This window comes from Azospirillum sp. FG154 (genome assembly GCF_057809575.1).
Window position 1 is genome coordinate 1 of the sequence record NZ_JBMDKF010000008.1, and the last position, 56,746, is coordinate 56,746.

The following is a 56,746-nucleotide window of genomic DNA, read 5'->3' on the forward strand; positions in this document are numbered from 1 at the left end:
CCCCCCCCCCCCCCCCCCCCCCCCCCCCCCCCCCCCCCCCCCCCCCCCCCCCCGCGCCATAGACCAGAACCCCGGCCAGACACAGCAACACCAGCGCGGCCATCCGCTCGAACAGCCCGTTCGCGGTCAGCCAGGGCGACAGACGTTCCTGCGCCAGCCACAGCGCGCCGCCCATCGCCCCGGCGGCCAGCGCCATGCGCGGCAGGTTGCGCCGCAACCGGGCGTCGGCGCGGAACAGCCCGCGCCGGGTCAGCAGCCACGCCAGCAGCCCGGCGTTGACCCAGGCCGACGCCGACGTCGCCACCGCCAACCCGACCTGCGCCAACGGACCCATCAGCGCCAGCTTCAGCGCGACGTTCACCGCCACCGCCGCCAGCGCCACCCGCACCGGAGTCGCCGTGTCCTGCCGGGCGTAGAAGCCGTTGACCAGACTGCGGATCACCACGAAGGCGGGCAGTCCCAGCGCGTAAGCCTGCAAGGTCGCCGCCGAGGCCGCCGCATCGCTTGGTCCGAAGGCCCCGCGCTGGAACAGCACGGCGACGATGGACAGCCCGGCGACCAGAAAGGCGACGGCGGCGGGCAAGGTCAGCACCAGCGAAAATTCGACCGCGCGGTTCTGGCTGTCCACTGCCCCGGCCTCGTCCCCGCCCTTGATGCGCTTGGCCATGTCCGGCAGCAAAACGGTTCCCACGGCGATGCCGATCACCCCCAGCGGCAATTGATTCAGCCGGTCGGCGTAATACAGATAGGACACCGCCCCGGTCGGCAGGGCCGAGGCGATCAGCGTGTCGGCGAACAGGCTGATTTGCGTCAGCCCGGCCCCCAGCGCCGCCGGTCCCAGCACGGCGAGAAAACGCTTCACGTCGGCGGTCAGACGCGGGCGGACCAACCGCAGCCCCATGCCGATCTTGTTCGCGTCCCAGGCCAGATAAACGAACTGGACCACCCCGGACAGCAAAACGCCCCAAGACAGCGCGTGCCCGGCGGTCGGCATCAGCGGAGTCGCCAGCACCAGCGCGGCGATCAGGCACAGATTCAGCAGGATCGGCGCCGCCGCCGCCGCGCCAAAACGGCTCATGCTGTTCAGCACGCCGCCATAGAGCGAGACCAGGGCGATGAACAGCAGATAGGGAAAGGTGACGCTGGTGAACAGCACGGCCAGCCGGAACTTCTCCGGCTCGTCGGAAAAGCCCGGCGCGAAGACCGTCATGAATTGCGGCATGATCGCCAGAATGCCCAGCACGAAGACCAGTTGCACCGCCAGCAGCAGCGCCATCACCTCTTCGGCGAAGCGTTTGGCGGCGGCCTGCCCGTCCTGCACCAGCTTGCCCGAGAACAGCGGCACGAAGGCGGAGTTGAAGGCCCCCTCGGCGAACAGCGCGCGGAAATGGTTGGGCAGCCGGAAGGCGACGAAAAAGGCGTCGGCCACCGGCCCCGCCCCCAACAGCGCGGCGGTCAGCACGTCGCGGACAAAGCCCAAAACCCGGCTGGCCAGCGTCAGACCGCCGACGGACAGAATGTGACGAAACACGATGCGGTGTTACCCTTCGCAAAAATCCCGCGAAAAAAGCTTTGCCCGACATCCTAGCGACGCGGGCGCAATCGTCATAGGATCGCGGCCCTGTCCCGTCCAGCGCCACGGAAACGAAGCGATGCCGAATCCTCTGCCCTTGACCTATCTGGAAGCTGGCGAAGCCAACGGCGGCACGCCGTTGTTGGTGCTGCACGGCCTGTTCGGCTCGGCCCGCAACTGGCAGACCCTGGCCCGCCGCTTCGCCGAAACCCGCCGGGTCTACGCGCTGGATCTGCGCAACCATGGCGGCGCGCCTTGGGCCGACGGCATGAGCTACCCGCAGATGGCCGACGACGTTCTGCGCTTTCTCGACGACCGGGGCTTCGCGCGGGCCAACGTGGTCGGCCATTCGATGGGCGGCAAGACGGCGATGACGCTGGCCCTGCGCCACCCCGACCGCGTCGCCCGGCTGGCGGTGGTGGACATCGCCCCGGTCGCCTACACCCACACCCACGCCCCCTACGTCGCCGCCATGAAGGCCGCCGATCTGACCCGTTGCGCACGCCGCCAGGAGGTGGAGGCGCAGTTGGTCGCCGCCGTGCCGGAAGCGCCCTTGCGCTCTTTCCTGATGCAAAATCTGGTTCTGGAGAACGGCGTCTTCTCGTGGCGGGTCAATCTCGACGCCATTGGCGCGGCCATGGCTGATTTGATCGGCTATCCCGATCTGGGCGACGCCCGCTACGACGGCCCCGCCCTGTTCATCGGCGGCACGGCCTCCGACTACATCCGCCCGGAGCATCACGCGGCGATCCGCCAGCGCTTCCCCAAGGCGGAGATCGCCATGATGGAGGGGGCCGGGCATTGGCTGCACGCCGAACGTCCCGATGACTTCGCCGCGATGATCGAAAACTTCGCGTGAAGAGTGGTTCCAACCACCAATCATCGCCGAACCAGACCTTGCATCGTCATGACGCCGGGGCTATCAAGCCACCGCGCCCCAAAACGCGGCCTGCGGGATCAAACGCGGCCGCCTTCTGCGAAGGATCGACCGACCATGAGCGCCATCACCGAGATTCACGCCCGCGAGATTTTGGACAGCCGGGGCAACCCGACCGTCGAAGTCGATGTGTCCCTGGAAAGCGGCGCCTTTGGCCGCGCTGCGGTTCCCTCGGGCGCGTCCACCGGCGCCCATGAGGCGGTCGAGCTGCGCGACGGCGACAAGAGCCGTTACGGCGGCAAGGGCGTTCTGAAGGCCGTCGAGGCCGTGAACGGCGATCTGTACGACGCGCTCGCCGGTCTGGACGCCGCCGACCAGCGCGCCATCGACCTCGCCATGCTGGAGGTTGACGGCACCGCCAACAAGAGCCGCCTGGGCGCCAACGCCATTCTGGGCGTGTCGCTGGCGGTCGCCAAGGCGTCGGCGGAAGAGGCTGGTCTGCCGCTGTACCGTTACGTCGGCGGTGCCTTCGCCTCGCTGCTGCCGGTGCCGATGATGAACATCATCAACGGCGGCGCGCACGCCGACAACCCCATCGACATTCAAGAATTCATGATTATGCCGGTGGGCGCGGAGAGCTGCGCCGACGCCATCCGCATGGGCGCGGAGATCTTCCAGTCGCTGAAGAAGAAGCTGAAGGACGCCGGTCACAACACCAACGTCGGCGACGAGGGCGGCTTCGCCCCGAATCTCGGCTCGACCGACGACGCGCTGGGCTTCGTCATGAAGGCCATCGAGGCCGCCGGTTACAAGCCGGGCGACGACGTCATGCTGGCGCTCGACGCCGCCTCGACCGAGTTCTTCAAGAACGGCAAGTATGAGCTGGCTGGCGAAGGCAAGTCGCTGACCCCCGATCAGATGGTGTCCTACTGGACCGATCTGGTCGGCCGCTACCCGATCATCTCCATCGAAGACGGCATGTCGGAAGATGATTGGGACGGCTGGAAGGCGCTGACCGAGGCCATCGGCAAGAAGATCCAGTTGGTCGGCGACGATCTGTTCGTCACCAACCCGCTGCGTCTGGCCGACGGCATCAAGAAGGGCACCGCCAACTCCATCCTGGTGAAGGTCAACCAGATCGGCACCCTGTCGGAGACGCTGGAAGCCGTCGACATGGCGCACAAGGCCGGTTACACCGCCGTCCTGTCGCACCGTTCGGGCGAGACCGAAGACAGCACCATCGCCGATCTGGCGGTCGCCACCAACTGCGGCCAGATCAAGACCGGCTCGCTCAGCCGTTCGGATCGTCTGGCCAAATACAACCAGCTCATCCGCATCGAAGAGCAGCTCGGCGTCGCCGCCCGCTTCGCCGGTCGCAGCATCCTGAAGGCGTAATCACCCGACGCGCCTGCCGGTCATGAAAAGCCCCGCTCCGGCGTCCCGGAGCGGGGCTTTTTCTTTGGTCGATGGCCGCGTCCGATCAGGCAGCGCGAATGCCCTGGAAGAAAGACACCACCTCGTGACGCAGGCGTTCGGCGTGATGGGACAACTCACCCGCCGCGCCAAGAACCTGGGTCGCCGCCGCGCCGGTTTGCCCCGCCGCCGCGCTGACCCCGCCAACCGTGTCGCTGACATTGCCCATGCCCATGGCGGCCGCCTGGACGTTCCGGGAAATCTCGTTGGTCGCCGCCGTCTGCTGATTGACCGACTCGGTCATGTCGCGGGCGATTCCGTGCAGTTCGGTGATGATTCCGGTGATCTCCTGAATCGCGCGCACCGCGTTTCCCGTCACCTTCTGCATCTCGTCGATCTGGCTTGAGATGTCCTCGGTCGCCCGCGCCGTCTGGGTGGCCAATCCCTTCACCTCGCTGGCGACGACGGCGAACCCCTTGCCCGCTTCGCCCGCGCGCGCCGCCTCGATGGTGGCGTTCAGCGCCAGAAGGTTGGTTTGGCTGGCGATTTCGCCGATCAACTGAACCACCTCGCCAATGCGGGTCGCCGCCTCGGTCAGGCTGCGCACCGTCTCGTTGGTGCGACCGGCTTCGGCGACCGCCCGGTCGGCGATCGCGCTCGATTCGACCGCCCGGCGTCCGATTTCCTGAATGGACGACGACAATTGTTCGGTCGCCGCCGCCACCGCTTGAACGTTGTTGGTGGCGCCGGTGACGATCCCCGTCGCGCTAGCCGCCTGCCCCGACGTGCTTTGGGCCGTGATCGTCATGTCGCGGGCCGTCGCGTCCAATTGCGACGCCGCCGAGGCGACCGTGTGGAGCGTTTCAGTGGCGCTGCGGTCAAAACGGGCGATCAGATCCTCAATCCGGGCGGCGCGCTCGATTTGCTGGCGTTGCTCCGCGTCGCGGGCGGCCTCCAACCGTTGGCGCTCCATCCCATTGTCGCGGAAAACCTGAAGGGCGCGGGCCATGCCGCTGATTTCGTCACGACGGTCGGCGTAAGGAATCTGCGTCTGCAAGTTCCCTTGAGCCAATTCTCCCATCACCGACGTCATGCGGGTGATTGGCCGCGACACCCCGACAACCAGACTGCGGGTGACGGCGCCCAAGACAAAAAGACCAACGACGATGGCCGCCAACGACGCTTCGCTTATGAGCGTTCCAAGCGCCAAATCTTCCAAAGCCCGCACATTGACGCGTTGGTCAAGCTGCTTGGAGACCTCCAAAATAGCCTTGCGCAGCGGTGGAGACAGGTCAAGCCAGAGGTCATAATGCCCGCCAAGCGGGGCTGATCCCTTCAGCGCTTGGCTGAGCTTGCTGGTGAAGGCGGGAAACCCCGCCATCGCCTGGGCGGCGGCCTTGGTCGCCGCGCCGCGCTCCGCCTCAGGAATCAGGGCCAACAGGTCGGCCCAATTGCGTTGCACGCCGTCAAGCGCCTGCGCGACCCGATCCGCTGATCCAGGCGATGAGTAGATCGTCGCCATCACGCCAAGAACCCGCGAATTGACCGTGTCCATGTCGTTGTAGAGCGCCGTCATCGACGCGCGAACCTTCAGGTCGCGACCGCTCAAATCGTTGAGAAAGCCAACGCTGCGTTGGTTCCAAAAGACCGACAGCACCGTCACCCCGATGAAGAGGAGCGCGACGACCGCCATCAGGGCCGGAACCCGAAAACCAATCTGTCCGATTTTGTCCCGCAACCGTCCCGTCACCACAGTCATGTCACTCCCCCCGTCCTAAGGCGCTGGCTGCAAGAGGCGCGTCACTGCTCGCTCGGCAGCCCGGCCTTGCTCCACTCGCTCCAACCACCGCGCAGCCATTTGACGTTCTTGTAACCGGCTTCCGCCGCCGCCTTGGCCGCGTCAACCGCCGACCAGCCATCCGTACCATGACCGTAAATGAGGATCACGGCGTCCTTGTTGGCGCCGAAGGCAGACGGGTCGACCGCCTTGGTCTGCTCGTTGATGGCCGAGCGGATGGACTTCGCGCCGGGCAAATGGCCTTCGACGTAAGCCGCCTTTTTGCGCACATCCAGCGCGACGCCGCCCTTCTCAATCAGCGCTTTGGCGTCAGCCGCCGTCACCGTCGCGACGCCCGGCAGCGTCGGGGGCGTTTCCCCGGTCTGCGCGAAGGCGCTGGAAGTCATGAGAAAAACCACCGCAGCAAGTGAAATCAAAGACTTCGTGAGATTTCCACCCTTTCAAGAATCAAAACGATCAAGTTATTGCGTCTCGACAATAATATTTGATCCATATCATTTCAACTGGAGAAAATTTTTCCCTTTTCTGAAATTTTATGAGCAGTCAAAAGTTATAAAACTTCAGTAAAACGAAGAAAAAATGATCCCGCTGCTAATTATTGAATTCCAATCTTATGCTTCAGCGGAATCATGCCTCCGCTAAAACCATAATTTTAATATTGATAATCAACAAGGCGTGAGAATCCGTGCGGAAGCGCACCGCCCGCTCTGATGTTTGTTTGACACGAAACCGAACGACGGAGACCGAACGCGGACGCGCTATCCCGCCAAGGCCGCGATCATCTTGCGCACGGCCTGCATCTGGAAACCGCCCTTGCGGGCGAAATCATAGCCGGTGTAGCCGAACCAGTCCCAGCAGGCCTTCGGGTTGGAGGTCGGCTTGGCCTTGGCGTCGATCTGCGGGTAAAGCACGACGATGTTGTTCACGTCGGCCCAGCGGTTGTAACCGGCGTGGACGGCGTAATGGTCGCCAATCAGGTTCGACGCCATCCGGCAACCGTGAAAGGCGACGTGCAGGCGGCAGGTCTGGCCGCCATTGGCGCAGGAATCCGGCACATAGATGTAGCCGCTGGTCGCCAGGCCGCTGCGGCTGGGGTCGCCCACATAGGGCGTCTGGTCGAACAACACGGGATGTTTGGAGGCCGTCGGCGCGTTCGGCTTGCGGCTGTCGGGGTAGAGGTGGGACAGGATGTCGCCCGCCTGATCGTACTGGCAGTTGTTGATGAATTCCGCCGGTTGTTCCCCCTTGGGGATGAAGTCGCAGGGCGCGCCGTAACCGTCGGTGATCTGCGCGTGCGCGGCGTCCGGCAGCTTGACGTATTTGACGTTGGCGTCCGGCACGCCCAGCGCCTTGTAAAGCTGCGCCGCCGCGTCGGCGACCGGGCGCTTCACGGTGACGTCGTTGCCGCCGTTGAACAGATAGACCCGCGTGGTCGCCAGATTGGTCAGCGCGTCGATGTCCTTGGCCTTCTCCCGCGTGCGGGCGTTGGCGGCCAGCGCGGCGACTTCCGGCGCGCCAATCGACACGTCCATGCAGCGCTTCAGCGCCACCATCGCCGTCGCCAGCCCGCCCGACACCTCCGCGCAGGCGTAGGGACCACCGGCGACGACGCCGACGCCCTTCACCAGACCGGAAAAGGCGATCTGAAATTGCCCGGCCATGTAAGCGCCCGACGAAATGCCGGACACCGTTGTTTGCGTCGGATCGATCCTCAAGCCCAGCTTCGCCAGCGACAGTTCCGCGCTGATCGCCGGACCCGCCACCAGAGACAGAAGAGCGGCGCTCAGAAACAGGCTGCGAAAGCGCATGCGCGTCACCTTATGTCGAAGAAGAGCCTTCACCATCGCCTCGGCGGCGACGCTCCGCGATCCACGTCCGCCGAGAGAATCCGAGTCCTGTGTAACCTCCCTCGCTTCAGCAACCAAGAGGGTTTTCCCGCCAAGCTTTCTCCACCTGGAGACAGGCCCGGCGGGACAGGCCGCGCGCCCATCTCCCATGAAAAAGGGCCGCCCCGGAGGTTGCCCCGAGGTCGGCCCCATTTCTTCACCAAAACTTGGTCAATCAGGCGCGCAGATAGCCCAGAATGTTTTCCGGCGAGGATTCGCCGTAGGGGTCGCCGTTTTCACCGGCGTCGTTGATCCCCGGCTCCTCGAACCACTTCTCGATCACGCCGTCCTTGACCACCATGGCGTAACGCCAGGAGCGGTAGCCGAAGCCGACATGATCCTTGTCGATCAGCATGCCCATGCGGCGGGTGAAATGGCCCGACCCGTCGGGGATCAGCTTGACCTTGCTCAGGTTCAGGCTCTTGCCCCACTGGAACATCACGAAAGCATCGTTGACGCTCAGGCAATAAACGTCGTCAACGCCCAGCGCCTTGAACTCGTCGTGCAACCGCTCGAAGGCGGGGCATTGCTCGTTCGAGCAGGTCGGGGTGAAGGCGCCGGGCAGCGAGAACACCACCACGCGCTTGCCCGCGAACAGGTCGTCGCTCGTCACATCCTGCCAACGGAACGGGTTCGGCCCGCCGACGCTTTCATCGCGCACGCGGGTCTTGAACACAACCGAGGGGACTTTGCGCCCTTCCATGAGACCGTCTCCGAAATTCAAAATTGGACCGGAACGACCGCCCCACCATGGGGGGCGGTCGCGGGGAAAGCGTGCTGCGTCCGAATCATAGCGCGTTCGACGCAGGGTTCAACCCTGGCCGGTCGCCCCTGGTCAATTCGCCCCAACCGAATCAGGCCGCGCCGAATCGCCTCAACTCTTGCCGGGCTTGATGTTGGGCTTGCTCGGGACTTCCAACGGAGTCGGCATCGGAATGGCCTCCGTCTCGGCTTTGCGGCGGCGGGAGGTCGCGCGGTCGCCCGCCAGCTTGTCCATCTTCACCTGCCGTTGGGCTTCCGTGCTCAGCCCGGTGGGACGCGGCGGCACCATGCCGAGGGTTGGATAGTCGCTGCGATCCTCTTTCATCGCGCGGATGGGCGACGGATTGTCGCTGACCGACCCGGAATTCCCGACCACAGCCCCCAGAAGACCATCGTCAAAGCTTCCGACGGCGCAGGCGGAAAGACCAAAAATCATAGGCGTTGCAACGCACAACAGACCAAGTCCCCGCAAGACCGCCCCCGCCCTCTGTCCACCCTTGACCATTGGTCGCCCCTTGTCGCTTGCCGCATCGTCACCCTTGTGCGGCGATGCGTGAAATGAAATGTTCACATCTACGGTGTATGAGGAACCCCGGATTTATACCGCACCGCGTCACAAAAGGACTTGCCGTCAGACGCCTTCCACGGCGACCATAGGACGCCTGCCTGTGTATAGCTGCCCGCAAGCCCCTCCTGAAGCGCAAATCTCGCTAAAGACAAGAAGGACCGCACTCATGGCCGAGAACCAGGCCCCCGACGTCAAGCTTCCCGATCCGGTCGAAATGTCGCGCGCGATGACCCGCATCGCCGAACAGAGCCAGCGGCTTGTCTCCGAGTTTCTGTCGCGTCAGGCCGCCGACGGCATGGGCGCGAAAAGCCCCGACCCGATGGGCGTCGGCCACGCCTTTCTTGAAATGACCACCCGCATGATGGCCGACCCGGCCAAGCTCATGCAGGCGCAGATGACCTTGTGGCAGGATTACCTGACCCTGTGGCAGCGCACGACGCAGCGGATGTTCGGCCAGGACGCCCAGCCGGTGATCGCGCCCAACAAGGAAGACCGTCGCTTCAAGGATTCGGCCTGGGACGAAAACACCCTGTTCGACTTCATCAAGCAATCCTACCTGCTGAGCGCCCGGTGGATGCAATCCACGGTCAATCAGGTCGATGGCCTGGACGACCACACCGCCAAGAAGGTCGATTTCTACACCCGCCAATTCGTCGACGCGATGGCGCCGTCGAACTTCGTCATGACCAACCCCGAGGTTCTGCGCAAGACCATCGAGAGCGGCGGCGAGAATCTGGTCAAGGGTCTGGAACATCTGCTGACGGATCTGGAGCGCGGCAAGGGCGAGCTGCGCATCTCGATGACCGATTACGACGCTTTCCAGTTGGGCAAGAACATCGCGGTGACGCCCGGCAAGGTGGTCTTCGAGACCCCGCTGATGCAGTTGCTGCAATACACCCCGACCACGCCGGACGTGAACAAGCGTCCGCTGATGATCGTGCCGCCCTGGATCAACAAATATTACATCCTGGATCTGCGCGAGAAGAACAGCTTCATCAAGTGGGCGGTCGATCAGGGCCACACGGTGTTCGTCCTGTCCTGGGTCAACCCGGACGAGACGCTGGCCGCCAAGAGTTTTGAAGATTACATGTTCGAGGGTCCGCTGGCCGCGTTGGACGCCATCGAAAAGGCGACCGGCGAGAAAGAGGTGAACGCCATCGGCTATTGCCTGGGCGGCACGCTGCTGGCCTCGACCCTGGCCTATATGGCGGTCAAGAAGGACGCCCGCATCAAGTCGGCGACCTTCTTCACCACCATGCTGGACTTCACCGAAGCGGGTGAACTGTCGATCTTCATCGACGAGGAGCAACTGACCTTCATCGAAGGGCAGATGGCCGAACAGGGCTACCTGGACGGCGCGAAGATGGCGACGACCTTCAACATGCTGCGCGCCAACGATCTGATCTGGTCGTTCGTGGTGAACAACTATCTGCTGGGCAAGGATCCGTTCCCGTTCGATCTGCTCTATTGGAACGGCGACAGCACCCGCATGCCCGCCGCGATGCACAGCTTCTACCTGCGCAGCATGTACCAGAAGAACCTGCTGGTGCAGCCGGGCGCCGTGACGCTGGGCGGCGTGCCGATCGACCTGACCAAGGTGAAGACCCCCACCCTGTTCCTGTCGGCCCGCGAGGATCACATCGCCCCGTGGAAGAGCACCTACATGGGCGCCCAACAGTTCAGCGGCCCGGTCAAGTTCGTGCTTGGCGCCTCGGGTCACATCGCCGGCGTGGTGAACCCGCCCGCCGCGAACAAATACTGCTACTGGACCAGCGACAAGCTGCCGAAGACGAGCGACGCGTGGCTGGAAGGCGCGACGCAGACCGAAGGCTCCTGGTGGCCGGAATGGAACACGTGGGTGTCGCAGTTCGCCGACGGCAAGGTTCCCGCCCGTCAGCCTGGCGACGGCGCCCTGAAGGTTCTGGACGACGCCCCTGGCTCCTACGCCAAGGTGAAGAACAGCTAACCCTGGCTTGCCACGGTTGCTGACGAAAGGCGCGCCCCTGCGGCGCGCCTTTTCTTTTTTGCCGCAGGCGAAGACCCGGCCATGGCCCCCCCGCGACGGTTTCACCCGTTGACAGTTCGTCCACCCCCGTGTGGGATTCGCCGAACCGTCATTCCTTCATCATTCCCACGCCATCACCAAGGACCAGCGCATGGCCGACAAGACCGAAAAAATCGCAAAAATCCGCCTCAGCAAGCTGGACCATGAGGAAAACCGGATCGAATCGGCGGAAGAGTACGACCGTCGTTTGGGCAAACTGCAAAAAGAGTTGCTGCGAATCCAGCAAACCTATTGGCACGAAAAACGCCGCGCCATCATCCTGTTTGAAGGTTGGGACGCCAGCGGCAAGGGCGGGGCTATCCGCCGCATGACCGAGCCGCTCGACCCGCGCGGCTTCCACGTCTGGCCGATCTCCGCCCCGACGCCGGAAGAGCAGAGCAAACATTACCTCTACCGCTTCTGGACCAAGCTGCCCGCTGGCGGCACCTTCGCCATCTTTGACCGTTCCTGGTATGGCCGCGTGCTGGTCGAGCGGGTGGAGAAATTCACCAGCAAGGACAATTGGAAACGCGCCTACGATGAAATCGTCGAGTTCGAGCGGCTGTTGACGGATGACGGCGTGCGCATCGTCAAGATCTTCATGCACATCACCCCGGACGAGCAGTTGGAACGCTTCCGCGAGCGGTTGAACAACCCCTACAAGCGCTGGAAACTGACCGAAGAGGATCTGCGCAACCGCGCGCGCTGGAACGATTACGTCAAGGCGACGGAGGCGATGTTTGACAAGACATCGACGTCAAGCGCGCCCTGGCACGCCATTCCATCCAATTCAAAGTGGTTCGCCCGCTTGAGCGTCCTGGAAACCGTGACCAAAGCGCTGAAAGCCGGAATCAACATCAGCCCGCCGCCGATCAACGGCAACGTCGCCAAAATGGCCGCCGAAGTTCTCGGCGTCATCCCGGACGAACCCAGCGAGTGACGCTCCGATCCCGCTGATTGACTCTCATCAGCGGGTCTTCGCCAACGCTCAGGGCTTCCGCCCAGGCAACGGCGGCTTGGGCGTCGCAGGGGCGGGCGTCGCAGGGACCGACGCCGCTGGAGCGACGGGAGCGGGAGCGGGAGCGGGGGCCGCCGGGGCCGACGTCGGCGCAGCCGGGGCGGGCGGCGCGGCCGCCGGATTGACCGCCCCGTCCGTCGGCGTCGCGCTGGCCGCCGGGGCGGCGGCGGGACCGTTGGCGGCGGACGGCGGCGACGCAGGGGCGGTTCCAGCCTTGCGCAACACCTGGGTCAGATTGTCGCGCACCTTGTCGGCCAGTCCGGCGTCACGTTCCGCTGATTCATGAAACAGCACGGTGAACAATCGGCCTTGCGACAGCATGAAGGTCAGGCCGACGTGCAACGTCTGCTGCTTCAGCGCGCAATCAACCGCGCCGGTGCGCAGGGTGATCGCACCCGCCTGCTCGCTGTTGTTCAAGGTGATGGTCCCGGCGCCTTCGCACCGCGCTTTCATCGCTTCGGCGAATGTGTTCGACAGATCGTCCAGTTTGGCCCCTTCGTCGGCCACCCGCTCGCGGATGCCGCCGACCAACGGACCGAATCGCCACGCCACATCCGCCGGACGTTGATCCGCCGGAATCTTGTCCAACGGCACCGGTTCGGCGTCGCGCACGCCAGCGGCGGCGAGCAGGCTGGCCAGCCCCTCCGGCAGGCGGGCGACGGGCGGCGTTCCCGCCGGGGCTTTGCCCGTCGAGGTTTTGATCGGCGGCACGTCTCCGCCCTTGTCCACGCAAGTCTTCAGATCGTTCAGCACCTTCTTCGTGCCTTTGAGCGCGAACGAAATGCGATCCGACGTGGAGATAATCACCAGCTCCTTGCCGGTCATCAGGGCGTTGACGAATTCCTCGTCCTTGCCGCTGGGAATCACCAGCATGTCAGTTTGCGAGGCGACGGCGATCCGCTCGCGCTTGATCTTCCCGTCGATTTCGACCTTGACCGGCCAGCGTTCGCCCTGCGGCAAGTCGGCGCCAGGAATGCCGACGCCAAGGTTGGTTTCGCCCTTTTGGCTGCGCGCGATCATCAGCGCATGGCCGGAGGTGAAGTTCGCCTCCACCACGCAGTAGGCGAATTTGCCGTCCTTGTCCTTGGCGGCGCCGCCCTCCCAGCCATCGACCAGCTCCGCCGGGCCGTTCTTTTCCGGCGGGGCGCCCTTTGCGTCGGGGGCCTCCGCCGGGGCGCCGGGCGCCACGATTTCCGTTTGAGAGGACGGCGCGCCGTAATAGACGGACGGCGGCAGCCCCGGATCGACCGGCACCAGCTCCGCCACCTGCGCGCCTCCCATCTGCGCGCTCAACGCCATGGACGACGCCGTCCCCAAAAGGAACAGAGCGGACAGCGGAGCGGCGAAACGGGCGATCATCGGGCGAAATCCATGGGCAGGTTGTGGCGGCGAAGCTAACGGCGGGCGTCTTTATCCGCAAGAGCAACCGCCGCGTCGCGACCGAAAGTCAAAGCCCAAAGAACGCATCGTGCAACACCGTTGCCGAAAGATCACCCACCGGCCCATCCCGCACCACCCGACCCAACCGCAACAGCAACGCGCGCGGCGCGATGGACAGCGCGCGCGCCGCGCTCTGCTCGGCCACCAGCACGGCGGTTCCAGCCTCCGCCACCGCCTGGATCGCCGCGAACAGTTCCCCCGCCAGCTTCGGCGACAGGCCAAGCGACGGCTCGTCCAGCAGCAGCAGACGCGGACGGCCCATCAGGGCGCGGCCAAAGCTGAGCATCTGTTGCTGCCCGCCCGACAGCCGCCACGCTTGCTCGCCGCTTTTGCGCGCCAGATCGGGAAACAGGGCGAAAACACGGGCGACGTCCTGGGCGCGGGCGCGGCGGTCGGACAGCCCGGCGACCTCCAGATTGTCGCGCACGCTCATTCCGGCGAACACCCGCCGCCCTTCCGGCACATAGCCAAGACCACGCCCAACCCGCCGTTCCGTCGACAGTGCGGCGAGGTCCTCCCCGACGAAACGCACGACGCCATTGGCCGGGACCAAACCGAGGATCGCTTTCAGCAGGCTCGATTTGCCCGCGCCATTGGCCCCCAGCACGGCCATGGTCTCCCCCGCCGCCAGGGTCAACGACACGCCGTCCAACGCCAGCGCCCCGCCATAGGCGACGCTCAGCCCCTCCACCGACAGCAGCGCGGTCATGACTCGCCCTCGTCGTCGTCGGCGTCGCCGTCCCGAACCCCTGGCCCGCCGAGATAGGCGGCGATCACGGCGGCGTCGCGGCGCGCCCCGTCGGGCGGCCCGGCGTAGAGCGTTCGTCCACGGTCCAGGCACACCACCCAGCCGACCAGAGGAAGCAGGAAATCCATGTCATGCTCGACCACCAGCAACGCCATTCCCTCCCCCGCCAAGCGGCGCAGATGGGCGGCCAGATCGGCCTTTTCCGCGTCGGTCAGCCCCGCCGCCGGTTCGTCCAGCAGCAAAACCGACGGACGTCGCGCCAACGCGCGGGCCAACTCCACCCGCCGCCGCAAGGCCGCTGGCAAGCCATGGCAGGGCCGCGCCGCCAGGGAACCGACGCCCAGACGGTCCAGCGCCCAACGGGCGTGCGCCTCGGCCTTCGCCACGCTGCGGTCGAGGGGCAGCCGGGCGGCGGCCACCGCCTCCAGCACGCTGGATTGGTCCGGCAGGGTCGCCGCCTGAAAGCTGCGGGCCAGACCGGCGCGCGCGATCTGGTCCGGCGGCGCGCCGCTCCAGTCGCGCCCGCCGATCCACACCGCCCCGTCGTCCGGGCGCTCCAGCCCCGACAGGACGTTGATGAGCGTCGTCTTGCCCGACCCGTTCGGGCCGATCAGCCCGACGATGGCCCCCGCCTGCACGCTCAACGACACGCCGTCAAGCGCGCGCACGCCGCCGAAGGATTTGCTGAGATCCGCGACGCGCAGAATCTCCCCCACCGCGCGCGGTCTGGCGGGCGGCTCCACCGCGTCGGGCAAGGCGCGTGGCGGCGCTGGAAACAACCGCTCCAGCAGGCCGGTCAGGCCATTGGGCGCGACCAGAATCGCCAGCAGCAGCGCCGCGCCATAAACAATCAGATAGCCGCGCTCCAGCCCCCGGAACCATTCCGGCAGATGAATCAGCAGCAGCGCCCCCAACACCGCGCCGACCATCCGCCCACGCCCGCCGACGACGGCGATGGTCAGGATCGTCACCATGACCGGGAATTCCAGAACCTCCGGCGACACCACCCGCTGGGTGTGAACCGCCAGCGCTCCCGCCGCCCCGGCGTAAACCGCCGACAGCGCGAAGGCGGTCAGGCGCAGCCGCCCGACGTCCAGCCCCAGACAGCCCGCCGCCAGCGGATCATCGCGCACCAGCTCCAGGGAGCGGCCCAACCGCCCGCGCGCCAACCGCCAACCGATCAACCCGCCGACCGCCGCCAGCCCCCAGACCAGCGCCGCCATCGGCAGACCACGCGGCGCGACCCAACCGAACAGCGCGAAGGCGGGAACCCCCGGCAAGCCGTTCGCCCCGCCAGTCAGGTCCGGCAGATTGACCGCCAGAAGATGCAGCACCTGCGCGACGCCCAAGGTCGCCAAGGCGAAGTAATGGGACTCCAGCCGCAACACCGCCAAGCCGACCGGCAGCGCCACCAGCAACGGCGCCAGCAGCGACAGCGGAAAGGTGACGGAAGCGTCCAGCCCGTAGCGGCTGCCCAAAATCCCGGTGACGTAGGCGCCCAGCCCGAAAAACGCGCCCTGCGCCATGGACAGCGCCCCGCCCAGCCCGAACAGGATTTGAAAGCCGAAGGCGGCCAGCGCGTACACCCCGGCCACCGTCAGCACCCGCAGGCCATAGGGCGAGGCGAAAAACAGCGCGTAGGCCAATCCGGCCAGCGCCGCCGCCAGCAACAGCGCGTTCCGTCGGTCACGCACGACGGCGCACCGCTTCGCCGAACAGCCCTTGCGGCCGAACCATGAGAATGAGCAGCAAGACGCCGTACAGCGCCCCCAGCGCCACCGGATAGGAGAAAACCGACGACACCCCCACCTCGAACAGCGCGATCAGCAGCGCGCCGACCACCGCGCCGGGAACCGATCCCCAACCGCCGACCGTCACCGCGATGTAGGCCTTGAGAATCAAATCGCCGCCCGCCGTCGGCGTCACGAAATAGCGGTTGGCCAGCAGCAGCCCCGCCGCCCCGGCGCAGGCCGTTCCAATGGCGAACGTCACCAGAATCATCCGCGTCACCGGCACGCCGCAGGCCCGCGCCATCTCGGGATCCTGCGCCGTCGCCCGCAAGCGGCGGCCAAGCTGGGTGTGGGCGAAGACCATGTGCTGCGCCCCGATCAACAGCCCCGCCACCAGGATGATGGCGACCGACTGCTCCGGGAGCGCCACCCCGCCCAGCCGCAACACGCCGTCGCCCACCAGCGGCGGGGCGACGCGCGGCTCTGGGCCGAACAGAACCGCCGCGCCGTTTTGCAGGATGATGCCGACGGCGATGGTGCTGATGAAGACGGAGACCGGCGGACGGTTGCGCAGCGGCAAATAGGCGACCAGCGCCAGCAGCAGCCCCAACCCAGCCATCGCCAACACAATCACCGGCAGCAAAACCAACCCCGGCAGCGGGATGAGCGGGGCCAACGCCACCGCCAGCATCCCGCCCGCCATCACCAGATCGCCCTGGGCGAAATTCACCGCCGATGTGGCGTTCAGCACCAGCACAAAGCCCAACGCCACCAGGGCGTAGGCCGCCCCCAGCGCCAGACCATTCACCAGAAGCTGAAACGCCGTTTCCACCTCACTTCACCACGCCGGTCACGTTGTCGTAGCGTTTGACCAGGGCCGGAACGCGGGTCTTGCCGTCGTAACAGACGATGACGGCGGAATGGGCCATGTTGCCCTTGCCGTCCGACGCGTAGCTCATGGCCAGCCCGTCGTGACGCCCGGTGGACAACGCCTTGCGGACGTCGTCGGCGCTCTTGGCCCCGGCCTGAACCGCCGCCAGAACCATCCGCATGCCGTCATATTGGCCAAGGGCGAAGGCGTCCGGCTCCTTGCCGAAGGCGGCGCGGTAGGCGGTGGTGAAGGCTTCCACCGCCGGGCTGCCGCCCGACGCCGGCGACGCGGCGGTTTCCGCGCAAACGCCTTTCAACTCCGCTGGGTCAAGCAACGCCGCCGTGCTCGGCTGGTGCATGGCCGATCCGGCCACCACCGGGATTTTCAGGCCGCTGGTCGCCGCCTGCCGCAGCAACAGCGCGGTCGGCCCGGCGTGCAGATGCAGGACCAAAACGTCGGGGTTGGCTGACAGCGCCTTGGTCAGCACCGGCAGCAAATCCTTGGCCGCCGGGTCCACCCCCTCCTGAAAGACCGGGTTGACGCCCAGCGCGCGGAAGGCGGCCTCCAGATGGGTTTTGCCGCTCTGACCGTAGGCCGTGGTCTGATAGATCACCGCCGGACGGGTTTTCTTCAACTCCTCCACCACATAGCGGGCGTGGGCGGTCTTGGTCACGGCGTCGCCGGGGAAAAAGCGGAAGACCCAGGGGTTGCCCTGTTCGGTGATCGACGCGGTTCCCGACACCGTGACCAACGGCGCTTTCAACTCAGCGGCCAGCGGCAGCATCGCCAACATCTGGGTGCCCAACATGCTGGCGGCCACCGCGCCGACCGGCCCGCCGCCCATCGCCCGTTCCAGCCCGGTGACGGCGGCCTCCGGCGAGGTGCCGGTGTCGATCACCTCCGACGCCGCGACCAACCCGGCGGGCGCCTCCTTCAGCGCCAGCAGCGCGCCGTTGCGCTGGCTGGTTCCTTCCAGCGACAGAAAGCCGGTGAGCGGCACGAGGACGGGAAAGGACAAGCCGTCCGCCCGCGCCGGACCCGCCGCCGCCAACAGACCAACCAAAAGGGGAATCAAGCGCCGCATCCGAAAAGCCTCCTCCCAACCAACGGGGAGAGGCCGCGCCGCGCGTCCGCGTCACGGCGGAGGATGGTCGGCGCGGTCGGCTCCCTTCGCTGGCATGACCCAGATCAGGTTCGATGGGTGTGTCTCAGCCCGCGACCCCGCAGGCACCCCAGCCGTAAACGACGGGCGACAATGTGGTCGCCCGCTTGGGCCTGTCAAGCGCCGAACAACGCGGCGGGCATTCAGCTTCCCGGCAGGGAATGGACGTTGGGGATGAACAGATCCCGCCACGTCGTTGGTTTGGTCTTGATCGAGCCGACGCGCGCCATGAAATCGGCAAATTGCATCACGCCGTTGGGCGTTGTGGAGAATTTGGTGTCCGGGTCTTTAATCATCCGCTCCACCTCCTCCGGCGCCACCTTGGCCTTTGACGATTGCGCGTAGATCGCGGCGGCGCGCGCCGGATCCTGGGCGATCAAGGCGTCGGCCTCCTCCAACGCAGACAGGAAGGCGGCGGTCAGTTTCGGGTTGGCGTCGATGAAGCGTTTGGGCGCGTAGACGAGATCCAGCGAGATGTTGCCCAGCACATCCACCGAATTCATCACCCGGCGCACCTGCGGGTTTTCCAGCTCCATAAAGGAATAGGGCGGCGAGCCGAGATGGCTGTTCACCTCCGTCTTGCCGGACACCAGGGCGGCGTAGGATTCCGGGTGCGGCAAACCAACCGTCAGCGGGTCGAGCTTGGCGTAATTCTCATCGCCAAACTCCTTCGCCACCGCCATTTGCAGCACGACGGCGGACAGCGACGTCTTGATCCCCGGCAGCGCGATCTTGTCCTTCGGCCCAAAATCCTTCAGCGATGTGATGGCCGGGTTGATGGTGTTGAGGTACAGCGAGGTCGCGCTCAACCCGGCGAGCGCCGAGATTTCGAGCTTGGCGTTGCCCTTCACCTTCGCCCACAGAGTCAGAAAACCCGGCACGCCAATCGCCGCGATGTCGAGATTGCCGGAAATCATCGCGTCGTTGATGACGTTGCCGCCGTCCAGTTGCAGCCACCCAACCTTGACGTCGCCCAGTCCCGCCGCCTTGGCCTGCTTTTCCAGGAGCTTTTCCTGCTCCATCACGATCATCGGCAGATACAGGATGCCGAAGCCCTTGGAAATGCGGACCTCGGCGGTTTCCGCCTGAACGGTTCCGGCGGCCAGCGCGACCAGCGCCGTCGCCAGAACGCCAATCCGGCGCAGGGTGGTAAAGGTGAGCATAGGGATCCTCCCGGAACGGCTTTTGTCGTTCGCACACTGTTGCATGGGCCGACAAACTATTCCGCGTTTTTCGGAATCCTTGTGGACGACGGGGGCCTGAAACGGCCCGCTCACCCCGCGCGCTTGGCCGCCGCCGTCTCGCGGTGCAGGATGTAGAGGCCGCTGCCGATGATGACCATGGCCCCGGCGATCACCGGCGGCGTCGGCAGATCGCCGAACACCAGATAGCCGAACAGGCTGGCCCAGACCATGCCGGTGTATTCAAAGGGCGCGACCACGGCGGGCGGGGCGCGGCGGAACGCCTGGGTAATCAGCACCTGCGCCACCGCCCCCAGGGCGCCGACCGCCGCCATCAGGGCGAATTCGGTCGCCGTCGGGGCCAGCCACACCGGAATCGACAAGACGCCGCTGACCACCGTCGTCGTCAGCAGCAGATAGACGACGATGGAGGTCGCCGTTTCGGTCTTCGACAGCCCGCGCACCGTCAGCAGCGACAGGGCGTAGAACAGCGCCGCGCACAGCCCGACCAGCACCGGAAAGGTCGGCGCGCCGCTGCTGGGCTGCGCCATCACCAGAACGCCGCCAAAGCCGATCACCACGGCCGCCCAGCGCCGCCACCCGACCTTTTCCCCCAACAGCGGGGCCGACAGCGCGGTGATGAACAGCGGCCCGGCGAAATTCAACACATAGACGTCGGCCAGCGGCAAATGCTTGAAGGCGTAAAAGAAGCAGCCCATGGAGATCAACCCGGCGAAGGCCCGCCAGACATGGGCCAAGGGCCGCTGGGTCCGCATCGACGCCACCCCGCCGCCCCGCGTCAGCGCGTAGCCGCCGATCAGCAAAAGCGCCACCGCCGAACGGACGAACATCAGTTGCGGCACCGGAAAGCTCGCCGCCAAAAACTTGATGAGCGTGTCCATCGCCGCGAACAGCACGATGGAGGCCAGGAAGCAACCGACCGCGTAGGGAACCGAATCCGCCTGGATCGGCAGAAGGGCGGCGGATGGGCCATCGGCGCATTTGACGGCGTCGGACATGAAACGGCTCGCAGACACAGAACAGGGCGGGGCTGCACAGATTATGGACAAACCCAACCGTTTCCCAATGCCGCCACCGCAGGTCTGCCCGGCGCGCCGTTTGCCCGGCAACCCGTCATCCCGTGGCGTCGCGCGCCTCGCGGCGCAGCAGATACAGGCCGCTGCCGATCACCAGCGCCAAGCCGACCGCCAGCTTCGGTTCCGGCCAATCGCCGAACAGCAGCGCGCCGAACAGCACGCCCCACAGGATTTGCGAATATTGGAAGGGCGCGATCACTGGCGAGGGGGCGTTGCGGAAGGCGGTCAACAGGCAGGTCAGCGCCACCCCGGACAACACCCCGCCCACCGCCGTCAGCGCGAAATCCTCAAAAGACGGCGTCACATAGACCGACGGCAGAAAGCCGCCCAGCACCGGCAAGGCCAACAGATTGGCGTAAAAGGGAAAGGTCAGCGCGTGCTCGGTCTGGCCCTTGTGCTGGATGATGAGGGCCGAGGCGGCGTAACTCAGCGCGCACACCGCCGCGCCGACCGCCCCGACATTGACGATCCCGGCGGCGCTGGGCCGGTTCATCACCAGAACCCCGGCAAAGCCGGTCAGCACCGCCAGCCAGCGCCGACCATCCACCCGCTCGCCGAACAGCAGGGCCGACAGCAGGGTGATGACCAGCGGCGCGGTGAACAAAATGGCGTAAACGTCGGCCATCGGCATGCGGGCGAAGGCGAAATACCCGGCGTAGCCGGTGACAAGCCCCAGGGTGGCGCGCAGCAGATGCAACCCGGGCCGCCGCGTCCCCAACAGACGCAGCCCGCCGCTCCACAGCGCCATACCGATGATGGGAATCAGGGAGAACAGCGCGTTGAAAAACACCGCCTGCGGCAGCGGATAGCCCCCGGCCATGATTTTCATCACGGCGTCGCCCGCCGAAAACAGGCCAAAGCCCAAACTCGCCAAGCCAATGGCCCGCAAATGGCCGCGCCGATGGACGCCCAGGGCGATGTCGGCCATCGCCGTCAGATCCGCTTGGCGATCAACGGCCCGCGCGGCGGCGCGACGTCCGCCACCGTGAAGGCGGCGCGCAGGCGGCGTTCCGCCTCGTCGGCCATCGCCTCCGTGCGGGCGTGGACGATGGCGAGCGGCTGGCGACCCGGCCCAACCTCCGCCCCCAACCCGGCCACCGTGTCGAAGCCGACGGCGAAGTCGATGGGATCGCTTGTCTTGGTCCGCCCGCCGCCCAGCGCCACCACCGCCATGCCGACGGCGCGGGCGTCAATGGCGGCGACCCGCCCGACCCGCTCGGCCAACACCGGGCGGATGACCGGCGCGACGTCCAGATAACGGTCGGGATTCTCCAGCAGGTCCGACGGCCCGCCCAGCGCGTGGACCATGCGGGCGAAGCGTTCCGCCGCCTGCCCGCTGCTCATCGCCCGGTCGGCCATCGCCCGGCCCGTCGCCACGTCCGGGGCCAGCTTGCACAGGGCCAGCAACTCCGCCGCCAACCGCGCCGTGACCTCATACAGCCGTGGCTCGGCGGGTTCCCCGCGCAGGATGGCCAGGCATTCGCGCATTTCCAGCGCGTTGCCCGCGCTGTGGCCCAGCACCTCGTTCATGTCGGTCAGCAGGGCTACGGCGGGCAACTCGGCGCCGACCGCGACGGTGACGATGCTTTCGGCCAGCGCCTCGGCGTCCTCAAAACGCTGCATGAAGGCGCCGGAGCCGAACTTGACGTCCATCACCAGCGCGTCAAGCCCGGCGGCCAGCTTCTTCGACAGGATCGAGGCGGTGATGAGGTCCAGCGATTCCACCGTCGCCGTCACGTCACGGATGGCGTAGAGCCGCTTGTCCGCCGGGGCGATGTCGTCGGTGGCGCCGATCACCGCGCAGCCGACCTCCTTCACCACCTTGCGCAACAGGTCGTTGTCGGGCTTGGCCTGATAGCCGGGGATCGCCTCGAACTTGTCGAGCGTGCCGCCCGTGTGGCCCAGCCCCCGGCCCGACACCATCGGCACGAAACCGCCGCAGGCCGCCAGCATCGGCGCGAGGATCAGGCTGACCTTGTCGCCGACGCCGCCGGTCGAATGCTTGTCGATCACCGGGCCGGGCAGGTTCAGGCCGCGCCAATCCATCACCGTGCCGGAATCGCGCATGGCGCGGGTCAGCGCCACCCGTTCCCCCAGATCCATGCCCCGGAAAAACACCGCCATGGCGAAGGCCGAGGCTTGGCTTTCCGTCACCGACCCGTCGGTGATGCCGCACACGAACGCCTGAATGGTCGCGGCGTCGAGCGCCATGCCGTCGCGTTTGGCCCGAACGATTTCTTGAGGAAGCATCCGCCCCGCCCTCTTCTCTCTCAATAACCTGCGGCGGGCGCCGCCGAAGCGCCGCCAAACCCCGCCGCGTCGAGCAGCGCGTCCAGCAGGCTCGACGCGCCGAAGCGGAAGGTTTGCGGCGTCGCCCAGCCCTCGCCCAGCAGATGATCGGCCAGCGCCAGAAACATCGCCGCCTCGGCGGCGTCGCGGATGCCGCCCGCCGCCTTGAAGCCGACCGGCTGACCGGATTCATAGACGCTGTCCAGCATCACCGCCGCCGCGTCCAAGGTCGCCGCCGGTTGCGTCTTGCCGGTGGAGGTCTTCAGGAAATCAGCCCCCGCCGCGATGGCGTCGCGCGACGCCCAGCCCAGCAGATCGGCGTCGGGAAATTGGCCCGATTCCAGAATGACCTTCATCAACGCCTTGTCGCCGCAGGCCTCGCGGCAGGCTTTCAGCAGCGCCACCGGCTGGGCGCGCGCGCCGTCAATGTAGGCGCGGTAGGGCAGCACCACGTCGATCTCATGCGCGCCGTCGGCGATGGCGGCGCGCGTTTCCGCCACGACGCTGGCCGCGTCGGCCTCGCCGCTCGGGAAATTCACCACGGTGGCGATGCGGATCGGCCCGCCGTCCAGCGCCTTGCGCGCGGTGGGGACGAAGCGCGGCCAGACGCAGACCGCCGCCACCGGCCCGGCGGGCGTGTCGGCGCGGGCGCACAGCGCCTCAACCGCCGCGTCGGTGTCGTCGTCGTTCAGGCTGGTCAGATCGAGCATCGCGATGGCCCGGCGGGCGCCGGCGGCGTCAGACGGCGCGCCCGCCACGGCGTCGAGCGCCCGTTGCAGATCGTCGGACAGTTTCATCACCGGGATCCATCCTGTTCGTGAAGCCGTTCCAGGAAGCCGACCAGCAGCCGTTCCAGATCGGCGGCGGCGGCGGACGCGGCGCTGAGGGTCTGGTGATGATCGACCGGCCCGTCGCTGAGGCCGACCCCGAGATTGGTGACGACGGCGCAGCCGACGACGCGCAACCCGCAATGGCGGGCGATGATGCATTCGGGAACCGTGGACATGCCGACCGCGTCGGCCCCCAGCCGTTGCATCATCCGCACCTCGGCCGGGGTCTCAAAGGACGGCCCGGCGTAGGCGGCGTAAACCCCTTCGGCCAGATCCAGCCCCTGCCCCACCGCGACGTCCTTCAACAGCGCGCGCAAGGCCGGATCCCAGGCGTCGGTCATGCTGGGGAAGCGGTCGCCAAAAGAGTCGTCGTTCGGGCCGGTCAGCGGGTTCGCGCCCAGCAGATTGAGATGGTCGGTGATCGCCATCAGGCGGCCCGGCCCCACCTCCAACCGCAGGGAGCCGACGGCGGCGGTCAGAATCAGCGTGTCGCAACCCGCCCGCTTCAGCGCCCGGATCGCCGTGCGCAGCGCGTCAAAGCCGTTGCCTTCATAGGCGTGAACCCGCCCCTGCATGCAGGCGACGTCCACCCCGCCCAGCCCGCCGACCACCAGCCGCCCGGCGTGGCCCGACACGCTGGGAACGGGAAAGCCCGGCAGATCGCCGTAGGGAATGGCGACGGAGTCGGCGATGCGGTCGGCGATCCCGCCCAGGCCGGACCCCAGCACGATCCCCACCCGTGGCCGACGGCCCGGAGCGCGGTGGAGAATGTCCGCAGCGGCGCGGTCAGCGGTCATGGTTCAAGCCTCCGGTTCAGAACGTCACATTGTCAGGGCCGAACGACTGCGGCAACAGGGCGTCCAAAGTAAAGTTTTGCCGCAGCCCCGCCGCGTCGCAGACATGGATCGGCGTGTCGGGCGCGGCGAATTCGCGGATGCGCTGGCGGCAGCCGCCGCAGGGCGTGCACAGCGGGTCGCCCGGCTCCCCGCCCATCACCACGATCATGCGGATGCGCCGGTCCCCCGCCGTCACCATCGCGCCGATGGCCGAACTTTCGGCGCATTGCCCCTGCGGATAGGCGGCGTTTTCGACATTGGCGCCGACGAAAATCCGCCCGGACTCGCCCAAAATCGCCGCCCCGACCTTGAAGCGCGAATAGGGCGCGTGGGCGTTCAGCCGCGCCGCGCGGGCGGCGTCAATCAGCGAGTCCATCAGAGCGTCCATCTGGGGGGCCAACTCGGCCATCGTCTCACCGCTCCTTGACATAGGGAACGCCGCTCGCCTTCGGGGCGATGGCCTTGCCGACGAAACCGGCCAGCAGCAGCACGGTCAGCAGATAGGGCAGCATCTGGATGAACTGCACCGGAATCACGCCAATGCCGAGCAGCGGCACGCCCTGCAACCGCACCTGCACCGCGTCGGTGAAGGCGAAGAGCAGGCAGGCGAACAGGGTCGGCCCCGGCCGCCATTTGCCGAAGATCAACGCCGCCAGCGCCAGATAGCCCTTGCCCGCCGTCATGTCCCGCACGAACCCCGCCCCATGGCCGGTGGACAGATAGGCCCCGGCCATGCCGGTCAACGCCCCCGTCACGATCAAAGCCTGATAACGCAGCCGTGTGACGGAAATGCCAGCGGTTTCCACCGCCGCCGGGTTTTCCCCCACCGCGCGCAGCCGCAGGCCAAAGCGCGAGCGGTACAGCGCCCATTGCGTGGCCAGAACGATCAGCAGCGTGACCCAAATCAACAGATTCGTGTCGTCGATCAGCTCGCGATAAATGGATCCCAACACCGGCACGCCGTTGAGCGCCTCGACGCCCGGCATCTGGATGGACGGCAGCCGGGCCGAGGCGGACAACAGCGGCGTCTGGCCGCCCTGCTTGAACCAGGCGTAGGCCAGCGTCGGAGCCAGTCCGGCGACCAGAATGTTGATCGCCATGCCCGACACCACCTGATTGCCGTTGTGGGTGATGCAGGCGAAGCCATGGATCAGCGCCAGCGTGATTCCCGCCGCCATCGCCGCCAGCAGGCCAAGCCACGGGCTGCCGGTGGTCGCGGCGGCGGCGGCGGCGAAAAAGGCCCCGGCCAGCATCTTGCCCTCCAACCCGATGTCGACCACGCCCGCCCGCTCGCAATACATCCCGGCGAAGGCGGCCAGAACCAGCGGGGTCGCCACCCGGATGGTCGCGCCCAGCAATTGCAGGATCAGGAGAAACAGATCCTCCATGGTTCAGCCCCTCCCCGCTTCCGCCGCCGGTTCGGCGGACGCCGCGCGGCGGCGGAACAGCGCCTCCACCTGCGGCTTGAACAGATTCTCCATCGCCCCGGCGAACAGGATCACCAGCCCCTGGATGACCATCACCAGCTCGCGGTTGATCGTCGGGTATTCAAAGGACACCTGCCCGCCGCCCTGGGCCAGAACGCCGAACAGCAGCGCCGCCAGAATGATGCCGACGGGGTGGTTGCGGCCCATCAGGGCGACGGCGATGCCGACGAAGCCGACGCCGCCGGTGAAGTTCAAAATGACGCGGTGCTGCACGCCGAGAATCTCGTTCACCCCGACGAATCCGGCCAACGCGCCGGAAATCAGCATGGCGATGATGATGTTGCGCGACGGCGAAATTCCGGCATAGACCGCCGCCCGCTCGTTCCGTCCAACCGTCCGCAGCTCATACCCCCAACGGGTGTGGCGCAGAAAAATCTGGAACAGCGCGCAGCAGGCCAGCGCCCACAGGAAGGACAGGTTGAGGGGGGAGGCCGGGACCGTCACGCCGACCCAGCCCAAGGCGCGCTCCATCGACGGCAACCAGACGCCGGGATCGAACTCGCGGGTTTCCGGCGATTGACTGCCCGGACGGATCAGCACGTCCACCAGCAGATAGGTCATCACCGACGCGGCGATGAAGTTGAACATGATCGTCGTGATGACGATGTGGCTGCCGCGCTTGGCCTGAAGCCACGCCGGGATGAAGGCCCAGGCCGCGCCCAGCAGCGCCGACGCGGCGATGGCCAACACCGCCACAATCGGCCAGGGCCAGCCGGTCAGGGCCAACGCCACCAACCCGGCCCCCAAGCCGCCCAAATAGGCTTGCCCCTCGCCGCCGATGTTGAACAGGCCGCAGTGAAAGGCGATGGCGACGGCCAAGCCGGTGAAGATGTAGTCGGTCGTGTAATAGAGCGTGTAGCCGATGGCCTCGGGATAGCCGACGGCCTCCGTCAGCATCAGCGACAGGACGTTGATCGGATTCTCGCCGATGACCAGAATCACCAGCCCCGACAGCGCGAAGGCGGCGACGAGGTTCAACAGCGGCAACAGCGCGTACCCAACCCAGCCCGGCACGGCGCCCGGCTGACCCCCCAGTTGCCTATGCCCTGACCCGCTTTGCACCATGCGCCCCCGACGAAGAATGATCGTCGTGGAGTCTTAACCGTCGATCCGCCAGCGCGCCAACAATTTTACAAAGCCTCGCCGTCAGTCGATCTGCGACAGCAGCCACCCTTTGAACGCGCGGATCCGCCGCGCCCGCTCCGCGCCGGGGGCGTGCGCGATGAAGTAGCTGCCGCGCTGGCGCAGCGTTTCGGAAAAGGGCTGGACCAGCCGTCCCGAGGCCAGATCGTCCTGCACCAGAAAGATCGGCAGCAGCGCCACCCCCATCCCCGCCGAGGCCGCCTCGATAATCATGAAAAAATGCTCGAAGCCCAGCGACAGCGCCGAGTCCGGCAGGGTCAGGCCGAAGGCCCCCAAATAGCCGCGCCAGGAATCGGGCCGCGTCGTGTGCTGCAACAGCCGGTGCTTGGCCAAGTCCGACGGGTGGCGCAGCGGCGGCCCTTGCTCCAGCAGCGACGGCGCGCAGAACACGCCGATGGTTTCCGCCATCAGCGGCGTCGACACGGCCCCGGCCCAGCCATCGACGCCGAATCGGATGGCGACGTCCAACGGCTCCTTGGAGAAATCGACGTTGTGTTCGCTGACGCTGACATCGACCAGAATGTCGGGATTTTCGGCCTGAAAGCCCTTCAGGCGCGGCACCAGCCAGCGTTGCGCCAGCGTCGGCAGCGCGCTGACCCGCAGCACCCCGCCATCCTGCTGCCGCACCGCCCGCGCCGCCGCCGCGATGCGGTCCAGCGCCTGCGACGCTTCGGCGTAAAAGGCCTCGCCCGACGGGGTCAGTTCGATCCCGCGCCCGACGCGGCGGAACAGCTCCACCCCCAGATCGGCGTGCAGGGTCTGCATCATCCGGCTCACCGCGCCCTGCGTCACCGACAGGTCAAGGGCGGCCTTGGTGAAGCTGAGATGACGGGCGACCGCGACGAAGCTGCGGACGGCGTTCAGGGACGGCAGGGAGCGGTCGGCCATGGCTGTGGGAAACTCATGAGTTCAACTCATAGACAGCCGCCCAAGAACTCGTTTGTCAACCCCGAACGGATGGGTTTTGCTGACGACCTCAGCCATTCACCAGCCAGAGCGAGACCCCACCCATGAGCAACGTGACGCCCTTTCACATCGCGTTCCCGGTCGATGATCTGGCCGTCGCCCGCCAGTTCTACGGCGCGGTGCTGGGCTGCCCGGAAGGGCGCAGCAGCGATCAATGGATCGACTTCAACCTGTACGGCCACCAGATCGTCGCCCATCTGAAGCCGCGCGACGACAACGCGCCGGGCGCGCACCACAACCCGGTGGACGGCCATGACGTGCCGGTGCCGCATTTCGGCGTCGTCCTGTCCCCGGCGGATTGGGACGCGCTGGCCGAACGGCTGCGCGCGGCGGGCGTCAAATTCGTCATCGAACCCTACACCCGCTTCAAGGGGCAGGTCGGCGAGCAATCGACGATGTTCTTCCTGGACCCGGCGGGCAACGCCCTGGAGTTCAAGGCCTTCGCCGATCTGGGGCAATTGTTCGCGAAGTGAATTTGGAAGGGGCGCGCTGTGCCCCCTCCCCAACCCTCCCCCGCTGACACGGGAGAGGAAGCGTGATTGAAACGCTTCTCAGTCCCCTCTCCCGCGCCCGCGCGGGGGAGGGTTAGGGTGGGGGCCAGGGCGTCAGCCCCTACCCGCACCCCGCCATCATCATGCCCAACCGCGTCTCGTCCGCCTGGTCGGGCGCGACCTCGCCCACCAGATTGCCGTCGAACATCACCAGGATGCGGTCCGACAGGGCGCGGATTTCGTCCAACTCGACCGACACCAGCAAAATCGCCTTGCCCTGGTCGCGCAGGGCGACGAGCCGCCGGTGGATGAACTCGATGGCGCCGATGTCCACGCCGCGCGTCGGTTGGCCGACCAGCAGCAGATCGGGGTTCCGCTCGATCTCGCGGGCCAGGACGATCTTTTGCTGGTTGCCGCCGGAGAAGTTGGCGGCGTTCAGCCCGCCGTTGCGCGGGCGGGTGTCGTAGGCCTCCATCTGCGCCGCGCAATTGGCGGCGACGGCGGCGCGGTCCAACAAAACCCGACCGTTCCACGCCGGATCGTCGTGGAAGCCGAGGATCGAGCATTCCTCCGCCGAAAAGCTGGTGACGAGTCCGACCTTCTGGCGATCCTCCGGGATGTGGCCGACGCCCAGACGGCGCAGGGCGTGGGCGTTGAAGCGGTCGGGGCGCCCGGCCAACTCCTCCCCCCGCAGCCGCACCGACCCGGCGAGGATCGGGCGCATGCCCGCCAAGGCCTCCAGCAACTCCGACTGGCCGTTGCCCGACACCCCGGCGATGCCGACGATTTCGCCCGCACGCACGGTCAACCCGACGCCCTTGACCCGCTCGACGCCCGACGGATCGCGGACCCGCAAGCCCTCGACGCGCAGAACCTCGGCGCCGGGCCGCGCCGGGGGCTTGTCCACCCGCAGCAGCACCTTGCGCCCGACCATCAGCTCGGCCAACTGCTCCCGGCTGGTGTCGCGGGTGGCGACGTTGGCGACCACCTGCCCGCGCCGCATCACCGTGACATGGTCGGTCAGGGCCATGATCTCGCGCAGCTTGTGCGTGATGATGATGACCGTCTTGCCCTGCTGGCGCAGCGCCCGCAGGATGGTGAACAGGTGATCGGCCTCCTGCGGGGTCAAGACGCCGGTCGGTTCGTCGAGAATCAGGATCTCGGCGCCGCGATAGAGCGCCTTGAGGATCTCGACGCGCTGCTGCGCCCCGACCGGCAGATCGCCGACCGGGCGATCAAGATCGACCTCCAGCCCGTAATCCTTGGCCAACCGGGTCAGTTCGACCCGCGCCCGCTCCAGCCCGGCGGACAGGGTGACGCCCCCCTCCGCCCCCAGCAGGACGTTTTCCAGCACGCTGAACGGGTCCACCAGCATGAAATGCTGATGGACCATGCCGATGCCGACGCCCAGCGCGTCGCGCGGGCTGCGGATGGCGACGGATCGCCCGTTCACCCGGATGTCGCCGCCATCGGCGCGGAGATAGCCGTAGACGATGCTCATGATCGTCGACTTGCCAGCTCCGTTCTCGCCGATCACGCCGTGGATGCTGCCCTTGGGAACCGACAGCGACACGTCGCGGTTGGCGTGGTTGGCGCCGAACCACTTGTTGACCGCGACCGTCTCCAGCGCGGGCGGCGGCGCCGCCTTATGAGACTCTGACATGGAACGCCGCGCCTCAGGGCTGGTACGGCTTCACCGTCAGCGATCCGGCGATGATCTGCGCCTTGGCCTCTTCCAGCTTCTTTTCGACGTCCGCCGAGATCAGCGGGCGGTTGTTGGCGTCGAGCGCGTAGCCGACCCCGTCCTCTTTCAGGCCGACCACGCGGTGGCCGGGCTTCCACGAGCCATCCTTGGCGGTCTTCATGCAGTCATAGACGACGACGTCCACCCGCTTGACCATCGAGGTCAGCACCTTGCCGGGGTGGACATGATTTTGGTTGCTGTCCACGCCGATGCTGAGCTTGCCCGAATCCGCCGCCGCCTGAAGCACGCCAAGGCCGGTGGCGCCCGCCGCCGCGAACACCACGTCGGCCCCGCGCCCGAACTGGCTCTTGGCCAGCTCCGCCCCGCGAGTCGGGTCGTTCCAGGCGGCGGGCGTGCTGCCGGTCATGTTGGTGAACACCTCGTCCGACGCGGCGACATGCTTCACCCCCTGCTCATAGCCGGTCAGGAAGTTGCGAATCAGCGGGATGTCCATGCCGCCGATAAAACCGACCTTGCCGCTTTTCGACGCGAGCGCCGCCGCCATGCCGACCAGGAAGGAGCCTTCATGCTCCTTGAACGTCACCGATTGGACGTTGGGGGCGTCGAGCTTGTCGTCGATCAGGCAGAATTTCGTGTTGGGCGATTCCTTGGCGACCTTTTCCACGGCGGCGGTCTGCGAGAAGCCGACGGCGACGATCACCGAGGCGCCACGGCGCACCAGCGTGCGCATCGCCTGCTCGCGCTGGCCTTCGTTGGTGATCTCGAATTCGCGGTAGGCGGTCCCCGTTTCCTTCTTGAACCGCTCGGCGCCGTTGTAGGCCGCCTCGTTGAACGACTTGTCGAACTTGCCGCCCTGATCGAACACAACCGCCGGAGCGAAATCGTCCGCCTGGGCGGGAAGCGCCGTCAGCGACAACGACAGCCCCAAAGCCGAACCGGCCAGCAGCGCCGCAAGAACACGAGTCGTCATGGTTCATTCACTCCGGGATGTCGAAACCTGACCGAAAGGATAACCGCCCCATCAATTCGCACAACAAAGAAACGCGCGGTCATTCCTGTTGAATCGGGACCGCCCCCGGTTGACGGATGAGGCCGGGGCGTTTATGACCGCGCCGAAGGCGAACATGTCCAATCGTCGCCGCAACGCAAATCTTGGAATGGGGGCGACGCTCGGTGCAAGGCTTGTGGGTGCTGATGCAGGGGATCGTCCTTGGGTTCGCCATCGCCGCGCCCGTCGGGCCGATTGGTCTGCTGTGCATCCGCCGCACGCTTCAGCACGGGCCGCTGATGGGCTTCTTCACCGGATTCGGCGCGGCCATCGCCGACACTTTTTACGGCGCCATCGCCGCCTTTGGCGTGTCCAACGCCCTCAGCTTTCTGCGCGGGCACGAGATCACGTTCCAACTGGTCGGCGGCGTTTTTCTGCTGATCGTCGCCGTCCGCACCTTCCACCAGAAACCCGACGCCGAAGAACGCGAAGCCGCCGCCGCCCCGGACAGCAAGACCTGGATCGGCGGCTTCATGACCGGCCTGTCGCTGACCCTGACCAACCCGGCCACCATCATGGCCTTCATCGCCATTTTCGCCGGTTTCGGCCTGGGCGGCACATTGGATCAAGTGCAGGCCTCCACCCTGGTGCTGGGCGTGTTTCTGGGGTCGTCGCTGTGGTGGTTCACCCTGTCCACCGGGGTGGCGGCGGTGCGCCACCGCATTTCCGACCGGGGTCTGGTGATGCTCAACCATTGCACCGGCGTGGCGCTGGCCGCTTTCGGCCTGTGGGCTTTGGGCATGGCCGCCACCGGCATCGCCGCGAACGTCTGAACACGCCGCTTCGGTCGCTCAGCTTTCCGGTTTTTTCTCCTCTGCCGCAATCAATTCCCGCGCCTGCCGGTGGGTCACGACGCCCCGCTCAGTCAGACGGGTCAACAGCGCGGCGGCAAGCTCAGCCTGAACGCGGACCTGCGCGAAGGGATCGACCGCCATCGAAACGGCGGGAAGGGCGCCCTTGACCGCGAAAAACGAAGCCATCTGGTCAAGAGACGCGCCCGCCAGGGTCGGTTCCAACGCGACCGCCAAAGCCCCCAGATCGAGCGCTGGCGCGGTCACGGGCGGCAAACCCGCTTGAACGCAGGCCCGCGTCAGCGCCGACAAGGCCGCATCGACGCCGACGCCGACCACCACGCAATGGCGCAGCGTTTCGGCAAGCGTTGGCCAAACGGCGGCGAAGGGGCGCTCGCCCGCCACCCGCTCCGTGTCGACGCCATGACGGCGGGTGGCTTCCGCCGTGATCGGTTCCGCCGGATTGACCAGCAGCGACAGCGACACCGTGCGGAAGACGCGGGCGCCGACCAACCGCATCGCGCCAATCGCCACCACCGCGCCGTCCCCCGGTTCGGCGCCGGCGGTCGCCACCCACAAGACGACAAAGGGCAAGGCGGCCAGCGGGTCGTCATCGCCCAGCGGCATCGGGTGGCCCGCCGACCGGAAGGTGAACGCCCGTTTCCCGACGCCGCCCGCCGAAACGCTTTGGCCGCGCTGGGGAAACGCCAAAACCATTCCGGCGTTCAGGCCCAAATCGGCGACTCGCGCCGACAGCTCCACGCCATCCAAACGGCGCAACACAGCCGTGACCGCGTCGCCCGCCCCCCGCGCCCGCTCGATGGCGCGGGCGAGATCGGCGCGGATCAAAAACTGACCGATGTCGCCGCCCGGCTCCGCCCCGTCAAGCAGGCGAGCGGCGGCCGCGTTCAGACGTTCAACGCGCCCGCCCTCGTCCAACAGCGCGAACGGCTCCTCGGCCAACGCCAGAACCGCCGACAGGCTCTTGTCCGACCGTCCCGGAACGGCTCGATCCGCCGCGCGCGGCCCGGTCGCAATGGCCAAATGAGCGATTCGTCCCACCTCGTCTTGCCGCCCGGCCAGCCAAGCCTCGTCGCTGGGCCGGACCCGCCCGGACGACAAAGCGTCGCGCAGCCGCCCCAAATCTCGAAAATGCCGAGACATCTTTGCAAACGTCACCCACAGCGCCAACAGTCCCAAGCCCGCCGCCGTCATGTCCAACGCATAGGCCGCCCGATCATCCCCGATCTGCGAAATCCGCTCGACCGCCAGAACGGTCAGCGCCGCCGAGGCGACCGCCAGCCCCAGCATAGCAACCCGCCACGCACCGCCCAGCATCGGGCCGTCTCCCCCGCTCCCGTGATCCTGCCCGACATTAGCCGGGGAGACCGGCGAAGGCACAGCGCAAAGGTCGGCTCCCGCGTCACCATGATTGAACGACCAATCAATCCATCACACACGCCGACAAAGACGAGGGAAGACCAACACGCCCAATCCGTCATGCTCCTGTCGCCACCGCCTTCCCCTCACCTCCATAGGCTGAAAGGGCTAGGAGGAAGCCTAAAATACGACACAATTGATTGCGAAACCTGGGTGGCCATTTTGTCAAATTTCCGTGTTCCCGCGCTCGAAATCCCATGTTAAGAACATGACACACAACGCGATCACTCCATTCTTCACCCCTGATTCATTTGGGAGGTCGGCATGACCTTGGTCTATCGCCCCCTGCCCTATGGTGGGCACGAGGGTCGGCGGACGGGTCGGCGCGTGGCGCTGGTTTTGTTCCTGGCGTTGGTCGCGCCCGTCATAATCGGGGTTGGCTGCACCATCGACACCCTACGCGGTTACGCCGTTCAGGCGCGTCTGTCGCAGGCGGTCGACGCGGCGGCGCTGGCCGGTGGGCGCGTCATGTTCGACACCCAACGCGACGGCCACATCCGCAGCTTTTTCGACAAGGCCTTCCCCAATGGCTTTCTTGGCGCGCAAGCGACGCAACTGACCATCGCCGACGACCTGGACGCCGGCACCTTGACCGTCAGCGGCAGCGCCTCGCTCAACGCCCTGTTTCTTAAGCTGTTCGGCAACGGCAACGTGAAGGTCGAAGCCCACTCGATCGTGCGTCGAACCAGCCTGCACGCCCGCAAGGCCCTGTAATCCACCAAACATCGACCTTGGTCAAATCAGACTGCGGCGCCGACGCCTCACCCCATGATGGTGGCGCGGGCGGGCGGCGGCGAATCGGGAAGACGCAAGGGTGAAACCGGCGTCTCCGACGTCCCATTCGTGGGGGCGACGGCGGGACCTTGCCACCACCAGCCATTGCTCAACCACGACCAGGCGGCGGTCGGCCCCGACAGCAGCCATTCCATCCAACCAACGGGCGGGCGCATGTCGCTGATGGTCTTGTCGGTCCACTCCTTGACCGGCTTCAGCCATTCCTCGGCCTCGTCCAGGCGTTTGGAGAGGTTCTTCAGATCGGCCTTCTGCTCGGCGATTTGCGCGGACACCTGTTCCTGAAGCGCCATCAGGCGATCCAAAAAGCCGCCGGGCTTGTCCCCCTCGCTCGCCGCGCCACGCAGGCCCGCCACATCCTCGCGCAGCGCGACGATGGCGCTTTCCAAGGCTTGCTGACGCTCCTCCAGCCCCTTGACCGCCGGGCTGGCGCCAATTTGCTTGCGGATGTCGGCCAGCGCCGAATCCATGCTGTTCAGCCGCTCGTTCAACGCCGCCGCGACCGGTTCCGGTTGCGAGGCGGCGGCGGGCGGCGGCGAAGCTGGGGCTGGGGCTGGGGCCGGAACGGCCTCTGGCGCGGAAGCCGTCGCCGGGGCGACCTCCGCGACCGGGGCCGGAACCGCAGGCGGGTCCACCGGACGCAACAGGTCGGCGAAGACATAACCGCGCCGCCCATCCTCACGCGTCACCGCGTACCACGGCGAATCGACCACCTTGCCCGTGACCACGACCTTGGCGCCGGAATCGATCTGACCAATCCGCGCGCCCTGCTGGCTTGGCTGCTGGCGCAGATTGATCCGCGCCACCGCGACATAGGCGCCGCTCAACGGCTCAAGCCGCACCGATTCAGTCGACGCCGGAGCCGTGGGACGCGCGGTCTGCGCCGCAGCGGGGTTGCAAACGGCCACACCCAACGCGCCAATGGTTAGAGCGACGACCGCGACGCTGCGGACGCGGGACAATGACGGCGGTCGGGTCATCGGGCTTCCGGCTCCTCGCTCACGAAATTTTCTTCACGCATCAGCTTGTCGATCTCGGCCTCTTCCTTCTTCAACTGACGGTCAAGCTCGCCGTTGACCGGGCGACTGCTCCACAAGGCGTCCGCGTAGAAGGTGTCGTACCAGTTTTGAAGCGTGTTCATGCCAACGTCAATTGCCACGGTCCCAATCAAGGACGCGGCGACCACCGCCGTGGTGAGAGAAAACGGCCCCATGATGCGTAAGCTCCCTCCCGGTTGGGTCAGTAGGTTTGGACGGCGAGATCGCCGGTCTGGCTGAGCAGCCGTTCCAACGAGGGATGACCAAAGCGGTGAAACAGCACCGGCGTCGTCAGCGTGTCCAGCATGGTCGAGCTGATGAGGCCGCCGAAAATGACCAGAGCCACCGGATGGAGAATTTCGCCGCCCGGCGCGTCCGACACGATCAGCAGCGGGATCAACGCCAAACCCGCCGACAGCGCCGTCATCATAACCGGCATCAGCCGTTCGTCACAGCCCCGCACCACCAATTCGCGCCCGATCGGCACCTCGTCGTGCAAAGCGAGGTTGATGAAATGGCTGATCTTCAGCACGCCGTTGCGCACGGCGATGCCGGCGACGGCGATGAAGCCGATCATCGCGGCCAAACTGAGATCCTCGCCGAACAGCCACAAGGCGCCGACGCTGCCGATCAAAGCCAGCGGGATGTTGCCCATGATGATGATGGTCAACACCGCCGAACGGTAACGCTGGTAGAGCACCAAAAACACCATGGCGGCGGACAGCGTCGCCAGCGCGGCCATGACGCCACGGCCGTCTTCCTCTTGGCGGAAGCTGCCCTCAAGATTGGTGCTGTAGCCCTGGGGCAGCGGCGTCGCGGCGATGGCCGCGCGCATCTTGGCGACGATGGCCGACAGATCCGACCCATCCGTGTTGGCCGTCACCGCGATGCGGCGCAGGCCGTTTTCGCGCATGATCTGGTTGGGGCCGTCGGTGTTGACCACGGCGGCGATGGAGGACAACGGCACATAACCCGCCGGGGTTTCCATGCGCAGTTGCGCCAAGGCTTCCATCGAACGGTCGGCGTCCGACAGCTTCATCAGCACGTCGAACCGCTTGCCGTCGTCGATCACCTGCGACACCACCCGCCCGTTCGACAGGCTTTCCAGCGCCTGCGTCATCGCCGCCGGCGTCACGCCGAACAGCTTGGCGCGGGCGTAATCCATGGTGATGCGGATCTGCGGCACCCGAACCTGCTGTTCGACCAACAGATCGAGCAAACCCGGAATTTCCGAGAAGCGCTGTTGGAAGTTCTCCGCCAACACACGCAGCGTGCCGAGATCGTCGCCGTAAATTTTCAGCACGATGGCGCCGCGCACGCCGTTCTGCGCCACCTGCATGCGCGACGTCAGAAACTGCGTCACCGTCAGATCGACCGGCAGAATGGACAGGCGATGACGCAGATCCTCAATGACCTCGCCCCGGCTGCGCTTGCCCAGCGCGATGCGGATGGGAAACTCGCTGGAGCTGACCGGATCGGCGTCCTCGTCATTCTCGTTGCGGCCGGTCCGCCGCGACACGCTGATGACTTCCGGCACCTGAAGGATCAACTGTTCGGCCATTTGACCGATCCGCACCGAATCGGTCAACGAGATGCCGGGTTTGTTCATCACCTGGACGTACAACGTCCCTTCGTTGAAGGGCGGCAGAAAAGAGCGGGGCAGAAACGGCAACGTCATCGCCGCCACCGTCACCAGCCCGACGGCGGCCAACAACAGGCTTTTTTGATGATCCAGCGCCCAGTTGAGCGCCCGAAGGTTCGCGGCCTTCATCATCATGACCGGCTTGCTGTGATAGGACGCGCCCAGCTCCTTCATCGCGGGCAGGAAGTAGGAGCACAAGACCGGCGTCAGCGTCATCGACACCACGAGGCTGGCGAAGATCGACACGATGTACGCCAAGCCAAGCGGCCCGAACAACCGCCCTTGCTCGCCCGGCATGAAGAACAACGGCATGAAGACGAGAAGAATAATCATCGTCGCGTAGACGATGCCCGACCGCACTTCGCCCGAAGCGTCGGCGATCACCGTCAAAACCGGGCGCGGCAAACGCCGCTCTCGATTTTCCGTCAAACGCCGCAGGATGTTTTCGACGTTCACCACCGAATCATCAACCAACTGACCAATGCCGATGGCGATGCCGCCCAGCGTCATGGTGTTGATCGTCGCGCCCATCAGATGAAAGGTGATGATCGTCACCAGCAGCGAGATCGGAATCGACAGCATGGCGATCAAAGTCGTCTGCACGTTCATCAGGAAGGCCAGCAGCACGATCACCACGATGATGATCGCGTCGCGCAGCACATGCTTGACGGTGTCGATGGAGTCGCTGATGAGTTCCGCTTGGCTGTAGGAGATCTGTTCGGCGTGAACGCCGCGCGGCAGGCTGGGGGCCAGCCCCTTCATCATCGCCTCGACCGCCGCCGCCGTGTTGACGGTGTTGGCGTTGGGATGCTTGAGGATCGACAGCAGAACCGCCGGACGCCCATTGAAACTGCCGTCGCCGCGCTTGACCTTTGGCGCGAAGCCAACCTCGCCAAGCTGGCTCAGCAGCACCGGCTTCTCCTCGCGGTAGGTGACGACGAGGTTGCGGATGTCTTCGAGGCTGCGGCTGCGGCTGACGTTGCGGATGATGAATTCGGAATTGTGCAGATCGTTGAAACCGCCGCTGCTGTTGGCGCCAAAGGCGCTCAACGCCTGTTCGACCTTGGTGATGCTGATGTCGAGCGTGCGCAAACGCCCCAGATCCGGGGTGAAACGGAACTGCCGAACGTCGCCGCCGACCGTGTAGACCTGGGACACCCCTTCCACCGCCATCAGCCGTGGGCGGATCGTCCAATCGGCCAGCTCGCGCAAGGCCATCATGTCCGGGCCGTCGGTGGTCAGCGCGATTTGCATGATGAGGCCCGCCACCGACGACATCGGCGCCAATTGCGGCGTCACTGAATCGGGCAAGCGGTCGCGCACCATGCCGATGCGTTCGGTCACGATCTGGCGGTTGCGGTAGGGATCGGTGCCCCACTGGAATTCCGCGTAGATCAGCGAGAAACCGGGGCTGGACACGCTGCGCACCCGCGACACGCCGGGCATGCCGTTCAGAACGGTTTCCAGCGGGAAGGTGACAAGCTGTTCCACCTCTTCCGGGGCCAGACCGCCAGCCTCCGTCACCACGGTGACGACCGGCTGGTGCAATTCCGGCAACAGGGCGATCGGCATGTCACGACCGATCACCACCCCCCAAATGGCGAGGAGAAGGGTCAGAATCAGAACCGGGACACGCTGATGCAGACAGATCCCAACGAGCGCTTGAAACATTCTTTTGTCCCGTCAGGCGGTTCCGGCGCCAGCCAAAGGCGGCAAATGACGACGGCGGCTGCGCCACGCCAAAAAGCTCAACCCAACGAAAGCGACGAGACCGAAGCTGTACCACAAGGGCCGCAAGCGCCCTTCGACCGTTTGCGGCGGCGCGCTTGGCGCCACCACCAGATCCGCGACCATCTGACCGTCGCCAAGCGCGCTGTTGACCGACACGGTCAGCGCGGTGTGGCCGACCAGCGGCTCGAACGGCCCGGCCCGGTAGACGCCCGGCGCGGTTTCTTTCAAAACCAGTTCGGTTTTCGGCGTCTTGATCCGAACGCTGCCGCCCAACACCGGAGCGTTGTCGCTCAGCCGGTCGAGAAAGGCGTAAATGTTGTTGTTCGCGGCGATCACCACAACGCCAACGGGGCCGACCGACGCCGCCACACGGGGCGATTCACGCTCCTCGTCGGAAGCGGCGAAGGCGTTGGTCGCCCCCGCGCCCGCAAGCAACGACGTCATCACGACAGCCAGCCCAAGCGCGCGCGGCGCAGAGAAGGCGCTGCCTGAAACGGTACGGATGAATCCCATGGCGTTCGTCCTCCCTCGTTTTTGGGCGTTACTGCAACTGAATCAAAAGCCGCGTCCCCTGCGTGACGATCTGCGCGCCCGGCGTCAGCCCGGCGGTGATGAGCACGCTGCGGCCATCGATCGGTTCGGTCTTGACCGTGCGCGGCACGAACACCTCCGGCGCCACATGCTCCCACACCTGCTCCAACCCGCTGGAGCCGGTGACGACCGAATCGCGCGGCACCGCGATGCCGCTGCGCGAGGTTTGCTTGCTGCGAATGGCCACCGTCACCGGACGGCCAACCCGCAAGCCGGGAATGGGGTGGTCGATGCGGAACATCAACGGCACCGCCTGCTGTTGCAAGGCCAACCCGCTGCCGACGAACCCGATGTCGAGCGCCTGTCCTTCCGGCGTCATCGCGACGGCGGCGTCAACGGCGGCGGCGGTTTTGGCCACGTCGGGGTCGGCGGCGATGGCCTCGACCCACAGGCGGTTGGGGTTGACGATCTCGAAGATTTTCTCGCCCGGATGCACGATCCGACCGTTGATCGCGTTGGACACCGAGATCACGCCGTCGGTGGACGCGCGCAGCACCTCTTGCGTCTGAAGCATCGGCAACAGAGACGACCGCTCGCGCCGCAAACCTTCCAACCGCATTTCGGATTGGATGATCTTGCCGTCGCGGAACGGAACGAACCAGAATTGCTTCATCAATTCCAGGCTCTCCGCCGTGATGCGGATCTCGTTGGTCAGACGCGCCACCTCGCGCCGGACCTGGGTGCGGTCAACCACGCCGACCGACGGCGTGACATAGCCAAGAATTTGCCCCTGCTTGACCGTGTCGCCCAGCACCGGCAGTCCGGTTTTGGGCGGTTCGATCCGGCCAATCAGGCTGGTCTCGACATCGCCATGGGCGTTGGGATCGGGAATGATCCGGCCCGGAAGCTGCACCGACAACGCGGTCTTGGCCGTCTCAACCTTCTGCGTGCGCATGTCGAACAGGCGCTGCAACGGCTTGGGCACAAAGAACGAGCCGTCAGAGCGGCGGCGCGCCTTGTCAAACACGAAATCGCTGAACAGCTTGGGGTCAAGCGGCTCGCTGGCCGTCGTCGCCCCCGCGACCATCGGCGCCGGTTTTGGCGGGACCGCAGGGGCGGCGGCCTCCGCCGCAGGCTGAGAGGCCGTTGACGGAACCGGCGGGGGCGCCTCCGCCGCGACAGGCGCTGAAACAGGAGCAGGCGCTGAAACAGGCGCGGCCTCCACCGGCGCGGCGATCGGCGCGGGTTGCGGCGGCGGAGGCGTCGGAACGGGGGCGGGATCTTGAGAACGCGGCGGCTCTCCCACCTGATCGCCCAGGCCGGTCAGTTCCGGTTCGCCGGTGCGGAAGCTGTTGACCGGGGTGCCATTGGCGCCAAACACATAGGCGACTTCCCAGGCGAACTGCCCGACCATCTGGCTGGCCGATTGCATCGACGCGCCAACCGCCTTGAACGGCGTCGCCACCATGCCGCCCACGCTCATCAACGCCGACGCGCCCGACGTCGCGATCCCCACGCCGCCATCGACGACGCTGGCCGCAGCCTTTTGGGCCGTGTCCATCATGCTCGGCGGCGGCGGCGGCGGCACCGTGCGCCCGCCGGACATGACGGTGAGGTCGGCGTCGTCCACAGCCGAGCGCGACCACCAGGACGCGCCCGCCGCCTGGCCAAACGTCAGAGCCGTCAAAGCAACGCCGCTGAACAAGACCGCACGATTAAGCCGCATCACGCGGAACCTCCCCCTGACGTCCACCACATCGGCGCCGCAATTGTGAATTGCATTTTCTGTTTTGAAGTCTTGACCTCTTCTGCCCCTCAGCATGCCTTAATTTCGCAGCGCAAGAAAGGTTATTGTCGCTGCATGAAAGCCCTGAAATCCTGATGTTGCAATTGGTTACAGACGTGAGACATCAACCGAGGCCGCGAGAGGAATTACTGCTGGTCGCCACCATAGGGGGCGCCCGCGATTGAAGCGCCCGCGCATTGGGCGTCGCGAATCCGGGTGTACAAGCCGCGCTCCAGAGCATAGGCGTCGAGTTGAGGTTCGCGGACGAAATTTTCGATGAAGCCGTCTTCCAGGTAGCGAACCATGCCGTCGCTCGTCCGGTAGGTCATATACCCTTGCAACCCCAGAGCGGAGTAGGTCCCAATCATCGTCGCCGTGCGCCCCAACAGATCCCGCCCGTTGGTCGGCCCCAAAAATGGCAGAACCATGTAGGGGCCAGCCCCAACCCCCCATTGGCACAAGACAAGGCCCAAGTCGTCCTGTTGGCTCTTCAGGGCGTAGCGCGTGGCGGCCACGTCGTACCAGCCGCCAACGCCCGCCGTGGTGTTGATGAGAAAGCGCCCAAGCGACGCGCCCGCGTTGGGAAAATCGGCGCGCAGGCTGCTGCTGACGGCGGTCCAGGGTTCGCGCAGATTGGCGAACACATTGGATATTCCGGCCCGCGTGCTGTTCGACAAACGGCTTCCATAGGCTTGGCGCAGGGGTTCCAGCGCGCTGGAATTGACGCTGTTGTTGAAGGCGAACATCGCCCGATTGTAGGATTCCCACGGGTCAAACGCCGTCAGATCAAGCGCCTGGGCCGAACGCCCGACAGTCAGAGACGCCAGCAGCGAAAGCGAGAGCGTCAACACGCGGATGCTCTTCATAACTGTGCTTCCCCTGTTCAATCCGAAATCGGTCACACCAAAACTTTGGCGGGCCGCCTCACTGTAGCGGGAAGCCACCATCGACGAAAGCGGGTCGCGCCCCTAACGCACAGGCTTCATTGGACGCACGGACCGCCGCAGGCGTATCATGCACCACGGAACCATCACCACAGCGCTTGAATCCCGGCCATGCTGTCGATCCTCGGATATTCCATTCGCCTTTTGATTGCGATGCTGGTCATCTTCGGCAGCTTCAATCCTTCCGGCTATTCTTATTATCACTGGCTGCAACTTGAGACTGGCGACTGGGCGGTCAAGCTGTTTGCCGGACTGACGCTGATCGTGGTTTTGTATCTTCAGCTCAACGCGATGTGGCGGTCGATGCGTCTGGTTGGCACGCTCATGCTGACGACGATCAATCTGACCGGGATCTGGTTGGCGTCCGATCTTGGCTTGGTCGATCTGCACGACCGCACCCAACTGACGCTGACCATTCAAATCGCCCTGACCGTTCTTCTCGGCACCGGATTTTGCTGGTCGCACATCCGTTATCGACTAAGCGGCCAGATGGATTCGGAGAACATCGCGCGATGATCCGCCGCGTATCCTTCTCCCCTCCGCGTGAAGGCCGCGCCTGCGAGGGAGCCACGTCGGCATGAAGTTTCCCGGTCTGTTTTCGCGAATCCTGAGTTGTTTTTTTTTGGTGTTCGCCACCTGGAATCCGCTTGGCTATTCCTATCTGGACTGGCTGTTCACCAACGATGGATCCTACACCTCGGCAAAATTTTTTGCCGGGGCGATTCTGGTCGGCGCCTACATCGTCTATCTGCGGGTGACGTGGCTGGCTCTGCGGGTGCGATACGCCATGATGATGGCCACCCTGGCGATCACCGCCTATTTCGCCTTGCGGCACGTCGGCTTGCTCGACGCCACCGTGCCCTTTTGGTCCAGCTATTTTCTGTTGATTCTCGCCTCAACTCTGCTGAGCTTTGGCATCTGCTGGGCGCATGTCAAACGACGCCTGACGGGCCAGTCTCAGGTGCTCAGCCCGCCGCCGTGACGGGCTTTCGCTCACGCGTGGGAGGAACGGGAAGGGACGATCAGCGCGCCGGAGCGGCCAACGCCGCTTTCAGGTTTTCGCGGAATTCGGCGCGTTCCGGGGCGCGGTCGATCGCCTTCTGGAACATCTCGCGCGCCTCAACGATCTTGTTCTGATCGCGCAAGAACTTGCCCCAGGCGTTGTAGAGATCGGCGTAATTGGAGTCGGCCTGTTCAGCCCGCTGGAACATCGTCAACGCCTCTTCCGGGCGACCGGTGGCGGCCAGCGACACCCCCCACTGGGTGTAGGCGTGCGGGTAGCGCGAGCGTTTTTCCGCGTCGATGGTCAGCACCTCTTTGTATTTGGCGATGGCGTCCTCATGCTTGCCCTTCGCGGCCAGCGCGACGCCGGTGTTGTAAACCGGCAGAACAAAATCCGGGCGCATCGTCCGCGCCTCGTTGAATTTCATGATCGCGTCGTCGGGCTTGCCCTGTTGCAGGAACACCAGACCTTGCAGATTGACCGCCCAATAACGTTCGTCCTTGGGCATGACGATCATGCAATTGCGCAATTCACGCAGCGTGTTGCTGTAGTCCTTGCTGCCGGAATCATGCGTCGTTTCGTAATAATAGGACGCCACGATGTAGGGATCGATGAAACGAACCAAGTCAATCGCCACCGGGCGGACCAGTTCGTCGGGACGGGCGCCGCGCGCCGTCGAGCTGGTTGTGCGGGCGCGCTTGCGATCCTCGCCGCGTATGGTGAGTTCATAATCCTTTTCCAGCTTCACCATCTCGCCGCTGAAAACGAAGGTGACGAGGCCTATGACCTCCTGCGTCGCCTTGATCGGCTTGAGGAACTCAAACTGGTCGGCCACGACCTTGACCGCCGTCTCATCGTCGGTCAGCCCAACCCTCTGTTGTTCTTTGACGGTGCGCGCGGCGCGGTTGATCGCCCGCACCTCGGTGGCCAGACGCGAGGCCATCACATGTGGGGTAAAGCCGTCTTCCGCCACAACATCGGGAACAGTGACGTCACGGAACAGCACAGAGCTTGAATCAAAAAAAACCGAGTAGCCAAGCAACGCCGAAATGGCGAGCGCCGGCAGCGTCAAAATCCCAAAATCCATCTCTGTTCCCCCAACCCGTCAGCCATTCGCACGGGCGGGCGGGGCGCGAACCGGTCCGTCGCGCGATCGCTCAACCCCCGCATCCTATTGAAAAAACAATACTGTTTTACCAACCGACTGTCGATACGCCTGAAAACGCCCCCAGCGGGACCAACCGCCCGATCACGAGCTTTTGACGCTCGTGTTGATCCCGTGCTGGATGTTTCCCGCCACACGAACCGGCTTCGGACGGCGGCGGAACAACCCAAGCACATGGTAGCGGTACTCTTGCAACAACAGCAGAGCAACCGCGATGGACCAGAAATTCAAACGATTCAGCAACCATAGCGCCGAAAGGACCACATGGATCAGCAAACCGGCGGCCAGCAGCGCCATCAAAACATCCAGCAGAAACGACAGCAGCATCGGCCCGCGCACGCCCGACGCCAGCGTCACGCCGACATCGACGGCAAACAACGTGGCGACCACCATGACGACGACGCCGTAATTCAAATGGGGATCGTCGTTCAACAGAACCGCGACCAGATCATGCGGCGCGTCGCCCAACCGCTGCATCAGCAGCATGGCGAATTCGCTCAAAGACAGATCCCAGGGGCCGCCCGCGTTGAAGATGGCGTCAAAGGTGAAGCTTCCTGGTTCCCAAGAGGCGACGACCATGCACGCCCCAAGGGCCAAACCGCTGTAGGTGGACAGCGCCGGGCGCCAGGAGCCATAGGGGTGATGCAGATGCGCCGCGTCGCTCACCCGGTACCAAAGAGCGAAGGGCAGCGCCAGCAGGAGCGGGATCTCCAGCGCGATCAAAAAACCAGAGTGCAAAAAATTCAGGATGTCCATGCGCCCCGGCCCCCGTGTTTCCTGGGCATTGCGACATCAAGGCCGAAAGGCCGCCCCGTCCGACGGGGCGGCGGCGTCCTCAAACCTCGACGTTCTTGTACCAACGCTTGGAGCGCAGAAGACCGGCGCGGCGGGGTTCCCAACCATTGTCGATCATGATCGCCTTGATCTGCCTCTTGGCCTCATGCTCGCCAATGGAGTCGTTGGAAAAGTCGCGCAAAATGGCGGAGGTTTGCAGGAATTGATCCTTGCTGATCTTGCCCTTCTTGCCGGCGTGACGCTCCAAAACCTGACGGATGCGGTGGTTCGTTTCACTCTCAAACACGAAATCCTCGTCCGCCGCCACCGTGCGCAACAGACCGCGCGCTTCGTCCAACGACAGATCGAACCGGGTCACGCCCTCTTCAAGGATCCGACGCTCCGTCTCCCGGCTGATGAAGGCGCTGGTCAGGCCGTTGAGCTTCACAAGATCGGCAAAACGCTTGCGAGCGTCGTCGTTGGCGGACATGGAGCTTCCTTATCGAAACGGAACGTGATTCAGAACGGGACAAGACGGCCTGGAAACCAGACCTTCGGTTCAGGCGTCTCATCGCCTGCGTCAGCCCCGATGCGGATCATTTAGGGTCGGCACACATTGCCGTGTCAAGTTGGGAGAAGGCCGGAACTTATTAAAATCGATGTCATAATTCGCAACAATCCACAGAGGTCACTTCGGACGGGTCAAGTCCACAACCATGGCGACGCCTCCGTCGGCGGCGCATCGCTCGCCCATGCAAAAATACGCCATCGACCACCCTGGACAGGCGCCCAACAAGGATGAGGCGTCGCCCAATCGGCCACGCGGATCGTCTATGGTCGGAACAATCAACCGCAGCCCGGCGTCGCTGCGGGCCACCTGCCCCAGCCCACGCAGCCGCTCGACGCAGGTCAGTTCGGCGCGTTGCCGCTCCTCTTCCCCCGACTCGGCCAGACGGGCGGCGCGGACATAGAGGCCAACGCCCATGCCCGCGAACACCGCGCCAAGCACGGTCAACAGGATGGTCAGGAAGCGGGCGGTTTTGGCGTCGAACATGGGATGGGGGCGTCAAACCTGAATCAGAGCATCGTCGCAACGCCGGTCACAGCGCCTGCCGGGCCAACTGGTCGGCCATTTGCAACATCGGCAAGATGGTCAACCCGAACAGCACCATGCCGGACAGGCCCAGAAACACAATGCCGACGCCGCGCATCGCCGGTTGGGCGCGCCCGACGTTCAACAGGTACAGGTCGCGGTGCTGAAGCGCCAGCGCTTGCAGCGTGCGCGCCACCTCGGCCCGGCTGTCGGCCGCCGCCAGGGACGCCCGATCGGTGGGATGGATCGAGCGCAGGGCGTCGGTCCAGGGCCGTCCGACGACGACCGCCCGCGCCGCCTGCCGCAATTCGCCGCCCAAGGCGCCGCTTCCCGCCGAATCGGCGGTCAACGTCAACGCCTTGTCCATGCTCACCCCTGAGCCGATCAGCAGAGCCAGCTTGTGAAAGGTGACATACTGCTCCAGCCCCATCGCGATGTGACGATACACCGGCAGCATCCGAAACAGCCGGTCCACCGCCGTCGGGGCGATCCGCCGCCCGACGACGTTCAAAAAGGCCACGCTGGCCAGTCCGCCAAGGAACAGCAGAACCACCAGCGTGCTGAGGTTGGAGGACAGCACGATCCATTCGACATCCACCTTCGTGCGGGCGTCGCGGAACAGGTCGGTGCCCAGCAGCCAGGGGGTCAGGACATGGGTGGTCAGAATCATCGTCACGGCCCCCAGCAGGGCGTGGGCCACCGCCACCCACAACCCGCTGCGGAATTCGCGCGTCGGCTTCAGCAAATCGGCCTCGAACCCGGCGGCGTTGCGCAGCGCCTCCGACGTGCCGACGCCATGGCCGCCCGCCCGCACCAGGGCGATCACGGTCAGGGGGAAATCGGCGGGTTGCCGTTCCATCGCCGTCGGCAGATCGTCGCCGATCTCCACCGCGTCGGCCATCCGCTCCGCCACCCGCCGGATGCGCCCGTCGAAGGAGGCGGCCAGACGGCGCAGCCCCTCGGCCAAACCGACGCGGGAATCCAGCATCGAGGCCAGCCGGATGAACAGGATGTGCCGTTCGTTGTGGCTCAACGTCCGCCCCAGGCTCCAGGCCGGGCGGCGGCGCACCGCCAGAACCCGCCCGCGCCCGCTGACCTGCGCCCGCGCCGTGTCGGCGTCGCTGGCGTCCACCAGCAACGTGCGCGCCTTTCCGGCGGCGATCAGGCGAACCTCAAAGCGCGGCACGCGGAGCCTCTCCCACTCGTTTTCCGCAGAGTCAACCGCCCTGCTCGACAAAGACGGTGACGGTTGGACGGACGACGACGAACAGCGCCTCTTTCGTGATCGTCTGCGCCCGGTGGCCGATCACCGACGTGGCCCCGCCCGGCGCGGCCCCGCCCGGCGCGCCGCTGGCCGAAGTCTCCTCCTCGGGCCGGGTCGCCACCGGGTCGGCGTTGTCGTAGCTGGCGTTGTCCACCTGAAGCCCGCCCAGCACCACCGTATTTCCGGCCAGCACGCGCACGATGTCGTTCAACGCCTGTTCTTGGGTCTGCGGCTGGGTGATGGTGCCAACCTGATTGCCCGCCGACAATTGGACGAACCGCACCAGGCTGTTGACCAGAATGTTCAGGTCCGCCGTGACGATGCGTGTGTCGGCGTCGTAGAAGGGCGTCAGCTTGATGGTCAGGCCGGTCTTGACCGTGGTGGTCTGCGCCGACCCCAACAGGGCGCCCGAGCTGCTGCCGCTGGTGCTTCCGCCCAGCGTGTTGACGCCGACGCCGCTGACATAGGGGATCTCCTGGCCGCTGCGCAGCGTCACCTGCGCGCCCGACAGTGTGTGGACCTCGACATTCTGTTTGGTGTCGGCGGTGCCAAATTTCGACAGATAATCAATGGCGCCCGCCACGGTGAACGCCCCGCTCACCCCCAGCAGCTTTCCCGTCGGCGACGTCGCCCAGGACAACGGCCCGCCCGCCGTGACGGTGGATGTGCTGCCGCTGGTCGTCGTGCTGGTGCTGGACGTGCTGGTGGTGGAGGTCGTCGTCCCGTCGGTCGATGAGCTGCTGTTGAAGCCCAGCGCCAACTTGCTCCAGTCGAACCCGGTGGCCGAACTGTCGTTCAGCGTCAGCGACACCACGGCCATCTGCACCTTGACCATCGCCATGTTGCGGTGGATGCGGTCGATGTAGGGGCGAACCACCTCGGCGTAGAGGCTGGGCGGAGCGGAAAACAGGATCTGCCCGCCGCGCAGCGACGGCGTCAGGTCCGACACCCCCATGCTTTTCAAATCGTCGGTGATCGAGCGGATGACGTCGGGAATCTGCGGCACGGTGAAGGCGTAGCGGTCGCGGTCGGTCAGAAACAGCGTGCCGTCCTGCCACCAGGACACGATGCCCATGCCGCCCTGCAACACGCTGGTCAGTTCCGCCACCGTCCCGGAGAAGGCGCGAAAGGGCAGCGCCCGGCGCAGCATGTCGGCGTCGCTCGCCTGCTCGAACCGGGTGGCGACGCGGACGCCGCTGTAGCTGAGCATCGACACCAACCGATCCAGCGTGTTTTCCCCCGCCGGGTAGCTGACCGAAATCATCCGCTGCGCCATGACGGCGGGCAGCCGTTCGCGCACCGAATGGACCACCAGCATGCCCCGGTTGACCGGCACCACCGACACGGCGGGCGCGCCGTCGCTTTCCAAACGCTCGGTCTGGGCGCGCAAGATCTCGGTGCGCGGCGGCAGAGAGCCAACCGACGGCAGCGTCGTGCAGGCGGCCAGAGAACACGCCGCCAGAGCCGCGCCGGTCCACCGGGAAAGGCCGCGAGGGGAAAGGCGCATCATCGTCCGCAAGCTCCGGCCCCGCCCGACGACGGGGGAAAGGCGCGCGGATCAACCAGAAAAGGCGACCCGGCACGGTCCTGAAAGAAGGCCTGCCCGTCCAGACAGCCGATGAACACCGCGCCCGACGGCACCGGCCCCGCTTCGGACGACGCCAGCCCGACGGGCGCCCCCCCGGACGGCGGAGCGGCGGAGGGAGCGCCCATGAAGCTTGGCAAGGCCGGAAGTCCCGGCAAACCGGGCGGCAGGCTGGTGTTGGTCGAGGTTGGGGAACTGACGGGCGGCGGCGGCGGCGGGCGGCGGGCCACAGCGTCTTGCAACGGTTTCGGCGCGCCGGAGATGTCGCGCCCGCTCAGCGCGTCCACCACGGTCTTGACCAACCGCTCTTCGGCGGCGGCCACGGCGCGGTCGATGCGCTTTTGCAGCCGCGCTTCCATGTCGTCGCCGCGTTCGGCAGGCGGAAGAAAGGGGTTGGCTTCAATCGCCAGAACGGGTTGCGGCCCCATCACGGCGGCGGCGACCGCCAGCGCGCGCGACACCCGCCACAGCCTTGCCCTGTCTGTTGCGTTCATCCCCGCCCGACCATGCCCGTGACCGTTCCACCCCGCCATCAGCTATACGCCGTCCGGCGTTTCCGGCGCAACCAGCGCGGTGGAGACAGGAGCGCCTGCACCCCCAAACGCGCCTCCGCCAAAGCGGGCGAGGGCATGGGGGAGCCAGAGCAATCCTTCCGAGTCTTACGCCGCCTGCTCCGCCGCCAGACGACGGGCGTTCGCGCGGACTTTGCGGTAGGCGGGCTTCACGCTGGCGGCGGTGATCGAGGCCGCCGCTTCGGCGAAGCGCAGGCTGGCGTTGACGCTGGCGTCCACCACCTGGGCGAAGGCCTTGCGTTGGATCTCCGCGAGATCCGCCGGCGACTGGCAGCGGGCCAGACCACTGAACACCAACGCCGCCGCCTGACTCTGCTTGGTCAGCATGGTCATCCAGGCCGCGCCGAATTCGCCCAAGCCATGGGCGACCGCCTGGAAGGCCTCGACCGACGCTTCAACCTTTTCCGATCCCATGCGGAGGAATTCGGGGTTGGCGAAGCCCGTGGGCGTCCCCATCGCCGCCGCCATCATCGCCGTGCGGTATCCAATGGTCTGCGCGGCGGCAATCCCCATCTCGCCACTGCGCATCCCGGTCTTCGCGAACGTGTCGGCCACGGCGCTCAGACGCTCCGCAGGATGTCCGTCGCCGTTCATGTTGTCAGCCATTCGGTTCGCCTCGCTTGTGTGCATTCCTCAGAGTATCATGCTGCACTGCAACATGATACTCCGACGCCAAGCATTACGCTTCGGCGAGCGCGCGGTCCAGGTCTTCGATGATGTCCTGGGGATCCTCCAACCCGACCGACAGGCGCAGCAGGCCGGGCTGGATCTTCGCCGCGACCTTTTCCTCGTCCGTCAGCTTGGAATGGGTGGTGGTCGCCGGGTGGGTGATGAGGCTCTTGGAATCGCCCAGATTGTTGGAAATCATCACCATGCGCAGGCCGTTCAGCGTGTTGAACGCCTCGGTCTTGCCGCCCTTCAGGAAGACCGACAGCATGTTGCCGCCGCCGCTCATCTGCTGGCGCGCCAGATCATGCTGGGGATGGCTGGCGAGCAGCGGGTAGAGCACCCGCTCCACCTTCGCGTGGCTTTCCAGGAATTGCGCGACCTGGAAGGCCGCCGCCGATTGGGCGTGCACCCGCAGCTCCAGCGTCTCCATGCCCTTCAGCAGCAGCCAGGAATTGAAGGGGGCCAGCGTCGGGCCGATGTTGCGCAGGAAGGGATGAATGACCTCGGTGGCGTATTTCACATCCTTGGCCAGGATGACGCCGCCCAGGCAACGGCCCTGCCCGTCAATGTGCTTGGTCGCCGAATAGATGATGATGTCGGCGCCGAACTCGAACGGGCGTTGCAGGACCGGCGTGGCGAAGGCGTTGTCCACGACGACGACGGCGCCCGCCTTGTGGGCCAGATCGCACACCGCGCGCAGATCGACGACCTCCAACCCCGGATTGGAGGGGGTTTCCAGGAACACCGCCTTGGTCGGCTTGGACAGCGCCTCTTCCCAAGCCGTCAGGTCGGTGCCGTCGACGAACTCGACCGCGATGCCGTAGCGCGGGCAGAGTTCCTTGATGATCCAATAGCAGGAGATGAACAGCGCGCGCGGCGCGACCACCCGGTCGCCCGCCCGCAGGCCGCTCATCAACGCGCCATGCACCGCCGCCATGCCGCTGGCCGTGGCGTAGGCCCAGGCCGCGCCCTCATACTCGGCCAGACGATCCTCGAACATCGCGTTGGTCGGGTTGCGGAAGCGCGAATAGACGTGGCGCGTCCCGTCGTTGGCGAAGGCGTTCTCCGCCTCCTCCGCCGAGCCGTAGACGAAGCCGGAGGTCTGGTACAGCGCCTCGCACGTCTCGTCAAAGGACGAGCGGCGGATGCCGCCATGGACCAGCTTGGACCGGGGCCGCAGGCCCGTGACGTTCGGAGTGCGATGATCGGTGCGGGACATAAGCCGCGTCTCCCCTCGATGCTGCCGGTGGGGCGAAGCCGGCCACAAACGAAAAACGCCCCGACCGATCGGGTCGAGGCGCGGACGCGGCTCGGACCTTTTTAGCGGATTGTTTTACGTGGCCCGCAAGCCGGTCGCCCAAATCACCACGTTGAATCCGCTTGTACGACCGGCGCGGCGGAGCGTCAAGAGCGCTCGCCGCATTCCTGTCACGACTCCGTCGCATCCGCTGGCGGACGCTTCAGAAAGCCGGTCAGATCGGCCAGCCGCGCGCCGCCCAACAGATGGGCCAAGCCGCCGAACGCCGCCATGCCGCCCAGCACCAGCGCGCCCAGCGCGGCGAAACGAACCGCCGTCGCCGGATGCGCCAGCCACGGCGCCAACGCCGCGCCGCCAAATTCCAGCGCCGCCCCCATGCCGACCGCCGCCGCCGCGATGCGCGGCCCCCGCCGCGTCAACCGCGCGTCGAGCGACAACAGCCTGCGCTTGCGCAGGGCGACAACCAGCAGGCCGACGTCCAGCCACGCCGCCAACCCGGTGGCGAGCGCGATTCCGACATGCCCCAACACCGGCAGCAAGGCCAAGGCCAGCGCGACGGTGGAGACCGTGACGATGACGGCGACGCGCACCGGGGTGGCGGTGTCCTGCCGGGCGAAAAAGGCGGCGTTCAGCGATTTGGCGATGACATAGGCCGGAACCCCGACGGCGTAAGCCGCCAAGGCCATGGCGGTCGCGTGGGTTTCGGTTGGGCCGAAGGCCCCCCGCTCAAACAGAACCGCCACCATCGGCCCGCCCGACACGCCCAACGCCACGGCGGCGGGCAGCCCCAACAGCAGGCTGAACTCCAGCGCCCGGCTCAAATAATGACGGACCTTCTCCTCATCCCCCGCCGCCGCGTGACGGGCCAGCACCGGCAACAGCGCCGTGCCGATGGCGATGCCGATCACCCCCAAGGGCATCTGGTTCAAACGGTCGGCGTAATAGAGGAACGACACCGATCCCGACGGCAGCAGCGACGCCAGAACGATGTTGAGGAACAGGTTGATCTGCATGACCCCCGCCCCCAGCGCCCCCGGCCCGACCAGCCGGAACAGCCGCCGCATCCCTTCGGTGATCCGGGGCCGCCGCAGCCGCAGGACAATCCCGGCGTTGCGGCAGGCCCAGGCCAGCCACAGCAGTTGCACGACGCCCGACAGCGTCACCGCCGCCGCCATCGCCCGCCCCGGCTCCCACCCCAGACGCGGCGCGGCCAGCAGCGCCGCCACCAAGGTGAGGTTGAAGGCGATGGGCGCGGCGGCGAACGGGCCAAAACGGTCCAGCGCGTTGAGAATCCCGCCCAACAGGGCGACCAGAGAGATGAGCGTCAGATAGGGAAAGGTCAGCCGCGCCAAATCCACGGCCATGGCGAATTTGGCCGGTTCGTCGCTGAACCCCGGAGCCAACCCATGCATCAACCAGGGCATCGCCGCCAGCGCCGCCAGGGTGAAGGGCAGCAGGACGGCCAGCAGCACGGCCAACGCCTCTTCGGCGAAGCGAACCGCCGCCGCCCGCCCCTTGAGCTGAAGCTCGGCGGCGAACAGCGGCACGAAGGCGACGCCGAAAGCCCCCTCGGCGAACAGCCGTCGGAAAAAATTCGGCAGCTTCAGCGCGATGAAAAAGGCGTCGGCCACCGGCCCCGCCCCCAGCACCGACGCGGTCAGAATGTCGCGGGCGAAGCCAGCCAACCGGCTGACCAGGGTCAAACCACCCACTGTGGCGATGGCGCGGGAAAAGCTCATGCCCGGCGGTATAGCCCGTGGATGGGCGCAGGCAAAGCCCCCAGCGTCCTACCCATTCCCCCCAAGCGTCCGGGGCAGCCGCAAGGTGAACACCGCGCCGGCGCCGGGGGCGCTGCGCGCCGTCAATTGCCCGCCCAAGGTCTGCGTCGCCAGATTGTAGGCGATGTGCAGCCCCAGACCGACGCAGTTCTCGTGCCGGGCCGTGGTGAAGAAGGGGTCGAAGATCTTCGGCAGCACGCTGTCCAAAATCCCCTGCCCATCGTCGCTGTGCGTCACCTCGATCCAGTCGTCGCCAATCGCCTGAATCTCGATGGTGACGCGCCCGCTTTGTTCGGGACGAAAGGCGTGGATCAGAGCGTTGCGCACCAGATGGGTCAACACGCGGGCAAAGGCGCCCGGATAGCTTTCGATCTGCAACGCTTCGGGGCAAACCAACGACACCCGATGACCCGACGAGCCAATCTGCGTGTGCAGGCTCAGCAGCACGTCTTCGGTGTATTCCCGCAGGTAGAAGACGCGCCGCTCGTCGCCCGTCTGGTCCGCCGAGACTTGTTTGAACATGTGGACCAGGGCGGCGATGCGTTCGGTGTTGCCGACCAGCAATTGACCAGCCTCCTGCGCAACCTCCAAAAAGCCCGACAGGGCCGAGCGGGTGAGCGCGTTGGCGCCAAACTGGCGCTTCACATCCTCCGTCCGGCTCAACAGGTGGGAGGCGGTGGTCAGCACGACGCCGACCGGCCCGTTCACCTCATGCGCCACCCCGGCGACCAACTGGCCGAGCGAGGCCATTTTTTCGGTCTGCACCAGACTGTTTTGCGCCGCCTGCAAATCGGCGTAGGCCTGTTCGACCCGCTCCTTGGCGGCGCGCAGCGCTTCGGCGGCCTGCGCCCGTTCGGTGGTGTCGAGCATCACCCCGAACACATGGGTCAGCCGCCCGTCGAGATCGAAGCGCGGCGCGCAAGAGGACGAGACGTAACGAACGTCCCCCGCCCGGTCGATGGCCCGGTATTCGACATAGACCCGCTTGGAATTGCCAACGACGCTTTCCAGCATGTTGCCGAAGGACAGCCGGTCGTCCGGGTGCAGAATGCCCAGAAGATTGTCGAAGGTCGGGGTGAAATCGCGCGGATCCTGGCCATAGACCTCGAACGCTTCGTCGTTCCACAGCAAATCGCCGCTGTGGATGCCATATTCCCAATAGCCGAGATGGCCGGTGCGGTAGGCGTCCTCCAACCGCTGTTTGGCCGATTCGAGTTGGGCCGCCGCCTGCGCCCGTTCGGTCGTGTCCATCATCACGCCGAAGACATGGGTCAACCGCCCCTCGCCGTCCAAGCGCGGCGCGCAGGAAGAGGAGACGTAGCGGGTGTGGCCGTCCTCGTCCCGGACCCGGTATTCGACGTAAAGACGGGTCGGGTTGCCGATGACGCTTTCCAGCATGTTGCCCAGCGACAGCCGGTCATCGGGATGCAGAATGCCAAGCAGATTGTCAAAGCTTGGCTCAAACCGCGCCCGGCTGTGGCCGAACACGGCGAAGGCGGCGTCGTTCAGCGTCAGGTCGCCCGACTGGATGCCGTATTCCCAATAACCAAGCTTGGCGGTCTCGCAGGCCTCCTCCAGCTTGGCGGTGACGATCTCCAAACCACGTTCGGCCCGGCGATGATCGGTCATGTCCTGAAGCAGGGCGATCCAGGGCGGCCCGCCAACCCGCGCCGACACGTCGCGCGCGACGCCCGCGCGGTCAACCAGCCGGAGATCGAAGGACGCCCCGGCCCCCGCCCCAGCCAGACCGGCGCTCAGGCGGTCATCCACCGCCGCGCCGAAGGCTTCGACATAGGCCCGGTTGCCACGCAACGCTCCGGCGGAATCGCGCATCAGGGCGGGCAACGGCAAGGCGTCGAACAGCGGCAAGGCCGCCACGCCCGTCTCCATCGCTTCCATCGTCGCCGCCATCAGGGTCTCCGCACGCGCCGCCACACTCAACCGATTCTCACCCCAACCTGTTGAAGATTAAACCAGCGCCGACCGCCCGCCTATGTCGAAGTGAAACAACCAGGTCAGGGGATCAAGCGATTCAGGTCGAAATCCTGGGCGAAGGCCAACATCGCCCCCCCGGCGCTGGAGGAGTTCACCCGCAGCACGCCGTTGCCGACCACCGTCGGGAATTTGCTTTTCTGCAAGGCCCGCTGCGTCCGGTCCAGATCGCTGACGCGGATCACCGCCCCGGCGAAGAACGGGCGCGGCGTGGCGAAGGCCGGGTCGCTGGTCCAGGCCCAATGCAGCCGGTCCGGCGCAGCCACCACAATCGGCGTGTCGCCGGTCTCGACCAACCGCGCGGCCCCCCGCTCCGTCACCGAACCGCCGAAGAGGCGGGCGTAGACGGCGGCGGTCGCGGCGGGATCGTCGGACGCGATGACAAAAGCGGCCAGCCCGGTGGCGCCGTTGGCGTGCTCCAGGCAATCGGGCCGCCACACCACATCGCGGGTGTGGTGCTGGCACAGGAAGACGCGGCCCCCCGGCGTGGTCGCCGGGTCGATTTGGGTGATGGAGAAACGCGCGTCGCGCGTTCCGTCCGGCAGTTCGACCGGGCGGCCAAAATCCAGCGCCTCGGCGGCGGTGAAGCCTGCGGCGGTCAGCGGGTCGCGGGCGGCGCGCGCGTCGGCGGTCTTCAGGGCGATGGCGGCCACCCCCTCGCGCTGGCGCAGAAAGGCGGCGTAATGGGCGTTGATCGGGCGCTGTTCCTCAATGCCCAGCAACTCGATGTAGTCGCCGCCCTGGAACATGACCGTGTGGTTGGCCGATTTCAGTTCGGTGTGGCGACCGCGCGGGGTGACGGTGAAGCCAAGCCGGACGTAAGCGTCCTTCGCGACGTCCAGATCGCGGACGGCGACAACCAGATGATCCAGTCCGAGGCGTTCCCCGGTGATGTCCTGCGTGCTCATGACGGCCCTGCTGGTTGCCGGTTGAAATGCTCCACGCAGCGATAGAACAGCCATCGACGGCGGGCAAGAGGGGCGAGCCGTTCCCCCGTCAACAAACCATGCCAAAACAGAAAGCGGGCCGGGCGCCCCGGACAGGCGGCCCCCGGCCCGTAAAGTTCACCACGCCACCTGCGAGGGGCGGGTCACAGAGCCTGCTGGAGTTCCGGCAGGGCTTTGAACAGGTCCGCCACCAGACCGTAATCGGCGACCTGAAAGATCGGCGCCTCTTCGTCCTTGTTGATGGCGACGATGATTTTGCTGTCCTTCATCCCGGCGAGATGCTGGATGGCGCCGGAAATGCCGACGGCGATGTAGAGATCGGGGGCGACGATCTTGCCGGTCTGGCCGACCTGATAGTCGTTCGGCACGAAACCGGCGTCCACGGCGGCGCGGCTGGCCCCGACGGCGGCGCCCAGCTTGTCGGCGACGCCCTCCAGCAGTGGGAAATTCTCGCCCGACTGCATGCCGCGACCGCCGGAAATGACGATGCGGGCGGCGGTGAGTTCTGGACGCTCCGACTTCGACAATTCCGCCGACAGGAAGCTGGACAGGCCGGGATCGCCCGCCGAAGCGACGGTTTCGACCGGGGCGGAGCCGCCGCTGGTCGCCGCCGCCTCGAACGCGGTTCCGCGCACGGTGACGACTTTCACCGAATCCTTCGATTGGACGGTGGCGATGGCGTTGCCCGCGTAGATCGGACGTTCAAAGCTGTCCGTTGAGACCACCCCGGTGATGTCGGAAATCGCGGCAACGTCCAGCAAAGCGGCGACGCGCGGCAACACGTTTTTGCCGACCGAGGTGGCCGGAGCCAAAATGTGGCTGTAACCGCCCGCAAGCTGGACCAACAGCGCCGCCACCGGCTCGGCCAGCGCGTGTTCATAGGCCGCGTCGTCGGCCAACAGCACCTTGGCGACCCCGGCGACCGAGGCGGCGGCGGCGGCGACGCCCTGCGCGCCCTTGCCCGCGACCAGGAGGTGAATGTCCCCGCC

The 56,746-nt window shown here is 66.1% G+C and carries 52 protein-coding genes and 2 riboswitches (1 of these 54 cut by a window edge); of the genes, 9 read left to right on the forward strand and 43 right to left on the reverse strand.

All coding sequences use genetic code 11. From position 1 onward, the window contains the following. A partial coding sequence (gene murJ, locus ACODS4_RS11300; RefSeq protein ID WP_488863618.1) for a murein biosynthesis integral membrane protein MurJ occupies positions 1-1,531 on the reverse strand: 1,531 nt, incomplete at its 3' end. A gap of 121 nt (positions 1,532-1,652) precedes the next feature. Here murJ (ACODS4_RS11300) and ACODS4_RS11305 point away from each other — a divergent pair. Next, entirely contained in the window at positions 1,653-2,432 is a 780-nt protein-coding gene (locus ACODS4_RS11305; protein WP_488863620.1) for an alpha/beta fold hydrolase, read from the forward strand. Between the two features lie 135 nt (positions 2,433-2,567). Next, positions 2,568-3,845: a phosphopyruvate hydratase gene (gene eno / locus ACODS4_RS11310; RefSeq protein WP_298365513.1), complete on the forward strand. Its 1,278-nt coding sequence runs from the start codon at positions 2,568-2,570 to the stop codon at positions 3,843-3,845. A gap of 85 nt (positions 3,846-3,930) precedes the next feature. Here the strand turns inward: eno and ACODS4_RS11315 are convergent, their stop codons facing one another. The 5 genes from ACODS4_RS11315 to ACODS4_RS11335 all read right to left on the reverse strand — a co-directional run bounded on the left by ACODS4_RS11315 (position 3,931) and on the right by ACODS4_RS11335 (position 8,745). Continuing rightward, positions 3,931-5,622, reverse strand: a complete 1,692-nt coding sequence (locus ACODS4_RS11315; protein ID WP_488863622.1) for a methyl-accepting chemotaxis protein — start codon at positions 5,620-5,622, stop codon at positions 3,931-3,933. Between the two features lie 41 nt (positions 5,623-5,663). Beyond that, positions 5,664-6,047: a rhodanese-like domain-containing protein gene (locus ACODS4_RS11320; RefSeq protein WP_488863624.1), complete on the reverse strand. Its 384-nt coding sequence runs from the start codon at positions 6,045-6,047 to the stop codon at positions 5,664-5,666. 372 nt (positions 6,048-6,419) lie between these two features. Further along, positions 6,420-7,469 (reverse strand): extracellular catalytic domain type 2 short-chain-length polyhydroxyalkanoate depolymerase, encoded by a 1,050-nt coding sequence (locus tag ACODS4_RS11325; protein WP_488863626.1) that lies wholly within the window; start codon positions 7,467-7,469, stop codon positions 6,420-6,422. Positions 7,470-7,722: 253 nt separating this feature from the next. Further along, positions 7,723-8,250: a peroxiredoxin gene (locus ACODS4_RS11330; protein WP_488863628.1), complete on the reverse strand. Its 528-nt coding sequence runs from the start codon at positions 8,248-8,250 to the stop codon at positions 7,723-7,725. 171 nt (positions 8,251-8,421) lie between these two features. Then, positions 8,422-8,745 (reverse strand): hypothetical protein, encoded by a 324-nt coding sequence (locus tag ACODS4_RS11335; protein WP_488863630.1) that lies wholly within the window; start codon positions 8,743-8,745, stop codon positions 8,422-8,424. Positions 8,746-9,043: 298 nt separating this feature from the next. Here ACODS4_RS11335 and ACODS4_RS11340 point away from each other — a divergent pair, with 298 nt between their 5' ends. Then, on the forward strand, positions 9,044-10,843 hold the full coding sequence (locus tag ACODS4_RS11340) for a PHA/PHB synthase family protein (protein WP_488863631.1): 1,800 nt from the start codon (positions 9,044-9,046) through the stop codon (positions 10,841-10,843). Between the two features lie 190 nt (positions 10,844-11,033). Then, on the forward strand, positions 11,034-11,861 hold the full coding sequence (locus tag ACODS4_RS11345; protein ID WP_488863633.1) for a polyphosphate kinase 2 family protein: 828 nt from the start codon (positions 11,034-11,036) through the stop codon (positions 11,859-11,861). A gap of 48 nt (positions 11,862-11,909) precedes the next feature. Here the strand turns inward: ACODS4_RS11345 and ACODS4_RS11350 are convergent, their stop codons facing one another. From ACODS4_RS11350 to gcvA, 15 genes are all read right to left on the reverse strand, one after another. Further along, positions 11,910-13,298, reverse strand: a complete 1,389-nt coding sequence (locus tag ACODS4_RS11350) for a hypothetical protein (protein WP_488863635.1) — start codon at positions 13,296-13,298, stop codon at positions 11,910-11,912. Between the two features lie 88 nt (positions 13,299-13,386). Then, entirely contained in the window at positions 13,387-14,088 is a 702-nt protein-coding gene (locus ACODS4_RS11355; RefSeq protein ID WP_488863637.1) for an ABC transporter ATP-binding protein, read from the reverse strand. Next, entirely contained in the window at positions 14,085-15,821 is a 1,737-nt protein-coding gene (locus ACODS4_RS11360; protein ID WP_488863639.1) for a branched-chain amino acid ABC transporter ATP-binding protein/permease, read from the reverse strand. Before ACODS4_RS11360 ends, ACODS4_RS11355 begins: the two co-directional genes overlap by 4 nt. Then, the gene (locus ACODS4_RS11365; protein ID WP_488863640.1) at positions 15,814-16,689 is read right to left on the reverse strand and encodes a branched-chain amino acid ABC transporter permease; all 876 of its coding nucleotides are present in this window, start codon (positions 16,687-16,689) and stop codon (positions 15,814-15,816) included. Before ACODS4_RS11365 ends, ACODS4_RS11360 begins: the two co-directional genes overlap by 8 nt. Before the next feature lies 1 nt (position 16,690). Continuing rightward, entirely contained in the window at positions 16,691-17,812 is a 1,122-nt protein-coding gene (locus ACODS4_RS11370; protein WP_488863642.1) for an ABC transporter substrate-binding protein, read from the reverse strand. A gap of 64 nt (positions 17,813-17,876) precedes the next feature. After that, positions 17,877-17,973, reverse strand: a riboswitch (TPP riboswitch). Positions 17,974-18,033: 60 nt separating this feature from the next. After that, the gene (locus tag ACODS4_RS11375) at positions 18,034-19,053 is read right to left on the reverse strand and encodes an ABC transporter substrate-binding protein (protein WP_488863643.1); all 1,020 of its coding nucleotides are present in this window, start codon (positions 19,051-19,053) and stop codon (positions 18,034-18,036) included. A 110-nt stretch (positions 19,054-19,163) separates the two neighbouring features. Continuing rightward, on the reverse strand, positions 19,164-20,090 hold the full coding sequence (locus tag ACODS4_RS11380) for a DMT family transporter (protein ID WP_488863645.1): 927 nt from the start codon (positions 20,088-20,090) through the stop codon (positions 19,164-19,166). 115 nt (positions 20,091-20,205) lie between these two features. Beyond that, entirely contained in the window at positions 20,206-21,096 is an 891-nt protein-coding gene (locus ACODS4_RS11385) for a DMT family transporter (protein WP_488863647.1), read from the reverse strand. A 5-nt stretch (positions 21,097-21,101) separates the two neighbouring features. Next, positions 21,102-22,418 (reverse strand): thymidine phosphorylase, encoded by a 1,317-nt coding sequence (deoA, locus tag ACODS4_RS11390; protein ID WP_488863649.1) that lies wholly within the window; start codon positions 22,416-22,418, stop codon positions 21,102-21,104. Between the two features lie 20 nt (positions 22,419-22,438). Further along, positions 22,439-23,254 (reverse strand): deoxyribose-phosphate aldolase, encoded by an 816-nt coding sequence (deoC, locus tag ACODS4_RS11395; protein WP_488863651.1) that lies wholly within the window; start codon positions 23,252-23,254, stop codon positions 22,439-22,441. Continuing rightward, complete coding sequence (locus ACODS4_RS11400) at positions 23,254-24,084, reverse strand: purine-nucleoside phosphorylase (RefSeq protein ID WP_488863653.1); 831 nt, start codon at positions 24,082-24,084, stop codon at positions 23,254-23,256. The genes deoC and ACODS4_RS11400 overlap by 1 nt, the downstream gene beginning before the upstream one ends. A gap of 16 nt (positions 24,085-24,100) precedes the next feature. After that, positions 24,101-24,532, reverse strand: a complete 432-nt coding sequence (gene cdd / locus ACODS4_RS11405) for a cytidine deaminase (RefSeq protein ID WP_488863655.1) — start codon at positions 24,530-24,532, stop codon at positions 24,101-24,103. A gap of 4 nt (positions 24,533-24,536) precedes the next feature. Next, the gene (locus ACODS4_RS11410; protein ID WP_488863657.1) at positions 24,537-25,511 is read right to left on the reverse strand and encodes an ABC transporter permease; all 975 of its coding nucleotides are present in this window, start codon (positions 25,509-25,511) and stop codon (positions 24,537-24,539) included. Positions 25,512-25,514: 3 nt separating this feature from the next. After that, on the reverse strand, positions 25,515-26,675 hold the full coding sequence (locus tag ACODS4_RS11415; protein WP_488863659.1) for an ABC transporter permease: 1,161 nt from the start codon (positions 26,673-26,675) through the stop codon (positions 25,515-25,517). A gap of 81 nt (positions 26,676-26,756) precedes the next feature. Further along, complete coding sequence (gene gcvA, locus ACODS4_RS11420) at positions 26,757-27,641, reverse strand: transcriptional regulator GcvA (RefSeq protein WP_488863661.1); 885 nt, start codon at positions 27,639-27,641, stop codon at positions 26,757-26,759. Positions 27,642-27,763: 122 nt separating this feature from the next. On the opposite strand from gcvA, the gene ACODS4_RS11425 reads away from it, so the two are divergent. Further along, positions 27,764-28,192: a VOC family protein gene (locus tag ACODS4_RS11425; RefSeq protein ID WP_488863663.1), complete on the forward strand. Its 429-nt coding sequence runs from the start codon at positions 27,764-27,766 to the stop codon at positions 28,190-28,192. 139 nt (positions 28,193-28,331) lie between these two features. Here the strand turns inward: ACODS4_RS11425 and ACODS4_RS11430 are convergent, their stop codons facing one another. Further along, positions 28,332-29,873, reverse strand: coding sequence for an ABC transporter ATP-binding protein (locus ACODS4_RS11430; RefSeq protein ID WP_488863665.1), 1,542 nt, complete (start codon positions 29,871-29,873; stop codon positions 28,332-28,334). 13 nt (positions 29,874-29,886) lie between these two features. Then, positions 29,887-30,885: a BMP family lipoprotein gene (locus ACODS4_RS11435; protein WP_488863667.1), complete on the reverse strand. Its 999-nt coding sequence runs from the start codon at positions 30,883-30,885 to the stop codon at positions 29,887-29,889. Positions 30,886-31,109: 224 nt separating this feature from the next. Here ACODS4_RS11435 and ACODS4_RS11440 point away from each other — a divergent pair, with 224 nt between their 5' ends. Next, positions 31,110-31,736: a LysE family translocator gene (locus tag ACODS4_RS11440; RefSeq protein WP_488863669.1), complete on the forward strand. Its 627-nt coding sequence runs from the start codon at positions 31,110-31,112 to the stop codon at positions 31,734-31,736. A gap of 18 nt (positions 31,737-31,754) precedes the next feature. Here ACODS4_RS11440 and ACODS4_RS11445 read toward each other — a convergent pair whose 3' ends face one another. Beyond that, positions 31,755-33,092, reverse strand: coding sequence for an exonuclease domain-containing protein (locus tag ACODS4_RS11445; protein WP_488863671.1), 1,338 nt, complete (start codon positions 33,090-33,092; stop codon positions 31,755-31,757). Positions 33,093-33,458: 366 nt separating this feature from the next. Here ACODS4_RS11445 and ACODS4_RS11450 point away from each other — a divergent pair, with 366 nt between their 5' ends. Beyond that, on the forward strand, positions 33,459-33,908 hold the full coding sequence (locus tag ACODS4_RS11450) for a TadE/TadG family type IV pilus assembly protein (protein WP_488863673.1): 450 nt from the start codon (positions 33,459-33,461) through the stop codon (positions 33,906-33,908). A gap of 47 nt (positions 33,909-33,955) precedes the next feature. Here ACODS4_RS11450 and ACODS4_RS11455 read toward each other — a convergent pair whose 3' ends face one another. From ACODS4_RS11455 to ACODS4_RS11480, 6 genes are all read right to left on the reverse strand, one after another. Beyond that, positions 33,956-34,966 (reverse strand): SH3 domain-containing protein, encoded by a 1,011-nt coding sequence (locus tag ACODS4_RS11455; RefSeq protein WP_488863675.1) that lies wholly within the window; start codon positions 34,964-34,966, stop codon positions 33,956-33,958. Next, on the reverse strand, positions 34,963-35,127 hold the full coding sequence (locus ACODS4_RS11460; protein ID WP_488863677.1) for a hypothetical protein: 165 nt from the start codon (positions 35,125-35,127) through the stop codon (positions 34,963-34,965). The genes ACODS4_RS11455 and ACODS4_RS11460 overlap by 4 nt, the downstream gene beginning before the upstream one ends. A gap of 98 nt (positions 35,128-35,225) precedes the next feature. Beyond that, positions 35,226-38,336, reverse strand: a complete 3,111-nt coding sequence (locus ACODS4_RS11465) for an efflux RND transporter permease subunit (protein WP_488863679.1) — start codon at positions 38,334-38,336, stop codon at positions 35,226-35,228. Positions 38,337-38,348: 12 nt separating this feature from the next. Then, a complete protein-coding gene (locus tag ACODS4_RS11470; protein ID WP_488863681.1) occupies positions 38,349-38,840 on the reverse strand; it encodes a hypothetical protein in 492 nt (163 codons plus the stop codon). A gap of 97 nt (positions 38,841-38,937) precedes the next feature. Then, on the reverse strand, positions 38,938-40,653 hold the full coding sequence (locus ACODS4_RS11475) for an efflux RND transporter periplasmic adaptor subunit (protein ID WP_488863682.1): 1,716 nt from the start codon (positions 40,651-40,653) through the stop codon (positions 38,938-38,940). 206 nt (positions 40,654-40,859) lie between these two features. Beyond that, positions 40,860-41,579, reverse strand: a complete 720-nt coding sequence (locus tag ACODS4_RS11480; RefSeq protein ID WP_488863684.1) for an MlaA family lipoprotein — start codon at positions 41,577-41,579, stop codon at positions 40,860-40,862. Between the two features lie 189 nt (positions 41,580-41,768). Here ACODS4_RS11480 and ACODS4_RS11485 point away from each other — a divergent pair, with 189 nt between their 5' ends. Both ACODS4_RS11485 and ACODS4_RS11490 read left to right on the forward strand, forming a co-directional pair. Then, positions 41,769-42,173 (forward strand): DUF6524 family protein, encoded by a 405-nt coding sequence (locus tag ACODS4_RS11485; protein ID WP_488863686.1) that lies wholly within the window; start codon positions 41,769-41,771, stop codon positions 42,171-42,173. A 61-nt stretch (positions 42,174-42,234) separates the two neighbouring features. After that, positions 42,235-42,639, forward strand: a complete 405-nt coding sequence (locus tag ACODS4_RS11490; protein ID WP_488863688.1) for a DUF6524 family protein — start codon at positions 42,235-42,237, stop codon at positions 42,637-42,639. 40 nt (positions 42,640-42,679) lie between these two features. On the opposite strand, the gene ACODS4_RS11495 is transcribed toward ACODS4_RS11490, so the two are convergent. The 13 genes from ACODS4_RS11495 to ACODS4_RS11555 all read right to left on the reverse strand — a co-directional run. Then, complete coding sequence (locus ACODS4_RS11495) at positions 42,680-43,747, reverse strand: tetratricopeptide repeat protein (RefSeq protein WP_488863690.1); 1,068 nt, start codon at positions 43,745-43,747, stop codon at positions 42,680-42,682. A 162-nt stretch (positions 43,748-43,909) separates the two neighbouring features. Then, the gene (locus ACODS4_RS11500) at positions 43,910-44,581 is read right to left on the reverse strand and encodes a hypothetical protein (protein WP_488863692.1); all 672 of its coding nucleotides are present in this window, start codon (positions 44,579-44,581) and stop codon (positions 43,910-43,912) included. A gap of 79 nt (positions 44,582-44,660) precedes the next feature. Then, positions 44,661-45,089, reverse strand: coding sequence for a hypothetical protein (locus ACODS4_RS11505; RefSeq protein WP_488863694.1), 429 nt, complete (start codon positions 45,087-45,089; stop codon positions 44,661-44,663). Positions 45,090-45,287: 198 nt separating this feature from the next. Further along, positions 45,288-45,653, reverse strand: a complete 366-nt coding sequence (locus ACODS4_RS11510; RefSeq protein ID WP_488863696.1) for a hypothetical protein — start codon at positions 45,651-45,653, stop codon at positions 45,288-45,290. Positions 45,654-45,699: 46 nt separating this feature from the next. Next, positions 45,700-46,878 (reverse strand): type II secretion system F family protein, encoded by a 1,179-nt coding sequence (locus tag ACODS4_RS11515; RefSeq protein ID WP_488863698.1) that lies wholly within the window; start codon positions 46,876-46,878, stop codon positions 45,700-45,702. A 31-nt stretch (positions 46,879-46,909) separates the two neighbouring features. After that, positions 46,910-48,466: a type II secretion system protein GspD gene (locus tag ACODS4_RS11520; protein ID WP_488863700.1), complete on the reverse strand. Its 1,557-nt coding sequence runs from the start codon at positions 48,464-48,466 to the stop codon at positions 46,910-46,912. Then, entirely contained in the window at positions 48,463-49,035 is a 573-nt protein-coding gene (locus ACODS4_RS11525; RefSeq protein WP_488863701.1) for a hypothetical protein, read from the reverse strand. Before ACODS4_RS11525 ends, ACODS4_RS11520 begins: the two co-directional genes overlap by 4 nt. A 165-nt stretch (positions 49,036-49,200) precedes the next feature. Continuing rightward, the gene (locus ACODS4_RS11530) at positions 49,201-49,719 is read right to left on the reverse strand and encodes a phasin family protein (RefSeq protein WP_488863703.1); all 519 of its coding nucleotides are present in this window, start codon (positions 49,717-49,719) and stop codon (positions 49,201-49,203) included. 73 nt (positions 49,720-49,792) lie between these two features. Continuing rightward, positions 49,793-51,001 carry an O-succinylhomoserine sulfhydrylase gene (metZ, locus tag ACODS4_RS11535; RefSeq protein WP_488863705.1) on the reverse strand — a complete coding sequence of 403 codons (1,209 nt, stop codon included), beginning with the start codon at positions 50,999-51,001 and terminating at the stop codon, positions 49,793-49,795. Between the two features lie 80 nt (positions 51,002-51,081). Next, a riboswitch (SAM riboswitch) is annotated at positions 51,082-51,161 on the reverse strand. Between the two features lie 49 nt (positions 51,162-51,210). Continuing rightward, positions 51,211-52,779 (reverse strand): murein biosynthesis integral membrane protein MurJ, encoded by a 1,569-nt coding sequence (gene murJ / locus ACODS4_RS11540; RefSeq protein ID WP_488863707.1) that lies wholly within the window; start codon positions 52,777-52,779, stop codon positions 51,211-51,213. A 48-nt stretch (positions 52,780-52,827) separates the two neighbouring features. Then, entirely contained in the window at positions 52,828-54,729 is a 1,902-nt protein-coding gene (locus ACODS4_RS11545; RefSeq protein ID WP_488863709.1) for a PAS domain-containing sensor histidine kinase, read from the reverse strand. A 104-nt stretch (positions 54,730-54,833) separates the two neighbouring features. Then, positions 54,834-55,718, reverse strand: coding sequence for a VOC family protein (locus ACODS4_RS11550; RefSeq protein ID WP_488863711.1), 885 nt, complete (start codon positions 55,716-55,718; stop codon positions 54,834-54,836). 182 nt (positions 55,719-55,900) lie between these two features. Then, a protein-coding gene (locus ACODS4_RS11555) for an electron transfer flavoprotein subunit alpha/FixB family protein (RefSeq protein ID WP_488863713.1) crosses the window boundary here: on the reverse strand, positions 55,901-56,746 show its 3' portion. 84 nt of this gene lie beyond the right edge of the window; only the last 846 of its 930 coding nucleotides appear in the window; its start codon lies off the right edge, out of view; it ends in the stop codon at positions 55,901-55,903.

Excerpts from the sequence above, each read along its gene's own strand:
- ACODS4_RS11315 (WP_488863622.1), bottom strand. The coding sequence starts at position 5,622 with ATGACTGTGGTGACGGGACGGTTGCGGGACAAAATCGGACAGATTGGT.
- ACODS4_RS11455 (WP_488863675.1), bottom strand. The coding sequence starts at position 34,966 with ATGACCCGACCGCCGTCATTGTCCCGCGTCCGCAGCGTCGCGGTCGTC.
- ACODS4_RS11320 (WP_488863624.1), bottom strand. The coding sequence starts at position 6,047 with ATGACTTCCAGCGCCTTCGCGCAGACCGGGGAAACGCCCCCGACGCTG.
- ACODS4_RS11525 (WP_488863701.1), bottom strand. The coding sequence starts at position 49,035 with ATGAACGCAACAGACAGGGCAAGGCTGTGGCGGGTGTCGCGCGCGCTG.
- ACODS4_RS11530 (WP_488863703.1), bottom strand. The coding sequence starts at position 49,719 with ATGGCTGACAACATGAACGGCGACGGACATCCTGCGGAGCGTCTGAGC.
- ACODS4_RS11350 (WP_488863635.1), bottom strand. The coding sequence starts at position 13,298 with ATGATCGCCCGTTTCGCCGCTCCGCTGTCCGCTCTGTTCCTTTTGGGG.
- ACODS4_RS11465 (WP_488863679.1), bottom strand. The coding sequence starts at position 38,336 with ATGTTTCAAGCGCTCGTTGGGATCTGTCTGCATCAGCGTGTCCCGGTT.
- ACODS4_RS11370 (WP_488863642.1), bottom strand. The coding sequence starts at position 17,812 with ATGCGGCGCTTGATTCCCCTTTTGGTTGGTCTGTTGGCGGCGGCGGGT.
- ACODS4_RS11480 (WP_488863684.1), bottom strand. The coding sequence starts at position 41,579 with ATGAAGAGCATCCGCGTGTTGACGCTCTCGCTTTCGCTGCTGGCGTCT.
- gcvA (WP_488863661.1), bottom strand. The coding sequence starts at position 27,641 with ATGGCCGACCGCTCCCTGCCGTCCCTGAACGCCGTCCGCAGCTTCGTC.
- ACODS4_RS11500 (WP_488863692.1), bottom strand. The coding sequence starts at position 44,581 with ATGGACATCCTGAATTTTTTGCACTCTGGTTTTTTGATCGCGCTGGAG.
- ACODS4_RS11425 (WP_488863663.1), top strand. The coding sequence starts at position 27,764 with ATGAGCAACGTGACGCCCTTTCACATCGCGTTCCCGGTCGATGATCTG.
- deoC (WP_488863651.1), bottom strand. The coding sequence starts at position 23,254 with ATGAAACTGTCCGACGATCTGCAACGGGCGCTCGACGCCGTGGCGGGC.
- ACODS4_RS11385 (WP_488863647.1), bottom strand. The coding sequence starts at position 21,096 with ATGGCCGACATCGCCCTGGGCGTCCATCGGCGCGGCCATTTGCGGGCC.
- ACODS4_RS11375 (WP_488863643.1), bottom strand. The coding sequence starts at position 19,053 with ATGCTCACCTTTACCACCCTGCGCCGGATTGGCGTTCTGGCGACGGCG.
- ACODS4_RS11340 (WP_488863631.1), top strand. The coding sequence starts at position 9,044 with ATGGCCGAGAACCAGGCCCCCGACGTCAAGCTTCCCGATCCGGTCGAA.
- ACODS4_RS11355 (WP_488863637.1), bottom strand. The coding sequence starts at position 14,088 with ATGACCGCGCTGCTGTCGGTGGAGGGGCTGAGCGTCGCCTATGGCGGG.
- ACODS4_RS11470 (WP_488863681.1), bottom strand. The coding sequence starts at position 38,840 with ATGACGTCGTTGCTTGCGGGCGCGGGGGCGACCAACGCCTTCGCCGCT.
- ACODS4_RS11400 (WP_488863653.1), bottom strand. The coding sequence starts at position 24,084 with ATGACCGCTGACCGCGCCGCTGCGGACATTCTCCACCGCGCTCCGGGC.
- ACODS4_RS11410 (WP_488863657.1), bottom strand. The coding sequence starts at position 25,511 with ATGGAGGATCTGTTTCTCCTGATCCTGCAATTGCTGGGCGCGACCATC.
- ACODS4_RS11325 (WP_488863626.1), bottom strand. The coding sequence starts at position 7,469 with ATGCGCTTTCGCAGCCTGTTTCTGAGCGCCGCTCTTCTGTCTCTGGTG.
- ACODS4_RS11545 (WP_488863709.1), bottom strand. The coding sequence starts at position 54,729 with ATGGCGGCGACGATGGAAGCGATGGAGACGGGCGTGGCGGCCTTGCCG.
- ACODS4_RS11305 (WP_488863620.1), top strand. The coding sequence starts at position 1,653 with ATGCCGAATCCTCTGCCCTTGACCTATCTGGAAGCTGGCGAAGCCAAC.
- ACODS4_RS11330 (WP_488863628.1), bottom strand. The coding sequence starts at position 8,250 with ATGGAAGGGCGCAAAGTCCCCTCGGTTGTGTTCAAGACCCGCGTGCGC.
- ACODS4_RS11550 (WP_488863711.1), bottom strand. The coding sequence starts at position 55,718 with ATGAGCACGCAGGACATCACCGGGGAACGCCTCGGACTGGATCATCTG.
- ACODS4_RS11445 (WP_488863671.1), bottom strand. The coding sequence starts at position 33,092 with ATGCTGGGCGGTGCGTGGCGGGTTGCTATGCTGGGGCTGGCGGTCGCC.
- ACODS4_RS11415 (WP_488863659.1), bottom strand. The coding sequence starts at position 26,675 with ATGGTGCAAAGCGGGTCAGGGCATAGGCAACTGGGGGGTCAGCCGGGC.
- ACODS4_RS11435 (WP_488863667.1), bottom strand. The coding sequence starts at position 30,885 with ATGACGACTCGTGTTCTTGCGGCGCTGCTGGCCGGTTCGGCTTTGGGG.
- ACODS4_RS11520 (WP_488863700.1), bottom strand. The coding sequence starts at position 48,466 with ATGATGCGCCTTTCCCCTCGCGGCCTTTCCCGGTGGACCGGCGCGGCT.
- ACODS4_RS11485 (WP_488863686.1), top strand. The coding sequence starts at position 41,769 with ATGCTGTCGATCCTCGGATATTCCATTCGCCTTTTGATTGCGATGCTG.
- ACODS4_RS11505 (WP_488863694.1), bottom strand. The coding sequence starts at position 45,089 with ATGTCCGCCAACGACGACGCTCGCAAGCGTTTTGCCGATCTTGTGAAG.
- ACODS4_RS11450 (WP_488863673.1), top strand. The coding sequence starts at position 33,459 with ATGACCTTGGTCTATCGCCCCCTGCCCTATGGTGGGCACGAGGGTCGG.
- ACODS4_RS11460 (WP_488863677.1), bottom strand. The coding sequence starts at position 35,127 with ATGAACACGCTTCAAAACTGGTACGACACCTTCTACGCGGACGCCTTG.
- deoA (WP_488863649.1), bottom strand. The coding sequence starts at position 22,418 with ATGCTTCCTCAAGAAATCGTTCGGGCCAAACGCGACGGCATGGCGCTC.
- ACODS4_RS11510 (WP_488863696.1), bottom strand. The coding sequence starts at position 45,653 with ATGTTCGACGCCAAAACCGCCCGCTTCCTGACCATCCTGTTGACCGTG.
- ACODS4_RS11430 (WP_488863665.1), bottom strand. The coding sequence starts at position 29,873 with ATGTCAGAGTCTCATAAGGCGGCGCCGCCGCCCGCGCTGGAGACGGTC.
- cdd (WP_488863655.1), bottom strand. The coding sequence starts at position 24,532 with ATGGCCGAGTTGGCCCCCCAGATGGACGCTCTGATGGACTCGCTGATT.
- ACODS4_RS11440 (WP_488863669.1), top strand. The coding sequence starts at position 31,110 with ATGCAGGGGATCGTCCTTGGGTTCGCCATCGCCGCGCCCGTCGGGCCG.
- ACODS4_RS11380 (WP_488863645.1), bottom strand. The coding sequence starts at position 20,090 with ATGTCCGACGCCGTCAAATGCGCCGATGGCCCATCCGCCGCCCTTCTG.
- ACODS4_RS11495 (WP_488863690.1), bottom strand. The coding sequence starts at position 43,747 with ATGGATTTTGGGATTTTGACGCTGCCGGCGCTCGCCATTTCGGCGTTG.
- ACODS4_RS11345 (WP_488863633.1), top strand. The coding sequence starts at position 11,034 with ATGGCCGACAAGACCGAAAAAATCGCAAAAATCCGCCTCAGCAAGCTG.
- ACODS4_RS11490 (WP_488863688.1), top strand. The coding sequence starts at position 42,235 with ATGAAGTTTCCCGGTCTGTTTTCGCGAATCCTGAGTTGTTTTTTTTTG.
- metZ (WP_488863705.1), bottom strand. The coding sequence starts at position 51,001 with ATGTCCCGCACCGATCATCGCACTCCGAACGTCACGGGCCTGCGGCCC.
- eno (WP_298365513.1), top strand. The coding sequence starts at position 2,568 with ATGAGCGCCATCACCGAGATTCACGCCCGCGAGATTTTGGACAGCCGG.
- ACODS4_RS11335 (WP_488863630.1), bottom strand. The coding sequence starts at position 8,745 with ATGATTTTTGGTCTTTCCGCCTGCGCCGTCGGAAGCTTTGACGATGGT.
- murJ (WP_488863707.1), bottom strand. The coding sequence starts at position 52,779 with ATGAGCTTTTCCCGCGCCATCGCCACAGTGGGTGGTTTGACCCTGGTC.
- ACODS4_RS11475 (WP_488863682.1), bottom strand. The coding sequence starts at position 40,653 with ATGCGGCTTAATCGTGCGGTCTTGTTCAGCGGCGTTGCTTTGACGGCT.